This is a genomic window from Flavobacterium rakeshii, assembly GCF_009741375.1.
Lineage (GTDB): Bacteria > Bacteroidota > Bacteroidia > Flavobacteriales > Flavobacteriaceae > Flavobacterium > Flavobacterium rakeshii.
Map to the genome: position 1 here is coordinate 115,343 of NZ_WOWP01000063.1, position 57,671 is coordinate 173,013.

The following is a 57,671-nucleotide window of genomic DNA, read 5'->3' on the forward strand; positions in this document are numbered from 1 at the left end:
CTCTTGAGGAAAGTCTTCTCCTACTACTGAAACGATGGCCGACTTCACTTTGAAAAAAGAAGACGCTAAGCCAATATAAGTCCCTGCTCCGCCAAGTATCTTATCGGTTTTCCCGAAAGGTGTTTCGATAGCATCAAAAGCAACTGAACCTACAATAAGTAATTTATTCATAAACAGTTTAAAAATGAAGCTGCAAAGATACTCCATAAGTTGGATAACAACAAATTTGTCTATAAATTTCATTTATGCCTGCAACAGCTATTTTTTATAGTTTGTCGGGATATACACCATGCTTTGTCTGTTATTCACCCTTTACCCTCAAACCATTACATATAACTTTGTAATATTCTTAAAATCAATCAAATAATGTATTATGAAAAATTCAAAAAACTTTGAACCGCTTACCGTTAATTTATGGTTTGACAGAAATGCCGAAGAAGCCGCTAAATTTTACACCTCAGTATTTAGTGACGGCAAAATACTAAGCACCACACATTATGGCAAAGAAGGACAGGAAATACACGGTATGCCCGAGGGAGCTGTAATGACCGTTGATTTTATTGCTCACGGCACCAAATTCGTTGGACTAAACGGCGGACCTTTATTTCAACTAAACGAATCGGTTTCCTTTATTATTAAATGTGAAAACCAAGAAGAGGTTGATTACTACTGGGAAAAACTTCGTGAAGGCGGAAACCCCGAATCACAACAGTGCGGTTGGCTTAAAGATCAGTTTGGCGTATCGTGGCAGGTTGTCCCAAATATACTCTACAAATTACTTAGCGACCCCGATAAGACCAAAACAGGCAAAGTAATGAATGCGCTACTGCAAATGAAAAAGCTGGACATCGCAAAACTGGAAGAGGCTTTTAATAGTTAAACACTTTTTCAACAGAAATACGAATAATCCGCTACATTAATTTATAGCGGATTTTTTATATTTTTAACACAACAAACCTCACCTATGAAAAAAGCTTTTAAAACATTATTATCTTTATCTGCCATAGCACTATTAACAGTTTATCTGTTTGTTTTTTCAAATATTGTTTTCCCATGGCAAAAGGATAACGCTATAAAAACCACTTTGGAATGGAGCGGACTTACAGAACTCCCCATTGAAAATAAAAACATAAACATCACTAAACGGGGAAGTATGTTTACAAGACAGTATATTCTTGAATTTACTGCAAACACCAAGGAAATTAAAAATTGGATTAAGAAAAATAAAAAACTGAACAAAATTCAGCTCCGTGAAAGAAACAACACAAAAACCTATGTCATTTCCGGAGAAAAGGGAGCAATAGGCGGAACAGTAAAAATAAAAGACAATCTCGTCATTATAAATATGAGCTGGAGTTAAATCTATAACAACTTATCATCATCAGCCTCATAATAAGCATCAACATTAAGAACAGGTTGCTGTGAGGCCATAACAGCCAACTGATCACAACGTTCGTTTTGAGGGTGGTTATTATGTCCTTTTACCCACTTGAAATCAACCTTGTGTTGCCTGTATATTTTAAGAAAGCGTTTCCATAGGTCGGGATTTTTTTTACCGGCATACCCTTTTTTCTCCCAGCCAAAAACCCAGCCTTTGGTAATGGAGTCAATCACATATTTGGAATCGGACACCACAAGTACCGACATCCCCGGGTTTTTAAGTTTTTCCAAACCAACAATAACAGCCAGCAGTTCCATACGGTTATTGGTCGTTTTCCTGAAACCTTCATAAAATTCCCTTTTATAGCCCGTACCCACCTGTTCCATAACCACACCATAGCCGCCCGGCCCCGGATTTCCCTTAGCCGCGCCATCTGTATATATATGTATTTGGTGACTCATTTTAAAATAATGAAATTGACTTGTTAAACACCCGTAATGGTGAAAAATTAAATTACTTACTCAAAAACTCCTCTATAACTCTAGGGAAATGTTCATGCTCTAAAGCAAGCACTCTTGATGCTACTTCCTGCGGAGTAGTACAGTCTGACACTTTTACCGTAGCCTGAAAAATAATATTCCCTTCGTCATAATTATCATTCACATAGTGTATGGTAATACCTGTCTCCTCCTCTTTATTTTCCAAAACAGCTGTATGCACATGTATACCATACATACCTTTTCCGCCATATTTTGGCAACAGTGCAGGGTGTATATTTACTACCTTATCAGGATACTGAGCTATTATATTAGAAGGGAATTTCCATAAAAATCCGGCTAAAACAATAACATCCGGATTTAAATTTTGCACATTTTTAAGCACAAAATCACCGTTTAACTCCTCTCTGTTAAACACAAAAACAGGCACATTATAGCTTTTTGCCCTGTTAATTGCACCCGCATTTGGGTTGTTAGTAAACAGTCCAACAACATTAAATTCGTCTTTTTTACCGAAATATTCCATGATTTTTTCGGCGTTAGACCCCCCTCCTGAAGCAAAAAGTACTATGTTTTTCATACCTTTTTTAAATTTTTTTCAAAGTGCAAAAAAAAGAATAATAAACTGTAAAATAAAGGCTCTCTGGCAAATTTCTAAAATTAATTTTTTATTTTAGTAGTCACATTTTTTTAGTAAAACATGGTTTTAAAATAAAGTTTTTTATTTTTGCCATCAATTTAAATTCTAAAATTAAAGATTATGTCAGACATTGCATCAAGAGTAAAAGCGATTATCGTAGACAAATTAGGTGTTGACGAAAATGAGGTTGTAACAGAGGCTAGCTTCACAAATGATCTAGGAGCAGATTCACTAGACACTGTTGAGCTTATCATGGAGTTTGAAAAAGAATTCGATATTCAGATTCCAGACGATCAGGCTGAGAACATCTCTACTGTTGGTCAGGCTATTTCTTACATAGAAGAAGCAAAAAAATAATAAATAATATACATCCATGTATCTGATGCATGGATGTTCTTATTTATTGTCTTACCAACTTTTGCGTTAAACGCTTTGATAAAATGAACGGGTTTATCCATTCATAATATATCCTGATGCCCATGTTTTCTTATTATTTTCAATAGAGACGCATGGGTATTGTTCTATAAATTGAAACTATAAAATTTAACTTATGAAATTAAGAAGAGTTGTAGTAACCGGCTTAGGCGCCCTTACACCTATAGGAAACAACGTTGAGGAGTACTGGAACAGCCTTATCAACGGAGTTAGCGGTGCTGCCCCTATTACATATTTTGATACGACTAACTTCAAAACAAAATTTGCCTGCGAAGTAAAAAATTTCAAGGTAGAAGATTTTATAGACAGAAAAGAAGCAAGAAAAATGGACCGTTACGCTCAGTATGCCATTGTTTCTAGCGATGAGGCTGTAAAAGACGCCAATTTTGATTTTGATACACTGGATAAAGACAGAGTAGGTGTAATTTGGGGTTCAGGTATTGGAGGTCTAGAGACTTTCCAGGAAGAAGTAATGAACTTTGCTGCCGGTAACGGTACTCCAAAATTCAACCCTTTCTTTATTCCTAAAATGATAGCTGATATTGCAGGTGGTCACATTTCTATGAAATATGGCTTTAGAGGACCTAACTTCACAACGGTTTCTGCCTGTGCATCATCAACAAACGCTTTAATAGACGCTTTTAACTACATTCGTTTAGGCCATGCAGATGTTATGGTTACCGGAGGTAGTGAGGCTGCCGTTACCATTGCAGGTATGGGTGGTTTTAACGCTATGCACGCGCTTTCTACAAGAAACGACGATCCGCAAACAGCTTCAAGACCAATGGACAAAGACCGCGACGGTTTTGTACTTGGTGAAGGTGCAGGTTCGCTTGTTATTGAAGAGTATGAGCACGCAATTGCAAGGGGCGCTACTATTTACTGCGAAATTGGCGGAGGCGGTATGAGTGCCGACGCTCACCACATTACTGCTCCACACCCAGAAGGGCTTGGTGCTAAAAATGTTATGCTTAACTGTTTAAGGGATGCTGGTTTACAGCCATCAGATGTTGATGCTGTTAATATGCACGGTACATCTACTCCACTTGGAGATATTGCCGAGTCTAAAGCCATACTTGAAGTATTTGGCGAGCACGCATATAACCTTAACCTTAACTCAACAAAGTCCATGACAGGTCACCTTCTTGGTGCTGCCGGGGCTATAGAGGCAATTGCTTCAATACTTTCAATAAAGCACGGAATTGTTCCTCCAACCATCAACCATTTCACTGATGACGAGAACATCGATCCAAAACTAAACTTCACTTTCAACAAAGCTCAGAAAAGAGACGTAAAGGTTGCTATGAGTAACACGTTTGGTTTTGGCGGTCACAATGCGTGCGTATTGGTTAAAAAACTGGAATTATAATTATCCTTTAATGGGCATTATAAAGAAAATATTCAACAAATCCCGCTCTCCTGAAGACGGGATTTTTTTTGAAGAAATGAGAAAAATACTGGGATTTAACCCGGTAGAACTATCACATTACCGAAAAGGGTTTACACACCGCTCTTCAAACAAAACAGATGAAAACGGTAATCCTATAAACTACGAACGTCTTGAGTTTTTAGGAGATGCCATGCTGGGATCTGTAATTGCAGCACACCTGTTTAAAGAGGTACCTACCGGAGACGAAGGCTACCTTACCAAAATGCGCTCTAAAATTGTAAGCCGTGAACACTTAAACGAACTGGGGCGCGATCTTAACCTTATAAAATGGGTTGAGAGTAAAGTATCTGCACAACATTTTGGCGAAAACATACACGGTAACCTTTTTGAGGCCTTTGTAGGAGCTATTTATCTTGACAGAGGTTTTACTTACTGCGAAAAATTCATCAATAAAAAGGTAATTGTACCTTATGTAGACATCCCTAAACTTGAGGGTAAGGTTATTAGCTACAAAAGCCTTGTTATTGAATGGTGCCAAAAAGAAAAAAAACAGTTTCATTACGATGTTTTTGAAGACAACGGTAATGAAGATGTTAAGCATTTTGGTGTACGTTTAAAAATTGACGGAAAAATTGTGGCCAAAGCCAGAGCAACTTCAAAAAAGAAAGCCGAAGAAAAAGCATCCCAAAGAGCCTATTTTGCATTTCAGGAAAAAATTAACAAAAAATAAATGAATTTAACAGTAAACTATAACGTTTTCGTTGATAATTTACCGTTAACTTAATTTTAAGACTATTTTTTGTAAGTTATAAGTAGTATATTTACGCCTTATTATTCAGAATAATAATGGCTATTCACAAACTGCTGATTGATGACTTCGTTACAATCGATTATGAATTAATCGCCATACACTCTTCCCTGGAAGACTACAGGCTGGCATATTTCATTAATCGTGAACTGTCAATTCTCCTTGAAAAAAGCCCAAAAGATATAGAGATCAAGGTTAAAGAAGGTGAAAGCTGTTTTTCAAGGTTCATTTATGAAGACGAGGATAAAGAAATAACCTGGAACCTTCTGGAAAACAAAAACACCATAGTGAGCAAACAACAGGAAAGTATTTCACTGTTTGATGCCGCAGGGTTTGACGTGAGCACTAATGTCTTCCTTTTACCGGAATTCAAAAAAGTGGATTACATTATAAAAATAGAGAACATTTGTGGGAATTTTGCGATTGAGGAGCTTGTGGAAAAGCTACTCAAAATACGTCAGGTTACTACCGCTTATAAAATTGACCACCAAAAACTAAAATCGAAAAACAATTTAATTTTTTAAGAATGCCAACAAATAAAAAAACTAAAATTGTAGCTACACTGGGACCTGCCTGCAGCACAAGAGAGGTAATTAAAGACATGATTGATGCAGGTGTAAACGTTTTCAGGATAAACTTTTCACATGCCGATTATGAGGATGTAAAAGAACGCATCAGCATAATCAGAGGTCTAAGCAACGAGTTTGGTTATAATACCGCTATACTTGCCGACCTTCAGGGTCCAAAACTAAGGGTAGGTGTAATGAAAGAAGATGTTGTAGTAGACAAAGGTGATATAATCACTTTTACAACTGCACAGGACATACTTGGTACTGCCGAGAAAGTATATATGAACTACAAAGAATTCCCTAACGATGTAAATCCGGGAGAAAGAATATTACTGGATGACGGTAAACTTATCTTTGAAGTTCTTGAAACAAACAAAGTAGACGAGGTTAAAGCCGTTGTTGTACAGGGCGGACCTTTAAAATCTAAAAAAGGAGTTAACCTTCCTAATACAAAAGTTTCTTTACCGGCTCTTACCGAAAAAGACGTTAAAGATGCCATCTTTGCTATTAAGCAGGAGGTAGACTGGATTGCTCTTTCATTTGTTAGAACTCCAAAAGACCTTGAAGAACTTCAGGATCTTATCTCAGAGCATTCAGCTTATAAAATTCCAATCGTTGCTAAAATCGAAAAGCCTGAGGCTGTAGAGAACATCGATAAGATTGTTGCTTTTTGTGATGCACTTATGGTGGCTCGTGGTGACCTTGGTGTGGAAGTTCCTGCACAGGAAGTACCGCTTATCCAGAAAAAACTGGTTCACCGTGCTAAAACTGCCCGTATCCCTGTAATCATCGCTACACAAATGATGGAAACCATGATTACAAGCCTTACTCCTACAAGAGCAGAGGTGAATGATGTGGCAAACTCGGTTATGGACGGTGCCGATGCGGTAATGCTTTCAGGTGAAACATCTGTAGGTAGCTACCCGGTACAGGTTATTGAAAAAATGACTCAGATTATCGAATCTGTAGAAGATTCTCCGCTAATCTCAGTTCCTCAAAATACACCACAGGTTAGAACCAAGCGTTTTATAACAAAATCTATTTGTTACCACGCTGCACAAATGGCAAACGTAATTAAAGCAAAAGCTATTTCAACACTAACAAACAGTGGTTATACTGCATTCCAAATCTCGGCATGGAGACCAAATGCACACATACTTGTATATACTTCTAACAAGCGCATACTTGCACAAATGAACCTTTTATGGGGGGTTAATGCTTTTTACTACGATAAGCTAACAAGTACTGACGAAACTGTAGAAGACGTGAATGCAATTGCACACGAAATGAAATATGTAGAGAAAGGTGATATGATTATTAACCTTGTTGCTATGCCGGTTATAGAAAAAGGTATGGTTAACACACTTAGGGTTTCTGAAATAGAGTAGTCTCACTACCAAAATAAATTTTAACTAAGCCTGCCATCAAGCAGGCTTTTTTCTTTTGTAAAGAAGATATATATTTGATACTGTAAAAACAATCACACATGAACCTTAAATCTAACAATCCGTTTTTAAAAAACAAGTCATTTTCAAAACCTGCAGAAACAACTGTTTTTGACGAGCAGGGCCGCCCGGTACAGATAATTGATTACAATGAAACAATGACTGTTAACGGAGCTATCAATAAAAGTTTTATCCTGTTAGCCATGCTAATAGGAAGTGCTGCTTATACCTGGTGGATGGGTGTAAACGGACAAAACCCAATGCCGTTAGCCATAGTGGGAGCAATACTTGCTTTTGTAATGGTTTTAATAGCATCGTTTAAACCTAAGTACTCTCCTTACTTAGCCCCTGCTTATGCTTTATTTGAAGGACTTTTTATAGGAGCCATATCTGCTGTTTTTGCAGAAAATTATTATTCTGAAATTATTATCCAGGCTGTTGCCGGCACCTTTGTAACCTTTATTGTATGCTTAGCATTATACAGGTTTAAAATAGTTAAGGTAACCGAACAGTTTAAGTCAATAGTAGTAGCTTCAACACTTGCCATCGTAACGTACTATTTAGTTAGTTGGGTTATCAGCCTGTTTACATCGTGGCAACCGGTTCATTATGATAATTCATTAATGAGTATAGGTATTAGCATTTTTGTAATTGTTATCGCCGCACTTAACCTTTTCCTTGATTTTGATATGATTGAAACCGGAGCCAAAAGAAGACTTCCTAAATATATGGAATGGTTTGGCGCTATAGGACTTATGGTAACACTGGTATGGCTTTATCTTGAAATACTTAGATTATTAGCCAAACTATCAAGCAGAGACTAAAACACTTTATAGAATATTTAAGCCGACTGATATAGTCGGCTTTTTTATTAACTAAAAATCAAATCTAAGTTGTACGGCAACCTCTTTTTTCTTCTCTCCTTCTTTCTCCTCATTGTTAAGGTTAGCCAATGATATACCAAGCAGCCTGACCGAATCTTTTATCTTTTCCTGATACAGGAGCTCTTTAACCGTTTCCATTATAAGTGCCCTGTCTGATATATAGTAAGGCAATGTTTTACTACGGGTTTGCACGGTAAAATCACTGTATTTTATTTTAAGGGTTATCGTTTTACCGGCTATTTTTTTCTTTTTAAGCCGTTTATCGAGTTCTTTAGAAATATCGTCCAGCTTCTCAATCATAAATACTTCCGAAACGAGGTTTTCAAAAAAAGTATGCTCTGTCCCTACTGATTTTACAATTCTGTCGGGTTTAACAGCACTGTTATGTATACCCCTTACCACATGGTAGTAATAAGCTCCTGATTTACCAAAATTCTCCGTAAGATATTCAACACTCTTGGCTTTTAAGTCGGCTCCGGTAAAAATACCCAGTTGGTACATTTTTTCCTGAGTTACCTTACCTACACCATAAAACTTACCAATTGCCAAATTTTCCAAAAACTCCAGCACCTCATCAGGGTTAACCGTTTTTTGTCCGTTAGGCTTATTGTAGTCACTGGCTACTTTAGCAATAAATTTATTGATGGAAATCCCGGCAGAAGCCGTTAATCCTGTAGCCTCAAAAATACGTTGCCTTATTTCTTCGGCAATCATGGTAGCACTTGGGTTCCCTTTTTTGTTTATGGTAACATCCAGGTAGGCCTCATCCAGCGAAAGCGGTTCAACCAAATCAGTATAATCCAGAAAAATTTTCCTTATCTGATAAGATACTTCCCTGTAACGTTCAAATCGTGGTCTTACAAATATAAGCTGCGGGCATTTCTTTTTGGCAAGATAGCCACTCATGGCACTGCGTACTCCAAACTTACGTGCCTCATAACTGGCTGCTGCTACCACTCCCCTGCTGGAACCTCCGCCTACAGCAATAGGCTTTCCGCGAAGCTCAGGATTATCCTTTTGCTCCACAGAGGCATAAAACGCATCCATATCCACATGGATTATCTTTCGTAAAGACTCCTGAAGTTCCATACGGTAAAATTACTTTATAAAAGCGAAAATTAAGCCTTATTCTGGCTTTTCATACGAGGGAAGAAGAATGTAGCAGGTCTGCGCTTAAAATGCGCCCAGATAGAGCTTATTACAGGCCTAACCTCAGAGAAAGGAATATTTCTGGAACGGAACGCCAGCCCCATAGAAAGACCAAAGCTTACCATGAAGTTGATTAAACCAATAATACCTATACCGAAAATACCCCAAAAAAGCATCCAGCCCGATACGTTATAGTTAGCACCATAAAGCCCAAGTGCAAGGTTACCACTGGCAAAGGTAATGTGTCGGATATCCAGGTTAAGCCCAAGGAATATACCTATAGAGGCAGTACTTCCCATAAAAACACCAAACCAAAAGTTAGAAACGATACCCGCCCAACGCCTCTCATACCATTCTGATAATTTTTTGGTCTTAACACGCCCTATACTCAATTTTAAAAGCGGATGCTCCTCAATACGGTAATACATTTGTTCGTGTTTGTCCCTATTGGCAACACTCCCGGCAATAATCCCCGATAGGAAAAGGAATATCCCCGCAATGGCGGCATGGAATATAGCCAGTGAGTGTACCGGACTCAAATCGTTAATTAGTTTATACCATTTGGTTAACGCCAAATTATAATCAAAAACAATATCTATAAGCCATATACCCAATAAAGCAACCGGAAAGGCAAACAACACATTCCCAACAAAAGCTATGAACTGGGAACGGAATACTCTGGCAAAAAACTCGGCAAATGCCTTGTGTTTCTCATCTTCATTTTCTGTTGATTTACGTCCTATTTCCAGTGAGCGTATTAATGCCGAAGCCGTCATGGCAGGTTGCTTTGTGGCAAGGGTAAATCCGCAAAGGTAAATCCCTATAAAGGCAAGGGCATAGTTCAGGCTGTAAAAAAAGGCATGCCCAAAAGCACTGTTATCCATTTTAGAAAGGAAAACCTTTAAAATACAGGCTATGGCAACAATTACACCACCACCCGCCGCCGTCCAGAACATCCTGAAATAATCGGCACGGTCTTTTGTAATATAGTGTTCGCCCGTAATGGCAGTATGCTGGGTAACCTCATAAGATAGTAGCTGTGTACTTTCGCTTATCAGCTTCCTTACATTGGTTTTATCACAATTGTACTCAATAAGGTCGAGTGCCAGTTTAATAGAGTTTTTTCGGGCATCATCAGCATCATTCAAAACCAGTAATGGCAAAAGCGTTTGCAGCCTGAAAAGCTGTTGCCTTATACGCAACAGGCTTTGGTTTACCCTTAACGATATACCATATTTCTCACTGTTCTTAAAGGCAATCTGTACATAATCTATACACTGCTTATGCAGTATCATGAGTTGTTTGTAGCCTAAATCCTTAGGATCAAAAAAGTTGTTTTTATCCTGAATAAGCTTTTCGGTAAGCAGGGCAAATTCCTTTTGGATTTCAAGGAAAGGGCTTTCCATGTTCTCATATTCGGGAACCATCTTAATCACATCACTTTCCAGTGCACGCCCGGCAATTCGGTGTATGGTAACATCAATAGCAAAAAGCAGTTCGGCTAGCGGACTCTTATTGACTATCGAGGTGTATACAGAACTAAACTTAACCAAGTCAAATACTGCCTCAATTTGCTCATAAGGTATTTTCCTGATCCATAACGGATCGGTTTTCACAAAAAACACCTGATTCAAAACATATTCCAGCGTGTCCTTTTTCGGCTGATCGGGAATAAACTTGGCAAAAAGCCTTTTTTTAACCTCATAGAAAAAATCGGCATCAGTAAGTATACCTGCATCGGTAAGTATTTTACTGAATTTCTTTTGCTTTAGTATTCCCTTTAAGTATTTTGAAAAACCGCTACAGTAATGCTCATTATCCCTTAGCAGTAATATAAGCTCACTTATATCAACCGAATAAACCTTATTGAGTTTTTTAGGACGGATAATATCTACCAGTTCTGCCAGCAAATCAACTTCATCCGCTTTGTATTCCCACAGGTTGTTTTCTTCAAAATTTAATTCGAAAAATTCTTTAAGGGTAGCTTTACGTCTTGGTTTTTTTAACTTCATAGGGCAGAGGCAGGTATTACTATGCTTGCGTAAAAATACAAATAGGACTTTATATTTTCACTACCTTGCGTATAATTTTAGTATTTGATTATGATTGAAATTGAACGAAAATTCCTTGTTTTGAACTTAGACTTCAAAAATGAGGCTTCAAACCATAAAAGGATAGTTCAGGGCTATCTCAATTCTCACCCTGAAAGAACCGTAAGAGTACGCATTAAAGGTGACTGTGGCTACCTTACCGTTAAAGGAAAAGGGAATGAACTGGGCACTACACGCATGGAATGGGAAAAAGAAATTCCCCTACATGATGCCGAACAGCTTTTACAGCTGTGCGAACTGGGAAGTATTGACAAGATAAGATATGAAATTCCCTATGGCGACCATGTTTTTGAAGTAGATGAGTTTTTTGGTGATAATAACGGACTTATTATTGCCGAGGTAGAGCTTAACGATGAGAACGAAACTTTTTTAAAACCCGCATGGCTGGGTGAAGAGGTAACAGGAGATAACCGATACTACAACTCTTACCTTAGCCAAAACCCCTATACCTCATGGCAAAAGTAAATACTTATGACCTTGTTATCGTTGGTGGTGGCCCTATAGGTATGGCCTGTGCCATAGCTGCACATCAAAAAGGACTTAACTACATCATACTGGAAAAAGGCGCTTTAGTAAACAGCCTGTTTAACTACCCGTTGTACATGACGTTTTTCTCTACAGCCGAAAAACTGGAAATAGGCAATATTCCGTTTAACTGCATAGCTCCAAAACCGGGCAGGCAGGAAGCACTGGAGTACTACCGCAACATTCAGCGCTATTTTAGCCTGAATATAAAACTGTTTGAAAAGGTAGAAACTATAAATAAAACTGATAGCGAATTCACAATAGCTACAGATAAGGCAAACTATACTGCTAAAAATGTGGTGATTGCTACCGGATTTTATGACATCCCTATTTACATGGATGTACCAGGAGAACATCTTCCTAAAGTAAGTCATTATTACAAGGAAGCTCATGAATATGCCTTTAGAAAAGTACTTATAGTGGGCGCCAATAACTCATCGGTAGATGCGGCACTGGAATGCTGGCGAAAAGGTGCCGATGTCACAATGGTAATACGAAAGGATGAAATTAATCCAAGAGTAAAATACTGGGTTAAACCCGATGTTGAAAACCGAATAGCCGAAGGCAGCATTAAGGCCTACTTTAACTCAAACATTACGGAAATAAAAGAGAACGAAGTAGAGATACTCACTCCTAACGGACCTGTTACCATTGAAAATGACTTTGTTTTAGCACTTACAGGTTATAGGCCAAATCTCGAATTTATACAGCAATGTGGTGTAAACATTAGTGAAGACAGTAACCTAACCCCACAATATAACCCTGAAACCATGGAAACAAATATAACAGGGCTATATCTTGCCGGAGTAGTTTGTGGCGGCATGGAAACCCACAAATGGTTTATAGAAAACTCCAGGGTACATGCCGATATGATTATTAATAACATTATAAACAATAACTAAAAAAGACTAAGCTGCTCGCCCTTAGTACCATCAAACAGATGTGTGGCAAGCGGCTCCATCTTTTTATCCTTAAAGTATTTTTGGCGGGCTATTTTAAAGGTATTGTGTATCACATCTGCAATGTTTCCTTCACCTGCCATTCGTTTGGCAACATTTTTTTCTCCTAGCTTACCGCCGTGTAGTGATGCTATTTGATTCAGTACTTTGTCTTTTCTGTCGGGATAGTGTTCATCAAGCCAGTCAATAAAAACGGGTTCAACAGTATCGTTAAGCCGAACCAAAGTATACCCAAAGCTATGTGCTCCGCTTTTGGCAACAGCCTCGGCAGTGGGTAAAATATCCATACTGTTTAATCCGGGAATTATAGGCGCTATCATTACAAATGTTGGTATACCTGCTTTAGATATTGTTTCCAGCGCCTGTAACTTGGTGTTCACAGATGAAGTTCGTGGCTCCATTTTTCTCCTCAAATCCTCATTTATGGTTGGGATGCTTAACGCTACAGTTACCAGATTCTTCTCTGCCAGTTGGGTAAGTATATCAAGATCACGGGTTACCAGCGCATTTTTTGTAAGTATACTAACCGGATGCCGGTACTCTAAACAAACTTCCAGCAAACCTCTGGTTATTTTAAGTTTTCGTTCAATGGGCTGATAACAATCGGTATTACCCGATAGCATTATGGTTTCTGCCCTGTATCCCTTTTTCTTAAAAAACTTCTCGAGGAGCTCGGGAGCATTTCTTTTAGCCAGTATCATCCGTTCAAAATCCACTCCGGCACTATATCCCCAGTACTCATGGGTAGGGCGGGCATAGCAATAGGCACAACCATGTTCACAACCCTGATAAGGGTTCATGGAGTATGCCATGGGTAAATCAGGATTCTTAACCTTGTTTACAATGGTTTTAGGGTATATGTTCTGTATTTTGGTTTTGGCAACAGCCTCTTCAAAATCATCGTCATAAATAGACTTTTCATACCTGTTTTTCTCAAAATGGTTATGAATATTGGCAACAGCCCCCTGCCCTTTTATCTCCTTTTTCATCTTTACCTCCTTATTTTCAGCTAAGATAAAAACTGTAAGATTATTTTCTTATATATTAAAAGAAAATATTATCAACAGGCAACCTGTAAAAAAACAAACAGATGATTTATATTTGCTATATACACTTACAAATATGACCACTACCGACTTTACCCTTAACGATACTGCAATAACCGTATATCAAAACGGACTGGAAGAAACCATAACCTATAACGGAAAAAGTGTTTCCCAAAAAAGTGCTCTTTTTGGTACAAGACACGAGTTTACTATAGAGAATGATAACTACGAAGTAATAACCGCCTTTGATTATGCCGGCCGATGGGATAACAAAGTACAGTTTAGAAAAAACGGTAAACTACTGGAAGAAAAAAGGATGCAGGCTGGTTTCCTAACACAAACAGCTGCAATTATAATACTGTCAATAGCAATAATTTTACTGCTTAAAATCTTCTAAGCCGTTAACTGCTTTTTAAATGTATGGGCGTCAAACTGAATGGACGATTCTACCGCAGTTATAAACTCATATTGGTAATCCAGCTTTATAAGGAAGTCTTCTATCTGCTTACGGCTTAATTTAGCCTCTGTAAGCTTCATTTCCTCCTCATGGGAATATTCTATATAGTGTTTCTCTTTAAACGCCTCCAGAAACTCTGAAAATGTGATATCATCATTTTCAAAAGCATTATACGACCATACATTGTTTTCGGTTATATACTTTTCCAGTGCTATATAAAACCTATAGCTGTTTTCCCTGTTTTTCCTGAAAAGCTTTAAGGCTTTTTTTCTCATGGAATAAACATTTGAATCTTCAAAAACATTCGTTACATAAAACAACGCAGCCATAATGAATGCAGTTGTTATCATCAGCATAAAATTCATAGTCATAGTTATTAGTGATTCGAGACAAATGTATATTAAAAACAGTCACAAAATGAGAGGGTTATCACTTTTACCATTCTCATAATTTGGGCGCTATGATTTTAGGTTTTGTTACACATTTATCATTAAAAAAACAAAACCGCCCGATAAAAGATTCCTTATCAGACGGTTTTACATAAAACAAACAATTAATCAAATAATCCGGACTACCCCAAATTATATTATTTCCAACCTCCGCCTAACGCTTTGTAAAGGTTAATTATGGCAAGGTATTGCTGGTATTTATTATTAACCAAATCAAGCTCAGCACTTAGCGCACTGTATTTGGCTGTAAGTGATTCCAGATAGTTTACAAGACCGTACTCCAGTAACTCATCAGAATAGTCAGACGCTTTTCTTAATGACTCAACCTGTTTTAATCTTATATCCAGTTTTTTGGTCTCATTGTTATACTGAGCAAGAGCGTCAGACACCTCTTTCCCTGCATTAACAAGAGCTTGCTGGAACTGGATATACGCCTGTTGTTGGTTTGCTTTGGCAACCTCATGCTGAGTTCTTATCTGCCTCTGGTTAAAAATAGGCTGTGTTAAACCACCTACTATATTAGCAAACAGTGAGTTTGCGTTAAACCATTTATCAACCTCTAAACTTTGTAAACCTCCCGTAGCAGTTATAGTAAACTGCGGATAAAAATTAGCCCTTGCCACATTGGTAAGTTCAAACTTATTGATAAGGTTATACTCGGCAGCAACCACATCCGGTCTGTTACTTAATAAAGAAGTAGAATATCCCAGTTTAATTTCCGGATTAAGATCATCCGGATTAAAAGGACTTCTTTCAATCTCGTGAGGTGCCTCTCCTAAAAGAAGACTCATTGCATTCTCAACCAAAGTAATATTGGTTTTAAGATCTTCAATAATAAGCTCTGTAGCATATTTTTGAGCCTCAGTTTGCTGTACAGCAACCTCATTAACACTACCCGCTTCTTTAAGTGCAAGAATTGCATCTACACTCTCATTACGGTTTATAAGTGTTTCTTCGGCAACCTTTAACTGTGCATCAAGACCTACCAACTGGTAGTAAGTAGCAGCGATATCTGTAATCACTCTGGTTTTTACAGCCTGATTAGCCGCTATGGTTTGCATGTATGACGCACCATAAGCACGTTTGTTACTACGAATTTTACCCCAAACATCGGCCTCCCACGACAGGTTTGCACTTAACTGATACTGATCTAATGCTCCGTTAAAGAAACTACCAAACTGGCTGTTTTTGGAAAGTTCCTGGTGCGTTAGGTTAGCCGTACCGCTAAGTGTAGGGAAATAACCCATTTTAGCCTGATTTAAGTAGGCCTCTGCTGCTGTTACATTTTGTATGGCAACAAGCATATCAAAATTATTTTGAAGCCCTTTCTTGATGTGCCCCTGTAAAACAGGATCGGTAAAAATCTTATCCCATGCCACATCGCCCAGCGAAGTGCTGTCCTGAGCTATAACTTCTGTTCTGTACAGGTTCTCTGCCTTTACATCAGGCCTTTCGTATTTTTTGGCTACAAGGCACGACTGCATTAACAAACCGGCACCAACCAAAATAATTACCCTGTATATTTTAAAACTTTTTTTCTTCATCTGAAACTTAGTTTATGCTTCATTATTTTCTGTTTCAACAAACTTAGGTCCGCCCGAAATCCTTTCCTGTAATCCCTGGAATATTACAAACAGTACAGGAATGATAAATACCCCGAATACGGTACCCACAAGCATACCTCCTACTGCCCCCATACCGATAGAGCGGTTACCTACAGCACCTACACCATTTGCCAGTGCCAGTGGTAATAAACCGAAGATAAAGGCAAACGAGGTCATAAGGATTGGTCTTAAACGCGCCTTAGCACCTTCAATAGCCGATTCGGCGAGGCTCATACCGTGTCGTCGCCTCTGGATGGCAAACTCAACGATAAGGATGGCATTCTTGGCGAGGAGACCTATAAGCATGATTAGTGCCACCTGGAAGTAAATGTTGTTTTCCATTCCTGCCAGTTTCACAAACCCAATCGCTCCTGCAATACCCACTGGTAATGAAAGGATAACCGATAACGGCACTATGTAACTTTCATACTGTGCACTTAACAGGAAATACACAAATATTAAGCTTAACAGGAATACACCCATTTGCTGGTTACCTGCCAGAATCTCTTCACGTGTCATACCCGAGAATTCATAGGTATAAGTTTTAGGAAGGTGCTGTGCAGCTACTTCCTGAATAGCCTTAATAGCATCACCCGAACTATAACCCGGATTTGCCTTACCGTTTACGTTAACTGCTTTAAGCATGTTGAAACGTGCTACAGCCTCAGGACCATATATCTTTTTAAAGTCGATAAACTGACTAATTGCTACCATCTCACCTGCCGCGTTACGTACATAAACATTGTTTATGGATTTCTCATCGGCTCTTGATTCCGGCTTAGCCTGTATCATTACACGGTATTGCTTACCAAATCGGTTAAAATCGGTAGTATATAAACCACCATAGTAACCCTGCATGGTATTAAATATATCGCTAACAGATACTCCCGCATTTTTAGCCCTTTCCACATTAATATCCATTTGATATTGCGGGAATCCAGGGTTAAAGTTGGTAATAGCATACTGTATTTCAGGTCTTTTAGAAAGTTCTGCAAGAAACTCGTTAGATACCTTACTTACAGTTGCCCAGTCGTCATCTCCTTTATCTTCAACTTTTAATTCAAAACCATCGGCAGTACCAAATCCCTGCACACTTGGAGGGGTAAAGAACAGTATTCTGGCATCTTTAAAACCAGCGGTTCTTCCAAACAGTTCACCCACTACATCGTCTACTGATTTGTCTCCTTCTCTTTCACTCCAGTCTTTCAGTTTGATAATGGCAAAACCATAAGATCCACCGTTTACCCTGTTAAGTAAGCTGAAACCTACAACGCTCATTCTTGATTCTACAATAGGCATGGATGTGAAAACTGAGTCCAGTTGATCCATAGCCTTTTGAGTTTTTTCAAGAGTTGTACCCGGAGGCAGTGTAATATCGGCCATAATAATACCACGGTCTTCATTAGGAATAAATCCTGAAGGTGTAGTAGTAAACAGGATGTATGTAATTCCTGTAAATACCAGCAAGCCTATTACAGCAAGCCATTTTCTTTTCACAAGGAAACCTAATGACTTGGTGTATTTATTATTCATGGCATCAAAGCCTGCATTAAAGGAATCAAAGAAACGGTCTTTAATATTTTTCTTTTTATGATGATCTCCTTCTTTATGCGGTTTAAGGAACACTGCACAAAGCGCCGGACTTAATGTTAATGCATTTACTGCAGAAATAAGAATTGCTACTGCAAGTGTAATAGCAAACTGCTGATAGAATACACCTGACGGACCGTTAAGGAACGATACCGGAATAAATACCGCCGACATTACAAGGGTAATAGAAACAATAGCTCCTGTAATTTCGCTCATAGCAGAAAGTGTAGCCTTTTTAGCAGATTGTTCACCTTCATCCAGTTTGGCGTGTACCGCCTCTACCACTACAATAGCATCATCCACAACAATACCAATTGCAAGAATCATCGCAAACAGTGTAAGCATGTTAATTGAGAATCCAAACACCTGCAGGAAGAAGAACGTACCTATAATAGCCACCGGTACTGCAATAGCCGGAATAAGTGTAGAACGTGCATCCTGAAGGAAAATAAACACAACAACAAACACAAGGATAAACGCCTCAAAAAGAGTAGACTTTACTTTAGCAATAGAAGCGTCAAGGAACGTTTTAGTGTTATAAGGAATAACATAATCAATTCCTTCAGGGAAAGTTGCTTTACTGTCTTCAAGAATAGTATTTACCTGATCAATAATTTCGTTTGCATTAGAACCCGATGTTTGGAAAATACCAATTGCCACACCGTTTTGCCCCATACCAAAGTTCTTTTGACCATAGTTAAAAGCACCCAGCTCTATTTTAGCAACATCTTTTAATCGAAGGAAGTTTCCACCACCTGTAGCCTTTATAACTATCTCTTCATATTCCTCTACTGTTGAAAGACGTCCTTTATATTTAATTACGTATTCGTAAATACCATCGGCATTTTCACCAAATTTACCCGGTGCAGCCTCTACGTTTTGTTCCTGTAACGCTAACTGAATATCACTTGGCGATAAATTGTAAGTAGCCATTTTCTCAGGATCAATCCAAATACGCATAGAGTAATCCTTAGCACCAAATACGTTTACCTGACCTACCCCTTTAACCCTTTGTAGTTTCGGTACAAGGTTAATTTTAGCATAGTTCTGCACAAAAGTTCCATCATACTCTGGGTTTGACGAGAACAATGTAAGGAACATAAGTGCACTGGTTTGACTCTTCATGGTCGTCACACCCGTTTGAATTACGGCTTGTGGCAGCTTACTTGTAGCACGAGCCACACGGTTTTGCACGTTTACCGCAGCAATATCGGGGTTAGTACCCAGTTCAAAGAAAACACTAATGTTTGCCGAACCATCGTTTGCTGCAGAAGAGGTCATGTAGGTCATGTTTTCCACACCATTAATCTCTTCTTCCAGCGGAATAACAACACTATTTAGTACTGTTTCGGCGTTCGCTCCCGTATAAGTAGCAGTTACCTGTACCGTAGGCGGGGCAATTTCGGGATACTGTTCTATAGGCAATGACATAAGCCCCAGTATACCCAAAATGGTTATTAATATCGAAATTACGGTACTCAGTACCGGCCTTTCTATAAATGTTTTTAGCATAATTTATTATTTTTTGCGGAGTATCAGAACTTATTTTTTGGCTGCGGCTTCTGCACCTGCTGCCGGAGCTGCCTGTTTTTCGCCAGACTGAGGAACAATTTGCTGACCATCCCTTAGCTTGGAAGCTCCCTCGGTAACAATAACATTACCGGCATTTAATCCTTCCGAAACGATATAATCAAGACCGGATGTTGTACTTGTTGTTATAATAGTAGATTTAACCGTGTTGTCTTTATTAACAACATAGATCATCTTTTTACCCTGCATATCCATAACCGCGTTTTGTGGCACAAGGATAGCACCTTTCTCTTCAATAGGAAGGCGAACCACACCACTGCTACCGCTTCTAAGTATGCTTTGCGGGTTAGGGAATTCTGCTCTAAACTCGGTTGTACCAGTTTGTGGGTTTACCAGTCCGTTTACGGTTGTAAGTCTACCTTTCTCCTCATAAACAGAACCGTCTACAAGCACAAGGTTTACATCGGGAGTGTTTTTAAGTTTTTCGGCAAGCGATTTACCATCAAACATCCTTGTAAAATCAAGCATTTGCTTTTCGTTCATTGTAAAGTAAGCCCTCATTACTTTAGTGTCAGACACTGTTGTAAGCGGCATCTCCATAGTAGAACTTACAAGGCTTCCTTCTTTATACGGAAGTCCGCCTATTACTCCGTTTACCGGAGAAGTAATAGTAGCATAACCTATGTTTGCAGCAATTGCACTGTAGTTTGCTTTAGCCTGAGCTAGCTGTGCTTTTGCTGTTTCCAGCTGTACATTACTTATAATTTTACGGTCAACAAGCGGTTTAAGCCTGTCTACCTCAACCTGAGCAGCATCTACACTTGCTTTTGCGGCAGCAGCATCTTCATTAAGGGTTTGGGTTTCCAGCCTGAAAAGTAGCTGACCTTTTTTAACTTCCTGCCCTTCATCCACATATATTTTTTGGATAAAACCGGAAACTTTAGGTCTAATCTCTACATTTTGCTGACCCTGCAGGTTTGCTGTATATTCTTCATATATAACTGCATCCTGCTTCGCTACGGTTTTAACAGGGAAAGGCATAGGTCCCATTTGCGGAGCCTGTTCCTGTTTTTTACCACATGCTGTTACCATTAGCATAGCGGCTATTGCACCTAAAAATGATTTATTTCTCATTACTAACACTTGAATTAAATTGATCTAATCTGTTTTTCTCTATTTCCTTAAACTGTTGTATTGTTTTTTGCAAAAGCCCTTCTATTTCCAAAACGTGCTCTTTGTATGCCTGTAAGTGCATCATATCAAAACGTTCAAACGGACACGAAGCAGTACACTCTCTGTACTTAAGCATTTTTTCAACCAATACCTTTTCCTGCCCTACCATTTTCACATAACTCTCCAGTCTTTCACTAAACGGTGCCGGGCGAAAATATTTTTTCCGGTCTCCGGGAAGGGTATAGTAAACTATCTTCCCTGTTTTTAAAAGTAAATTGAGGTTTGTTGAAATTGAACTTTTACTTGCCGAAAGCTTTTCTACAAGAGCATCAAAAGTTACCCCCTGCTTACTGTCAACTATAAGTGTACCCAATATCCTGCCTGCTAAAGGCGGTAAATTGTAATTGGTTTCGAAATGGATACCAAACAGCTCCACCAATTCATCTCTATCCTTACTTAAATTTGACATGTTAATGAATTTTTTTGCAAAGATATAAATTTTAGTTCGGTAATCACCGAACTAAACGAACTAAATTATTGTTAAATTTTTTTTAAGATAATTTTAACCAATAAAAAACCGGCCTGTAAAGCCGGTTAATAGTTATTCTATTATTTCTATTTTCACTTTTAAAGTGCCATAATTTTTATTGCCCGTTATCTCCATAAATGCCTTTTTCGTGAGATCTATTTCCAGTTTTTTACTAAAAGGCCCTCTGTCATTTACGGTTACATCAACATATTTACCGTTAGTTAGGTTGGTTACTCTTACCTGTGTACCAAACGGAAGGCTTTTATGCGCAGCCGTATATTTAGCATTATCAAAGCGTTCACCACTGCTTGTTTTACGACCGTTAAACTTATCGTGATAGTATGTTGCAACTACATCGGTTTTATAAACCGTAAGATTTTGTGATACTGTATCACTAACCCGATTTACAACAAAAGCAGTACTATGCCCGCCAAAAACAGTATGAGCAGAGAAGCTACTCAAAACAAAAACCACTAGTAATAAGAAAGTTAAGGGCAATACTTTTTTCATAGACATAAATTTAAGCCTTTTTCACAAATTAAATGCCATAAAATAAAAAAGGGTCGCTAAGCGACCCAAAATATTTTAATTAAACCATGCGCTCCACGGTATCCTGCTTAACAGGAGTACTAAGGCTATGGCATACATGTAACCAATTTTTTTGAATTTAGCCTGACTGTCTTCAGTCTTTTTATGCTTAGACCATCCTATTGTAATAAGTGTAATAGCAATTATATTAATAAGCGGGTGCTCTACAAGATACAATCTCAAAGTACTGTCTTTCATTACAGCTCCCATGCCTGCCTGTTTAGCAGTTTCTAAATAAGGAGATACAAAATAAAGCACTATTCCCAGCAAAAGCTGAATGTGTGAAAAAATAAGTGCTATCATTGATATTTGCCTGTCTTTTGGTGTAAATACCTTTTTTGAAGATAAGCCTCCAAAAGCATTTAAAGTGGCTATTAAAAGAAGTCCTAGAGTGGCATAGGCCCAGTAAGAGTGCAAGCCTAAAACGGAATCGTACATAAAAGTTAGTTTTTGTTTTCTACTTATACAAAAATAGAAATTTTATGATTGGATACTATAAAAAAATAATCCCCGATACAATCGGGGACTATTCTGAAATTAATAACCTGCTTATATAGAAATTAGAAATTAAATCTCATAGCAAAGTTCCAGGTAGTACCATTACCAAAGAATACATTGTTACTTGTATTAATTCCTTTATACGTTTCATCACCATCTTCAACTGCATTGGCAGAAGTCATTTCTGACATATAAACTTCCCCAAAAAGGTTGTTTACGTTTAAACGGAATGATAATGATGTTTCTGTAAAGTTGATTTTATAAGTAGCTCCTGCATCAAAAATATCGTATGAAGGAAGTTCAATATTATTTTTAGTAACATAAGTACTGTAAAGGTTGTCGTAGTTTCTCCAGTCAACATCTACAGATAGTCTTTGAGTAGCTTTATATACTAAACCAAAACCGTAAGTAGTTTGTGCTCCACCGCCTACTTTACCATCTTTAACATCTACTACTTCTTCATCCAAAAGATTTTGATCCTGGTCATAAGTTCTACGGTAAATATTATCATCATAAACCCAGTCACCAAATGAACCGAAACCTCTTACATCAAGAAAAGTGAACGGATGTGCCATGAAATCAATCTCAACCCCTTTGTGTAACTGTACCACTCCAGAGTTATTTATATATATCCTATCACCCGTAGCTTCATCACCGTCTGAAGTTGTAGTAACACGGTCTCTCCATTTAGTACTGTAAAGGTTAAGGTTGGCATCAAAGTAAGCTCTTCTAAATCTGTAACCAGCTTCAAAACCTGTTACTTTTTCGTTTTTAGTTAACGGGTTCACATCGTTACCAAAGTTTAGGTAAATGTTGTCGTGGTATGGTTGTCTTGAATAATGACCTGCATTAACAAACACAGTATGATTAGGCGTTATAACATAGCTGGCACCACCTTTAATATTGAATCCTGTATTATTTACCTTAGCCGATTCTTCTTCAGCCTCTACATAACCGAATCTGTCCCAACGTCTGTGTGACTGGTTAGATACCGCACCCTGCACATATGCAGAGAAGTTATTTGTAGCATATTCTACCTGACCAAAAAGACCACCATAGCTAATCCTTTCACTGTAGTCATAGTTTACTTTCTGGTCATCATCTGCTTTATCAAATAAAGAACTCCAAGGTTTAGCGCTAAATGCATCTGTTACGATATAACCTCCAGGGTACTGAGCGTTATCAGTAGTTTCCCATCCGTTAAGACCTAAGAAATGGTTTATAGTTCTGTAGTGGTCTCCTTTATATGTTCTTAAATCGATACCTGCGTTGTAGCTAAGCTCATCTGTAAGTTTGTGGTTAAAGTTAGATACCACACCATACCAAGCATGGTTGTTAACCGAGTTACGGATAGCATAAGCACCGTTACCTAGCGAACCTATACCTCCAGGAAGGAGAGAGTTGTTTGCTTCAATAGCATCAAAATCAACTTGACCGTCAGCAGTTCTTGCTCTACCACTACCCCAGTTACCGGTTCCTCCACCACGTCCCCATGAAGCGTAAAGTACTGTAGAAAGCTGCATAGCATCGTTAATATTAAAGTCCCAGTTAAAGTTAGCTACCGGTTTATGGTAATAGTTTCTTCTTTCTGTCATATAGTCACCTTTGTAGTAACCATAGTTGTTATTGTATTTTCGACCATGAACAAGATAATCTGAAATACGCTTTGTAAAGTTTTGGTCATGAAGCTGTGGCGCACCAAAAATAAGGAAGTTGAAAAGGTGTTTCTCATTTGCTTTGTACCCTACAGATACAAAGTAGTTTTGTCCTTCACCATAAGTTCCACGGTTGTATCCGTCACCACTCCACTTAGTAAGTAATGCACTGAAACCCCATCCGTTTTCCATCATACCTGTGTTGTATGATACTGTATTCTTCATAAAGTTGTTGTTACCTACAGTAGACTGAGCAAAACCACCCTCTCTAAGCTGTGTAGCTTTTGTAACAATGTTTACAGTACCCCCTACAGAAGAGATAGCAAGTTTAGATGAACCTAAACCTCTTTGTACCTGTACAGAGCTTGCAACATCTGTCATACCGCTCCAGTTAGACCAGTACATGTTACCGTCTTCCATACCGTTAATTGGCTGTCCGTTTAAAAGGAATGCCGTATTGGTTTGGTCAAAACCACGAACATATACTTTAGAGTCTCCAAAACCACCTGCCTGGCTGGCAACATACACTGAAGGTGTATTTTTCATCACCTCAGGAAAATCCTGACTACCAGATTTCTGCTGAATTTCCTTGTAACTGATTTTAGATACAGCAACAGGTGTTTTCCTGTCTTCTTCCATATCAATAACTCCAGATCCAACAATTACAACCGCATCAAGTTCTTCGGCATCAACCATTAATTTGATTTCACCAACATTAAACGTTTGTCCTGGTGTAATAGTAAAAGGGATAACCCTTGTTTCATAACCAATAAAAGAGATAATAACATCTCCTGATGTTTTATTGGTTTTAAGTGTAAAGCTACCATCATCGTTTGTAGTAGCCCCTTCTGCAGTTCCTCTAACCACTACATTAGCTGCCATTAACGGTAAGTTGTCGTGTCCATCTACAACTTTACCTGAAATTGTTTCCTGTGCAAATGATGCTGCTCCCAGCAACAACATTGTTAAGGTCATCAACAAGTGTCTAAAATTCCTCATGTTTTTTGCGTGTGTTTAAGGTTTCGGGCGCAAAAATTATCTTTTACCCTCAACCCAAGGTTAAGACATTATTAAATACTATCATGTTTACAAAATAGTGATAATCAATCAACTATATATTAAGAAAAACTTAAAAAATTAGTACTTTGCTTTACATGAGGATAAACATTTGTTCACGCATTAGTAACCTGATTTTTTTGTTTACAGGCATAAAAAAGGCCCGAAATTACTTTCGGGCCTCTGTTTTATATATAACTCAAAAATGCTTAAGTGTGTTTTTTACTAATATTTCTTGTTCTTAAGAAAGTAATTTAACAGGAATTCGGTAGAGTTATCGTGCTGCTTAACGTCTCCCGAATGTATCTCATCAAGGATAGAATTAGCCAGTTGTTTACCTAACTCAACACCCCACTGATCGTAACTGAAGATATTCCATATTACACCCTGTGCAAATATTTTATGCTCGTATAGTGCAATAAGCGATCCCAGCGTTTCTGGCGTAAGTTTATCAATTAAAAGAGTATTTGTAGGCTTGTTACCTGTAAACACCTTAAACGGAAGTAAAAATGCTGCTTTATCGCCATCAATACCCTGTTTTACAAACTCATCCTTAACCTGAGCCTCGGTTTTACCGTTAAGTAATGCCTCAGTTTGAGCAAAGAAGTTAGACATCAGTTTATCATGGTGGTCTTTATTACCGTGTAACGGCTGTACAAAACCAATAAAATCGGTAGGGATAAGTTTAGTTCCCTGATGTATTAGCTGGAAGAAAGCATGCTGAGAGTTAGTACCCGGTTCTCCCCATATAATAGTACCGGTTTGGTACTGTACCGGGTTACCGTTACGATCTATACTCTTACCGTTACTCTCCATTATACCCTGTTGCAGGTAAGGAGCCAATTTTTGCAGATACTGAGTATAAGGTATTAAAGCCTCACTTTCGGCACCAAAGAAGTTGTTATACCATACACTTAATAATGCCAGTACAACCGGAATGTTTTTATCATGCGGAGCCGTTTTAAAGTGCTCATCCATATCGTGTGCACCTTTAAGCAGTCCGTCAAAGTTTTCAAAACCAACAGCAAGACTGATTGAAAGACCTACGGCACACCATAGGGAGAAACGTCCGCCAACCCAATCCCACATAGGGAATATGTTATTCTCATCAATACCAAACTCAGTAACCTTTTGTATGTTGGTAGATACAGCCACAAAATGTTTGGCCACATCTTCCTGCTTAGCCGATTTAAGGAACCATTCCCTTACCGTTTGAGCATTAGAAAGTGTTTCCTGAGTAGTAAAGGTTTTAGAAACAATTACAAAAAGGGTAGTTTCGGGATTCAAACCTTTAAGGCTCTCCATAACATGGTCACCGTCTACGTTTGAAATAAAGCGTACCTCAAGGTTATTTTTATAGTAAGCAAGTGCATCTACAACCATTGCAGGCCCTAAGTCACTACCACCTATACCAATATTTACCACATGGGTAAATGCTTTACCGGTATAACCTTTTTGAGAACCGTTTATAATACCGTCACAAAATCCTTTTATTTTATTTTTTACGGCATATACTTCCGGCATTACATTAACACCGTTTACTTCTACACCGGCACTTTCGGGTGCACGTAATGCAGTATGAAGCACTGCTCTGTTTTCTGTTCTGTTAATAGCATCTCCGGCAAAATAACTATCTATAGCCGATGCCAGTCCTGACTCCTGAGCAAGTTTTAGTAAAAGTGAAAGCGTTTCCTCGTTTATTATATTTTTAGAGTAGTCCACTAAAAAATCATTCCACTGGATGTGGAATTTTTCGCTCCTGCCTTTATCGGCAGCAAACATCTCCTGCATGGAGGCATTTTGCATATCGGCAAAATGCTTTTGTAATTCCGTCCAGGCTGCGGTACCTGTAGGGTTGATATTTTCCATTGCCATTACTTATTATTATTTAATTTGAGGTTTGTGATACTATCTAATTCTTTCTTTAAAGGCTTCATGTAAGTCTCATACCTTGACATGTGTTCCGGCTTTATAGGTTCAGAACTTCCAAACTTTTGCTTAAGGGCATCCACCTGTACCCCGTTTTTCCAAAAACGGTAACAAACGTGAGGCCCGGTTGCCAGTCCTGTACTACCTACTTTACCGATTATTTGTCCCTGACTTACGCTTTGCCCTTTTTTAACTAAAATCTTAGACATGTGCAGGTATTGGGTAGAGTATGTTTTGTTATGCCATATTTTTACATAATTACCGTTACCCGCAGTATATCCGGCTTTTTCAACAATACCCCTGGCTGTTGCCATAATAGGTGTACCTGTAGGAGCGGCATAATCAGTACCATTGTGAGCTTTCCAGCGTTTTTGTACCGGATGAAAACGTCTTGGTGTAAAACGCGAAGAAATACGGCTAAATTTAAGCGGTGCCTTTAAGAACATACTTTTTAACGCCTTACCTTCATGGTCATAATAATCATAGGTTTTAGCGAGTGTATCCTGCTTAAAAGGGAAGGCGTATATTTTATCGCCTTTGTATTCAAAGTAAGAACCTTCTATATTTTTAATTCCGGCATAAATACTGTCACTTATATAGGTTTCATTAATGATAACCCCAAACTTATCGCCTTTTTGTATCCTGAAGAAATCGACACTCCAGGCATAAATCTCAGAAAGTTCCTGTGCCAGTGCAGGCCCAACACCTTCCTTTTGTAAAGAACCTGCCAATGAACCTTCAATCTCTCCAACAATTACCCTACGCTTCACGGTTACAGGTCGTTTCTTTTTATGCACCACTATTGAGTCCCTTAAATCAATAACATAATAGCTAAGTTTATCGGGTTGGTACACAAACGCCTTAAGGTCATGTGGCGCATTTTTATCCTTAAAAAGAGTGTAAGGCTTACCTATCCTTATATCTCTAAGGTTAAAAGTATCCCTAATTTTTTCGGTAATATTATGGATAGCTGCTGCATCAAAGTTTTGTTTAGCCATTAATCCGCCAAAAGTGTCTCCACTTTTAATCGTATCATGCACTACCTGAAAACTATCTACAACAAAGCCAAATTCTTTTCTTATTTTTTTAACCTCTTTCTTTGCTACAGGTTCGGGCTTAACGTCCTTCTCCTCTTTTTTACAGGCAATAAAAGTGGTTAGCAATAATATGAAAGCAAGATATCTCAAATTAGATGTTTTATGCGGTTATTATACGTTTTCTCCCCAGTTCTTTAATTCCTCCTCACTCCATAATTCAGGGAAAAATATCCTTCTTTGGTATTTAGGATGCATATATTTTTTCCAGTCGCTTCCTCCGGTTGCTTCCTGAGGCCCTGAAACGCTTTCAATATATTTTTTTGCCGTATTGTAGTGCCCCATTACCCAGATAACATTCACCGTATAATCATAATGACGCATTGCTTTTACAAGCGTAGCATCTTTTTGGGTTTCTTCCGGAAGTTGTTTGAATTTCCTCCAAATGTTTATGGTATTGTACTCTTCCATAAAACGAAGGAATTCACCTTTATATCTTTTCTCAAACTGAGATAACAGGTATGATTTCTCTCCTGTTTTATAATCTTTCCCTGCAGCCTGCCAATATAAATGCTCTAACGCGTGCTCATAAGGCGTGTTTCTGTCAATATCAGCCCTGTACCTGTAATCTATAAGATTGATAAGATCTGTAGAAGCAAACTCGATAAGACGGTATTGCGCACTTTGGAATCCGCTAGCAGGTGTAAGTGTATTTCTGAATTTCATGTATTGATCTACCTCCATACCGTCGCCCATAATATCAAACGAGGTGGTAAGCATATCAAAGTAACGGCTAATACGCATTAGCTTTTCGGTAAAATAAGCCGTTTCAGGTTGTTCGGTATGGCAAAGCTGCTCTACCTCCCACAATATCATTTTAAACAACAGCTCATTTACCTGATGGTACATTATAAAAACCATTTCATCCGGAAGCGTAGTCCTTTGAGTTTGCAGGTTTAATAATGCATCGGTTTGTATATAATCCCAGTAGGTTATGGGTTTTGCCCAAAGAAGCCCTTCAAGATGGGTTTCTGTTTTCTGGTTTATTGCCTTAAATTTTTTTTCAAGATCGTTAAGCTGTTGCTCTATTGCGGGTGTAATGTCCATTGTGTTATTTAGATTTAACTTTAAAAGAGTGGCTAAGCCCTTTAAACTCGTCCAAATCTGCCTTTAATGAACCCACTGCCAAATCGGCCTTTATTCTTAGAGGAACTTTGTTTCCATCGTCTGAAATCCAAACAGTTAAACTCTCCTCTTCCTTAAATACACGGCCTGCCTGAACATAGGGTCTGAATATCATAGCAGAAACGGTCCCAAATTTAGTTTTTATATCCTCGCGACCAAGGAATTTTAACTTAAACTTCGTCACTTCTTCATCAAAAAACATGTCTACTTCTATAAAGCCCCCCACTTTAAGGTCATCAACCTCAGGGTGGTTTCTCAAATAGTAGAACACCGATACTATATCCTGCACGTTTTCAGGCACCTTAAAGGTTTTTTTCGTATCGTTTTTATAGTCGTTTACGGTTACTGTATTACTGGACTGGTTAAAGAAACCTTCCTGATTTTTGGTATATCCTCCCTCGTCTATTTTTCTTATAAACTGGTAAGGCTTACCGGTCTCTTTATCAAAGTAACTCTGGTAATCATCCTTTACCTTAAAAAACAGTTTTGCTGCACCTGTAGTATACCCTTTACCTACCACGTGAAATACTTTTTTATTTTCACGAACAGCATCTTTAACCTCAAGGGTGGCATACCCGGCGTTTATAAAACCGTAATGGATTCTGAATTTAAAATACTCGCCCGTAGAAAAGGCGTTTTGTGAGTAAACATTACATATTGTAAAAAACAAAATGGCTGTTATTAACTTTTTCATAGCAATTATCTAACTTTTTGGTGTTTTACAATAGTAAATTACAATTTTTGTTCCAAAAATACTAAACAAAAAAACCCAGCCAAAATTAATGACCGGGTTTTTATGCTATTAACCAACCAAAAAACTATAAATTATGAAAATTACTTTTCACAAAAAAGTGAGCTCACTACAGCTCCCTTTTTGCGAGTGCAAAAGTAGACAGGTTCTTGAAAAATTCTCTCTAAAAAATCAACTTTAACACATATTCATCAAAAAAATAGCTATTTGATGGTTTAAAATTATTGACTATATAAAAATAAGCAACTTTTATAGCGTTCCTCGTAATTCCTGCTCTCTCTCAATTGACTCAAAGAGAGCCTTAAAGTTACCTGCACCAAAGCCTCTTGCACCCATTCTTTGAATTATTTCGTAGAAAAGTGTAGGACGATCTTCAACCGGTTTGGTGAAAATCTGTAATAAATAACCTTCCTCATCAGCATCAACCATAATACCTAGGCTTTCAAGAACACTAATATCTTCTTTCATAATACTCATGTGCTCCCCAAGACGGTTTGGCACTTCTTCATAGTAAGCATGAGGTGGAGCAGAAAGGAATTCAACACCTCTTGCTTTTAATGCGCTTACTGTTTTAATGATATCATCGGTAGCGATAGCGATGTGTTGTACACCCGGACCACCGTAAAAATCAAGATACTCTTCAATTTGAGATCTCTTAGCTCCTTCTGCAGGCTCATTGATAGGGAATTTAATCCTACCGTTACCGTTAGACATTACTTTACTCATAAGAGCAGAATATTCTGTATGGATTTGCTTGTCATCAAACGAAAGGAAGTTAACAAAACCCATTACATCTTCATACCATTTAACCCAGGTATTCATTTCATTCCATCCTACGTTACCTACCATGTGGTCAACAAACTTAAGACCTGTTGGCTCTGGGTTGTAGTCAGATTTCCATTCTTTATAACCCGGTAAGAAAGCACCTTTGTAGTTTTTACGCTCTACAAACATGTGTACTGTTTCACCATAAGTGTAAATACCTGCACGTACCACTTCACCAAACTCATCTGTCTCAACAGTTGGCTCCATGTATACTTTAGCACCTCTTTTAGTAGTTTCCTCAAAAGATTTTCTTGCATCTTCTACCCAAAGTGCTACAATTTTAACACCGTCACCGTGCTTAACGATATGATCGTTTAACGGAGAATCAGCATTAAGCGGAGTTGTTAATACTAAACGGATTTTATCCTGAACAAGCACATAAGACGCTCTGTCTTTTAAACCTGTTTCTAAACCTGCATAAGCATGCGACTGGAATCCGAAAGCTGTTTTATAATAGTGGGCCGCCTGTTTAGCGTTACCTACATAAAATTCAATATAATCTGTTCCTAAAAGCGGAAGGAAATCCTGTGCTCCTTCAAATATTTTTTCTAAGCCGTATTCAACGCTCTTTACTTCTTTGCTCATAGTTTCAATATTTTAAGTTGTCCTGACAAAGCAGGAAAACGTTTTTGTTTTGTTTGTTAGTTTTTAAAATTTACTCTACCCACGATTTGTAGTACTGACCATCGTCTAAGCCCATAGCAGCCTTAGTTACTTTTAACGGACGGAAAGTATCTACCATTACCGCTAGCTCTAAAGTTTCTGTCTGACCTATACTGCGCTCCATTGCTCCGGGTGCTGGTCCGTGAGGAATACCTTTAGGGTGAAGCGTAATATGACCCTGCTCAATATTGTTACGGCTCATAAAGTCACCGTCTACATAATAAAGCACCTCATCACTGTCAATATTACTGTGGTTGTATGGTGCCGGGATTGATTTTGGATGGTAATCATAAAGCCTTGGGCAGAATGAACAAACCACAAATCCGGCAGTTTCAAATGTTTGGTGAATTGGCGGTGGTAAGTGTACCCTACCTGTAATAGGTTCAAAGTTATGGATACTAAACCCATAAGGGAAGTTATAACCATCCCAACCAATAACATCAAACGGATGCGTAGCATATACTACCTCATGCATCATACCTTCTTTCTTGATCTTGATAAGGAAATCTCCTTTTTCATCATACGTTTCAAGCTGCTCCGGTAATTTAAAGTCCCTTTCACAAAACGGAGAGTGCTCTAAATGCTGTCCGCTTTCATTTTTATAACGCTTAGGCGTATAGAAAGGCGATGTAGACTCTACATAAAGTAAACGGTTATCGCTTGTTTCAAAATCTATTTGATATATCATACCCCTTGGAATAACAAGGTAGTCACCATACTCAAACGGAATGTTACCCATAAAAGTTCTAAGAGTACCTTTCCCTTTGTGGATAAACAGCATCTCATCGGCATCGGCATTTTTGTAAAAATACTCACGAAGCGATTTTTTTGGTGCTGCAAGCCCAATGATACAATCATTGTTTACCAGCATATCGGTACGGCTTTCCAAAAAGTCATCCTTTGGCTGAAGCTCAAAACCTTTAAGTAAAAGTGATTTGATATTTTTTTCGATGGCAATCTCCGGCTCTACAGAGTACGATTTTAGAATCTCTTTAACCTGTGTTGGCCTGTGTACATGGTACAATAATGAAGAATGTCCGTGAAAACCTTCGGTACCAAACAGCTGCTCGTAGTAAAGTCCGCCATCCGGTTTCTCAAACTGTATATGTCTTTTGTGAGGGATATTCCCTACTTTGTGATATATAGGCATAATTGAAATTTATTAATTAAACATATTAAACGGGTACACCATTAATATATATCATTCCGGATTTCTCTTAATGAGAAATTTCAGGTGGCTTAATAAATCTGTCCAACTCATATTCATTAGACAAATATCGTAAAAATTTAATTTTGCTCCCTAATTATTATACAATATTTATATTTAGAGCACATTCTCAGTAAAAATTTGAGTTTCACGTTAAAATCGGCTTTGGTTATGAATCTGTTGACCTGATTTCAGGCTGTTTGAGAAATATGAATTACTTATGTTAAAAGCCTTTACGGATTTTTAATTTAATTGCGCTTTTCTTTACTTTTCTATTTGTTTTTCTATCTTTGAAACCGTTTAATAACCAAAAAACAAATATCCTTTATGGCAGCGAAAGCAGAATCGTGGGGCTCACGTGTTGGCTTAATTCTGGCAATGGCAGGTAATGCGGTTGGATTAGGTAACTTTTTAAGATTCCCGGTACAGGCAGTTCAAAACGGAGGTGGTGCCTTTATTATACCTTACCTCGTGTGTTTTGTAGTAATGGGAATCCCACTTCTTTTTATTGAATGGTCTACCGGCCGTTTTGGAGGAAGATACGGCAACCACAGTACCCCTTACATTCTGGACACCATGGCTAAAGGCCGAATATGGAAGTACATTGGTGTCTTTGGTATTTTTACCAATATCGCCGTCGCATCATACTACTGTTATATCGAATCCTGGACTATGTCTTATGTATACCACACAATAAAAGGAACTTTTGTGGGTATGGATCAGGCTCAAGTTGCAGGATTTTTTGATACCTATACCACAGTAGCAAAAAGCACAACAGGCATTCCTTATGAAGCCGTTGTATTTTACATAGCCTGTTTACTTTTAAACACTTACATCCTTTCCAAAGGTTTAGGAGGTATTGAAAAAGTAGCAAAAATAGGTATGCCCCTACTTATCCTTTTTGGAGCAATACTGGCATTTAAAGGACTTACTCTTGGAACCGACGGAGCTTCAGACATGTTCCCTAATGCCAATGCATGGGACGGACTTAACTTCCTGTGGACACCACAGTTTGATTCCCTCTGGAGTGCTAAGGTATGGCTCGCCGCCGCCGGACAGATATTCTTCACCCTGTCTGTAGGTATGGGTACTGTACACTGTTATGCCGCCTACATCAAATCTAAAGATGATATTGCCCTAAACGCGGTTTCTGCAGGTTTCATGAACGAGTTTGTAGAGGTTGTTTTAGGTAGCTCAATAGTAATTCCTATCGCTGCAGGTTACCTTGGTCTTGACTGGGTACTTCAAAATGCAGGCTTCGGTATGGCGTTCCAAACTATGCCTTACCTCTTCCAGCAATGGGGTCATGTCCTCGCCGTTTTTGCAGGGGTGTTCTGGTTCGGCTTATTATTCTTTGCCGGCATTACCTCGTCACTCGCCATGGGTACCCCATGGATTGGCTTTATGCGCGACGAGTTTGGATGGAAAAACAACAAGGGCGCATGGTCCTTCGGGCTTATTGCCCTTATAATGGGATTACCAACCGTTATTTTCTTTAAGGAAGGTGTATTTGACGAATACGACTACTGGGCAGGTACAGTGAGCCTTGTAGTATTTGCTTTCCTTGAAACGGTTTTATTCGCCTGGATTTTCGGTATGAAAAGAGGATGGGAAGAAATTAACCTTGGTGCTGATATTAAAGTTCCGGTATTCTTTAAATATGTAATACTTGTTGTAACGCCATGTCTTTTAGGGTGGGTTCTTTTAGCAAGCACACCGGATATAGCCAACAAGGTTATGAACAACGACACTCACAACAAAGAGTGGTTTGCGGATGCTTACTATGCCGAAGATTATGGTTCTGCCGAATTTGGTGTGGTTGACTCTGTAGCGCCTAACTTTGTAAAAATCGCTTTTGAGAATGAAAAACAGGTGTTTGACAAAACTCAAAACACTGTAAATACCATAAAGTATACTGATTACAAAACCTACTCATTTAAAAATGAGCAACACACTGTTGTTAGCCTAGGTGATAAAATACACCCTAAAGATAAAATTGCAGAAGGTAAGTTCACTAATAACGTAATGTATAAAACACTGGGTAGGTTATTATTAATAACTTTGTTTATCTTTATTAGTGTAGTAGTATACAGAGCATATTTAAAACGAGTTAAAGAAGGGAGGGCAACAGCATGAAAACAGAAGCAATAATAGTAATGGTAGGCGCACAGGGAATTGTGGTTGCCATAGCAGCATACTTTTTTTATAAGGTTTTAACCGTAAAGCCGAAACCGGAGCCCGACTCCTATTCGGAAAACGATGATATAACAGAAAGGCAGGATAATTAATCCTGCCTTTTGGCTTTTTATATATTTCCGTTTCGTTCCCTCCTAATAAATATTTAGAACCAAAAACCTACACTAAACCAGGTGTAATGATTTTTGGTATCAGGAGACCAACTGTGTTTTATTTCTATAGGTCCTATTATGGTTTCCATACCATAACCAAAAGCATATCCGCTAAACTGCGGCACACTAAATATATTACCCTCATCATAAATTCTGTGTCCTAAATTAGCATAATTTGCCGTGAAGTTAACGTGGTTTTTCTTTACAAACTCATAGTCAAGGGTAGCTGATCCTTTAATATAACTATCCCCAGAAAGGCTCAAAAAATCATACCCGTAAAAATGACGGAAGTTATTTGTCATATGATACCCGTACCCTCCCAATATAAAATCAAAAAACGGCACTGTCGTATCACTGGAAACCGCAAAACCTCCTTCAGTTTGCAATTCTAACGACAAATTACGCACAATCTCATGCACTATACCCATATCTGCTTTAAAGACACTAAAACGTCCAAAAATATCATTATAGTCTGACGAGAACAAAAACGTTTTTGCCTCACCAATAAAATACCATCCCTTTTTAGGGAAGTATTTGTTATCATAAGAATCGTATTTAAGCGTACCGTATAGTGAGAAATAATCACTATCATCAAAAATCTTGTTTGACTCTACTGTTTCACTCTTAATCTTTAAATGCTTGAGCTCAGCACCGGCGCCAATAAGAAACTTTTGCGCAAAAATGGTTTGCAGGTACACCTTATTAGTAAAATCGGTAAAATCAAGATTAAGTGAATTTACCCCAAATGTTCTTAAAAACTCACCTTCATTAAATTCGGCAGAGATGTTTCTGTTGAAATTACTGTAACTGGAATGAAAACCATAACTAATATGAAAACCATTATCACGATAATAATCCAGGTTATAACGAAAGTGATCTCCCAATACTACATCAAGTGATGCAACATCATTTTGAAACAACAGTTTCTTTTGGGTTAAATTAACCAGTATACCACTCTTATAAAGCCCGTCATAGTGTAGCCCAAACCTAAGGTAACGATTTATAGGATTTTCGGTCAGGTTCATATTAAGCACATCGCCTCCGTTAGTCCCTTTTTCAAAAGAATAGGAAATAGAGTTGAAGTTTTGTGTAGCACTAAGGCTACTTATTCCGGCATCCAGCTTATCATACGTAATTTTTGAACCTCCTTTAAACCTAAGCTTACCCACTACGTATGATTTTGTATAATACTCTAAATTGTTTACATTAATGTGTTCAATATTAAGAGTATCTTTTGCCTCGGTACATCTTTTCACTATAGGCTTATCGCTACCCAATTTTTTTAGTGTATCGTACAATACTAAGGCAGCCTCTTCCCCTTTTCTTATAATTTCTGCCCCCTGATCAAAAGAGATAACCGAATAGCCTGAAATATCCGGTTTTATATACACATCGGTCTCCTGCCTCTTCTTATCCATTTTTTTGATCATCTGGTAGTTATTAATTTGTACCAGTACACCGGTTGCTCCTTTAATCTCATCACGTGATTTCAGTCCGTCCTGAACATCAACCCCTATAATGATATCGGCACCCATTTTCCTGATTTCCTCCACCGGATAGTTATTGGTAACCCCACCGTCAATAAGCAATTTCCCGTCAATCTCTACCGGATAGTACAATGACGGAAATGCCCCACTGGCAAGAATAGCATCGGGCAGTATACCTTTATGCAGTACTACTTCTTCTCCGGTTTCAATATCTGTAGCAATACAAACAAACGGAATAGGCAGGCTGTCAAACTCCCTAATATGCCTAACATGATTGGTAAGCCTGTTTATAATGGCGTAATTGTAAAGTCCTTTTGAAACAGCTGTAGGAAATCCCAGTTTGAAGTTTTTAAATGGAAGTGTTAAGGCATAAATCTCGTCGTTCCTTTTCTCAAAAAAGGTTTTGGAGCTCCTGGGGATATAATCTCGAAGTAAGGCATCTGAATCTACCCTTTGAAAAATAGAATCCAACTGATTAGCACTATAACCGGAAGCATAAAGTCCTCCAATAATAGCCCCCATGCTGGTACCGCCTATATAAGATATTTCTATCCCGGCTTCTTCCAGCACCTTTAATGCACCAATATGAGCAAGTCCTTTTGCTCCACCACCACTCAGCACTACACCTATTTTTGGTTTGTGTTTCGGCAGGGTATCATTTTCCTGAGCCGAAACAGTATAGAAGGTGAGTAAAAATAGCAGGGTAAGGAGCGGTTTATTCATTACTATTTACTTTTATAGAATTCTGTGATTTTTTTAGCTTTTGCAGGGCCTACAACTTTTGCAATGTCTTCTTCGGGGGCGGCAGACAGCCTTTTAACCGACTTAAACTCTTTCAAAAGCGCTATCATTGTCTTCTCCCCTATGCCCGGTATGCTTTCTATTGACGTTTGGAGCGCTCCTTTGCTACGTTTATCCCTATGGAAATTAATCCCGAAACGGTGCGCCTCATTTCTGAGGTGCTGTATTATTTTTAAAGTCTCTGATTTCTTGTCCAGATACAGCGGAATGGAATCCCCCGGATAGAAAATCTCTTCGAGCCTTTTAGCAATGCCTAAAATAGTGATTTTACCTCTCAATCCCAAGTCATCCAAGCTTTTTAAAGCCGATGATAACTGACCTTTACCACCATCAATAATTATAAGCTGCGGCAGGGGCTCGTTCTCATCCAAAAGACGCTTGTAACGCCTGTACACCACCTCTTCCATAGAAGCAAAATCGTTAGGCCCTTCTACCGTTTTTATATTAAAATGACGGTAGTCCTTTTTACTGGGCTTTCCATCTTTAAACACAACACATGCCGACACCGGATTAGTACCCTGAATGTTTGAGTTATCAAAACACTCTATATGCCTTGGTTCAAACGGGAGGCGCAAATCTTTTTTCATTTGTGCCATAATACGATTGGTATGCCTGTCTGGATCTACTATCTTAATTTGCTTAAGCTGATCCATGCGGTAAAACTTTGCATTACGTTCAGACAAATCTAAAATCTGCTTTTTATCCCCAAGTTTAGGCACTGTTATTTTTACATCAGGTCCCAAATCCAGTTCAAAAGGCAGTAATATCTCCTTAGAGCGCAAATCAAAGCGCTCTCTAAGCTCTACAACGGCAAGCTCAAGCAACTGCTCATCGGCCTCTTCCAGCCTCTTTTTTATCTCCATAGTATGCGAACGGATAATGGCGCCGTGTGATACCTGTATAAAGTTCACATAAGCCATACTCTCGTCAGATATTATAGTAAACACATCTATGTTAGATATCCTAGGGTTAAATACGGTAGAGCGCGCCTGATAGTTTTCCAGCACCTCAATCTTTTCTTTTATTTTCTGGGCTTCCTCAAACTTCATTTCGGCCGCCAGTTCCTGCATCAGGTTTTTAAAATCCTTAAGACTTTCCTTAAAATTACCTTTAAGTATCTCCCTTACCGCATTTACATTACTTTGGTATCGCTCCAGTGATTCATATCCCTCACACGGCCCTTTACAGTTGCCAATATGATACTCAAGGCAAACCTTGTACTTTTCGCTTTTTATATTACCTGCACTCAAATCATAATTACAGGTACGCAACGGGTACAGTTCCTTAATAAGCTCCAGTAATGTATGCACCGTTTTGAAATTGGTATATGGCCCAAAATATTCTGACCCGTCCTTTACCAGCCTTCGGGTAGAAAAAATACGCGAAAACGGTTCTTTCTTAATACAAATCCACGGATAGGTTTTATCATCTCGCAACATAACATTGTAGCGTGGCTGGTACTTTTTAATAAGATTGTTTTCCAGCAGTAGTGCATCGTTCTCTGTAGGCACAACAATATGCTTAATACTGGCTATTTTTTTAACCAGCACCCTTGTTTTACCTGAGTCGTGAATTTTTGTAAAATAAGATGAAACCCTCTTTTTAAGGTTCTTGGCCTTACCCACATACAGCAGTTTACCATCTTTATCATAATACTGGTAAACACCGGGACTGTCGGGAAGGGTTTGTATTTGTAATTCCAGCGGAGTTTGCATACTACAAATTTAAAAAACAAATCATTACACCAAGTCTTAAAAAACAAAGGTTAAGCATATAAAAATTAGCGATAATTCCTATTTTTACCCTTTCTGTAAAATTATGGCAAAACACAGGGAGATTACCATACTGGGAGAGACCGTATTACCGGGCGATAGCAAAACCATAAACATGGAAATTGCACGCCTGCATACTATGACAAAACTTAAGGTTCCTATTATTGTAGAAAGGGCTAAAATTGACGGACCCGTTGTACTTTTTAGCGCCGGACTGCACGGAGACGAAATTAACGGCGTTGAGATTGTGCGCCAGCTTATAGTACGCAAAATAAACAAACCCAAACGCGGAACGATTATCTGTATTCCGGTAATTAACGTATTCGGGTTTGTGAATAAAACCCGTGAATTCCCTGACGGACGTGACCTTAACAGGGTTTTCCCCGGCAGTAAGAGCGGATCACTTGCCAGTCGTTTTGCTTTTCACCTGCTAAACGAAATCGTACCTCATATTGATTACTGTGTAGACTTCCATGCCGGCGGTGCCAGCAGGTTTAATGCCGCACAAATACGCATTGTACCAAACAATGAGGAGCTAAAACAGCTTGCCGATGTATTTAACGCTCCATTTACCCTGTATTCCAAAAACATTTCGGGGTCTTTTAGGAGTGCCTGTGGCAGGATGGGTGTAAAAATGCTGTTGTTTGAAGGAGGAAAATCGTTAGACATTAACAACGACATTACTCAGGATGGCGTAAAAGGCGCAAAACGCTTTTTAGCACACTTTGATATGCTAAACCCGAAAAAGAACGCTAAAGAGGCTCCCGGGCCTTCTATTTATATTGAAAGATCAGGATGGGTACGTGCGAAGTTTTCAGGGTTATTCCAACTACATTGTAACGTAGGTAAGTTTGTGGAGAAAGGTGAAGTAATTGCTTATATAACCGATCCCTTTGGCAAGTTTGAGCACAAGGTAAAAGCGCCACACGCCGGATATATTATTAATGCTAACGATGCTCCTATAGTGTATCAGGGAGATGCTGTTTTCCATATTACCCAAAAACTGCAACATGATTAAAAAAGAACTCCGCATAAAATATAAGGCACTTCGCAACGCCATGAGCTTTGATGAAATTGAAGAACAAAGCCTGGCTATAGCAAACCAATTATTAAAACTGAATATTTGGAACAAAACCTACTTCCACCTGTTTTTAAGTATTGAAGAGCATAAGGAAATACAAACCGAATACATTTTACAAATACTGGCAGGAAAAGACAAAGAAGTAGTAGTTTCAAAATCTAATTTTGACGACTGCAGCATGACTCAGTACCTGCTTACCGACAATACCCGCCTTAAGAAAAATGAATACGACATACCGGAACCGGTTGACGGCATAGAGGTCCCCGATACTAAAATAGACGTAGTATTTGTACCACTATTAGCTTTTGACACTAAAGGTCACCGCACAGGTTATGGAAAAGGGTTTTACGACCGCTTTTTAGCGAATTGCCGGGAAGACGTTATAAAAATAGGATTGTCCTTTTTTGAAGCCGAAGAAAGCATAGACGACATTCACTCAAACGACATGGTATTGGACTACTGTATTACCCCAAAAGAGATTTATCGATTTTAAACTATTCTGTAACTACACCCTGAGGCTTAGCAAAAGCTCTTTTATTGAAAAGAAGCAGTATACCCACACCTACAGAAATTGCCGCATCGGCAACGTTAAAAACAGCATTAAAGAAAGTAAAGCTTTCACCTCCCCATATAGGAAACCAAGAAGGGAATTTACCATCGGTAATTATAGGGAAATAGAACATATCTACTACCTTACCATGAAATACTGTTCCGTATGGATTCTCTGAAAATAAAGTAGCCACATGGTTAGGACTGCTGTAATCAAAAATAAGTCCGTAGAAAACCGAGTCAATGATATTACCAAAAGCACCTGCCAAAATAAGTGATATGGAAATAATAAGATAATTGGAGTAATTTTTCTTTACAGAGTCATATAACCAATACCCTATACCCCCCACGGCTACTATCCTGAAAAGAGTAAGTATCAGCTTACCATGCGCTCCCGGAATAACAGCGCCCCATGCCATACCTTCATTTTCTATAAAATATATCCTAAACCAATTTAAACCCATAACCGGAATATCTTCACGCAACACGAAATGAGTTTTTATGTAGATTTTTGAAACCTGATCTATAATCAGTATAAGGATAACAATAAGGTAGGCTTTCTTTAAAGACATTTTTAAAATTTTACCCGCAAAAATAAATGAAATTATTAAATAATAATTATCAGACCTTAGTTAATAGAATGCAAAAGGTTTAATATGGAGAAATAAACCGCAAAAAAGCGTGCCTGTATACGGGATTTTAGGGTTACAGGTCAAGGCGTGTTAAGTAAGGTGATAAAAATAAAAAAGTCAGGGCCGCTAAAAGCAGCCCTGATATTACTATTTATCTTTGCATGTTTTTTGCTTCGATACTCATGGTAGCGTGCGGTACAAGCTTAAGTCTTTCTTTACCAATAAGCTTACCGGTTACTTTACAAATGCCATAAGTTTTGTTTTCAATTCTTATAAGGGCATTTTTAAGATCACGAATAAACTTTTCCTGACGGATAGCAAGCTGAGAGTTGGCTTCTTTAGACATAGTCTCACTACCTTCTTCAAATGCTTTAAACGTAGGCGATGTATCATCTGTACCGTTATTTAAATCATTCATATAGGCACTCTTAATTAAGTCAAGATCAGCTTTAGCTTTTTCTATCTTTTTTGTAATAAGTTCCTTAAACTCGGCTAAATCCGCGTCCGAATATCTTATTTGCTGCTCATCTACCATATTTCAATTATTTTGAAATTAATACTAGTGTTTTTATCTCATCAAATTCAATTTCTGTACCGTTTTCAATTTCTTCGTTAAATATCAGCTCATCTGTAAGGGTTTCAGACTTGATGTAACTCTCGTTACTCTTAACCGCCTGCTCCAGTGCCTGGTTATCTTTCAGGTAAACCTTAATCCTGTCGGTAACTTCAAATCCTGAATCTTTCCTTATGTTCTGAATTCTGTTTACAAGCTCTCGGGCAATACCTTCGTTCCTTAGTTCGTCGGTAATGGTAATATCAAGCGCTACTGTAATACCGTTTGAATTTGCCACTAACCAGCCTTCAATATCCTGCGAAGAAATCTCAACATCTTCGTTTGTTAAAGTAATACTTTTTCCTGAAACAACAACATCCAGGCTACCGCTCTTCTCAATCTCATTGATCTGTTCCTGTGAGAAATTTTGTATCTCTTTGGAAATCAGACCCATATCCTTCCCAAATCGTGGTCCCAGCACTTTAAAGTTAGGTTTGATTTGCTTAACAAGCACGTCTGAAGCATCGTCCATCAACTCGATTTCCTTCACATTTACCTCAGCCTTAATCAGTTCTGAAACTGCTTCAATCTCACCCTTCTGTTTTGCGTCAAGTACCGGTATCATTACCTTTTGCAACGGTTGGCGCACTTTAATCATCTCCTTCTTCCTTAACGAAAGAACTAATGATGAAATTGTTTGCGCCTTCTCCATTCTGCTTTCTAACGATTTATCAACAAAGTTATCAGCATACTGCGGAAAATCGGCCAAATGTACGCTTTCGAATGTCTCTTTCTGTGAAGCTTGTGTTAAATCTTTATAAAGTCTGTCCATAAAGAAAGGCGCTACAGGAGCACTCAGTTTAGCCACAGTTACAAGACAGGTATAAAGCGTTTGATAAGCCGCTATTTTATCCTGTGCATACTCACCTTTCCAGAAACGTCTTCTGCAAAGTCGTACATACCAGTTACTCAAATTCTCCTGAACAAAGTCGGAAATAGCTCTTGTCGCTCTTGTAGGCTCATAGTCTGCATAGAAAGTGTCTACATCTTTTATAAGCGTATTAAGCTCAGATAGTATCCAACGATCTATTTCAGGCCTTTCATTAAGCGGAACTTCCGGTTCAGCAAAACTGAAGTTGTCAATATTGGCATATAACGCAAAGAATGAATATGTATTATACAGAGTACCAAAGAATTTACGTCTTACTTCGGCCACTCCTTCTATATCAAACTTAAGGTTATCCCATGGGTTTGCATTGCTAATCATGTACCAGCGGGTAGCATCAGGACCGTATTCTGCAAGTGTCTCAAACGGATCTACTGCATTACCCAAACGCTTGGACATTTTCTGTCCGTTCTTATCCAGTACAAGTCCGTTACTCACTACATTCTTATAAGCTACCTGATCAAATACCAGTGTACCTATAGCATGTAGCGTATAGAACCAACCTCTGGTCTGGTCTACCCCTTCGGCAATAAAATCGGCAGGGTAAGCAGTATGGTTGTCTACCAGTTCCTTATTTTCAAACGGATAGTGCCATTGTGCATAAGGCATAGCCCCACTGTCAAACCAAACATCAATAAGGTCGCTTTCGCGCTGCATTGGTTTTCCGCTTGGAGAAACCAGTGTTAAACCGTCTACAACATTTTTATGCAGGTCGATAAGCTCATAGTTATCCTCGCTCATGTTACCCGGCTCAAACCCTTTAAACGGATTTTCGCTCATAACACCTGCTGCTATGGCTTTTTCTATTTCACTGTACAGTTCTTCTGCAGAACCGATAATCATTTCCTCTGTCTTATCCTCGGTTCTCCATATAGGAAGCGGGATACCCCAGTAACGGGAACGTGAAAGGTTCCAGTCGTTGGCATTTTTAAGCCAGTTACCAAAACGTCCTTCACCGGTAGCCTTAGGTTTCCAGTTAATGGTTTCGTTAAGTTCAAACATCCTTTCTTTCACATCTGTAACACGGATAAACCAACTATCTAACGGATAGTATAGTAACGGCTCATCTGTTCTCCAACTGTGCGGATAACTGTGAACATATTTCTCAACCTTAAAGGCTTTATTTTCTTCTTTTAATCGGATAGCGATTTCAACATCTACTGATTTCTCAGGCGCTTCTCCTTTATCGTAGTATTCATTTTTCACATACTTACCTGAAAGATCTCCCAGTCCGTCAATAAACCTCCCCTGAAGATCTACAAGCGGCACAGGATTTCCGTTTTTATCCAGCACAAGCATAGGTGGTACTTCCGGCTTAGCCTCTTTTGCCACCTTGGCATCATCAGCACCAAAAGTAGGCGCAGTGTGCACTATACCGGTACCGTCTTCGGTAGTTACGAAATCACCAGAAATTACACGAAAAGCATTCTCCGGGTTTTGGTATGGTAATACAAACGGCAATAGCTGCTCATAACGGATTCCTACAAGGTCTTTACCTTTTCCTTCGGCAACTACTTTATATGGTATTTTTTTATCTCCTTCTTTGAAGTTTTCAAAATCGGCCGCATCTTCACTTACGAAATAGTTTTTACCAAACTGTTTCCCGATAAGGTTTTTAGCAAGCACTACATTTATTGGCTCAAATGTATACTGGTTAAAAGTTTGTACCAGTACATAATCAATATTTGGACCTACGGTAAGTGCAGTGTTACTTGGCAGTGTCCACGGTGTAGTGGTCCAAGCCATGATATCAACCTCTCCAAAACCTTTAAGAAAATCAGGAAGTGTATCTGCCACAGTTTTAAACTGAGCTACGATAGTAGTATCAGTTACATCACGGTAAGCACCCGGCTGGTTCACCTCATGCGAACTTAAACCTGTACCCGCTTTAGGCGAATAAGGCTGTATAGTATACCCTTTGTATAAAAGGCCTTTATCATAAATCTGTTTCAGTAACCACCAAACCGACTCCATATATTTGGATTTGTAAGTAACATACGGATCTTCCATATCTACCCAGTAACCCATTTTTTCGGTAAGGTCATTCCATACGTCTGTATAACGCATTACTGTGCGCTTACAGGCTTCGTTGTATTCTTCAACAGATATTTTTGCACCAATATCTTCTTTTGTAATGCCAAGTTCCTTTTCGGTACCAAGCTCTACCGGAAGTCCGTGTGTATCCCACCCGGCTTTACGTTTTACCTGGAAACCTTTCTGGGTTTGGTATCGGCAGAAAATATCCTTAATGGCACGCGCCATTACGTGGTGAATACCCGGCAGTCCGTTTGCTGAAGGCGGACCTTCAAAAAACACATACTGCGGCTTCCCCTCACGCGTGGTTACACTCTTATCAAAAATATTTTCCTTCTTCCAGAAATCAAGCACCTCGCCCGCCACTGTTGGCAGGTCAAGTCCCTTATATTCAGTAAACTTCTTGCTCATTACAAATTGCATTCTAAAAAATAATCTGCGAATGTAAGGATTTTTTTTAAGGAATGGGAATAATCAGCAAAGTTGCGCAAGAAATAACGTTTTCATAAAAAACAACAATCATTTTTGTTAAAAACAGCTCATAATGTTGAATAAATTATAAAATCAAAAACCTCAAAACAGTTACTCCCTATAAGTCTGTTTATAACTAAAGGAAAAGCACCAAAATAATGACTTTAAACTTTTACGTAAGTTTGCAGCAAACCGTATCTAAATCATGAAAAAATTCTCATTCATGCTATTTGCCTTCCTATTCCTTATTTCGGCAAAAGCACAGGACTTTAAAACATTAACCTACTTTGTAAACGATTCCACAAAACTGGAGCTCGACCTTTTCCTGCCAAAAACTCAGGGAAAAGAAAAAAAGCCATTACTTATACACGTTCATGGCGGAGGCTTTGCCGGAGGAACACGCGAATGGGGGCATACCATTGCAAAACAGGCAGCATCACAGGGCTATGCGGCAGCATCTATAAGCTACACGCTTTACATGAAAAACCGCAAGTTTAGCTGTGACGGCATCCTGACCGAAAAAGTAAAAGCTATACAAATAGCTACAAACCAGTTATGGCAGGCTACCTTATACTTCATTAACAACAGTGAAAAATACAATATTGATACTGCAAAAATATTCATATCGGGCAGCAGTGCCGGTGCCGAAACCGCATTACATGCAGCCTATTGGGACAGGGATATAATGGGGCTTTACCCTAATAAACTCCCAAAAGATTTTAAATATGCCGGAGTTACATCGGGTGCCGGTGCTATTATGGACATTAACCTCATCACTAAAGAGAGTGTTATCCCTACACTTCTTTTCCACGGTAGCTGTGACACTACAGTACCTTACGGAACCGCAGCACATCATTACTGCCCTACAAACGCTTCGGGATGGCTTATGCTTTTCGGGTCATATTCTATTTACAATCACATTATTGACCTTAACGGAAGCACTAAACTGGTAACTTATTGCAATGGCGGACACGAATACAGTGACGAGCTGTTTGGTAAAGACCCGCAAACCGTTGTAGACTTTATGAATAACGTACTGAACAACAAAAAAGAGCAGTCGCACGTAATTGTTGCCACAAATAAAGAGTGTAAAAAAGGGAACGGGTATAGTTTTTGTGACTAACCCCATATAAATTTTACTGTGATGAAAATAGAAATATGGAGTGACATTATGTGTCCCTTTTGCTACATTGGCAAAAGAAGATTTGAAGAGGCCCTTGCTACTTTTGAAGGGAAAAATGACGTGGAAATAGAATGGAAAAGCTTTTTGCTTTCGCCTGAACTTAAAACCGACCCTACTAAAAATATACACCAGTACTTAGCCGAACATAAAAACATTAGCCTTGAGGAAGCAAAAGGCATGAACGATTATGTAACCAATATGGCGGCACAGGTAGGACTTACCTATAACTTTGACAAAGCTATACCGGCTAATAGTTTTAATGCACACCGTTTTTTACATTTTGCCAAAAAACACGGTAAGCAAAACGAGGCAGAAGAAAGACTGTTCAAAGCTTATTTTACAGAAGGGAAAAACATTGATGATGCCCAAACACTTTTACTACTGGCTATAGAACTGGAACTGGATGCTAACAAGCTTGCCGATGCCATGAACAACGGTGAGTTTACAAACGATGTTATAGCCGATATAAACGAAGCACAACAGCTGGGTGTACGCGGAGTACCATTTTTCGTATTTAACCGCAAATATGCCGTATCAGGAGCTCAGGAAAGCGAAGCTTTTACACAAACGCTGGAAAAAGCCTTTGAAGAATGGCAGGCTTCTCAGCCTAAAACCTCTTTTGAAACCATAAAAGGGGAAAGCTGTGATATTGACGGTAATTGTGATTAACTGAATACTTCTTTAAGAACATCAAGCGACTTAGGTCTTTTAAAACCATCCAGGTGAAAAGCATAATAATCCAACAGGATTTTCAACAAAGCCTGTCGCTCACTTACATGAAAGCTTTTGGCACTATTGTCTAACTTTAGTGTCATTAGCCTTTTAAGTAACATAGTTTCATTTGTAGTAAGACAACTTATCGACGGAAATTGGGTAAACACACCCTCGGTCATTTCAAAGTAATCATCTTCTTCGTCTGATTTTTGTGGAAAAAAGCCCAAAAACTTTGTGACTTCCATCATTAATATCAAATGGAAATTAGCTATCTCATCATGACTATCAAGCCACAGTAATGCGGTTTCCAGAAAATGATACAGGCTTTCGTTCTTTTCTTCCTCCCTAATGCAATGGTTCAGCATTTCCGAAAGAAACATAAGTATAGTGGTTTTGGCAATATCAGTATTAACTGTGTAATACGGATGCGCCAGCTTTACCTCCTTAAAGTATTCCAAACTGCCTTTGTTTTTATGGGCAGCCTCTATTTCAAGTATGTTTAACGGTTGAAAAAAAGCGATTTTCTGGCTGCTTTTCCTGTTTGAAAAAGCATCCCTTATAAAGTATGATTTTAGTCCGTCACTTTCAGTAAAGCATTTTACAATAAGGCTTTTTTCCTGATAGCGCAGCGAACTTATTACTATTGCTTTTGTTTTTACCAGCACCTTATTGCCCTCTTATTATCATTACCTTTTTTACCTTAGTTTGGGTTCCGTCGTCAGATGATATAAAAATCATATACACGCCCGATGCTACTTTGTACTTTCCAAAAGCTTTTGTGTCCCAGGTAACGGTACCTCCTTGTGAAGTAGTTTCATAAACAAGGTTACCCTCAATGTCTGTAATTTTAAGGTTAACTCTATCCATAAGTCCGCTTATGGTAACATCACCTGCAAACTCCGGGCGTACCGGATTAGGGTATACATAAACATTATTAAGATCGTCTTCTCCTGCTGTCGAACTTCCTAAATAAGAAACCATTCCTTTTTCGGTAGCAAAAAACACTTCGCCCGTTACAGGATCGAGCTCTATATCTAAAATAGAATTGCTTGGAAGCGGTGAGTTTTGTTTAGTAAAATGGAAGAGTGTTTGCTGCCCGTTAGGCGATACTAAAAAAACTCCCGAACTTGCTGTAGCTATCCATTTATTATTTGCACCATCTACAGCTATATCATTAATTACCTGCTCAAACATTAATTCCTGAGCAAGCCCATCTTCCATAATAATTATGGAATTGGTAGTTAACTCGTTTTCACTAACAAAACGCTCCACACTCGAAACGACTCTTAACCCCCTTACAGTACCTACCCATAATTGATTACGGTTATCTATAGTAAGACACTTTACATAATCACTAGGCAAATTCCCTGCTTCTCCCCTAATCACCACAAATTTATTCCCCAAACTTTCATTGAACGCTACTATACCGTTATCTCTGCTTGGAATCCATTTAGTACCGTTTTTATCTATAACTAAACGGCCGTAATTATCACTTTCGGGATTAGTAGTTATATCCTCAAAACTGTATTCTGCCCATTGACCGTTTGACCTTAGTACTTTTAAAGGTTTCTGAACAGCAGAATTAGTCATCCATAAATTACCATTATTATCAAAAGCAGGTCCATTAATCCTGATACTTTTATAATTTGGTGCCGAAGAAAGCACAAGTGATTCAAGTCCGTTATTCCCCGTATTACTGTCATCATAAAGAATTTCGGGTTCTCCCCCTGTTAATTTTAAAAGCCCCGACTGATATGAAGCTATATAAACCGGGCTTTCTAAACCGGGCTTCACCACAATATCTGATAATGACAAAGGATACTCAGGTAATGTATAAAAGGGAATATGCTCCCAACCCTCGGGAGTAAAACGGCTAATCCCTCCTCCTTTATAATCAGGAGTATAATAAAAGCTATAACCTCCATAAACCACCCATAAGTTATTAGTAGATTTTTCCAGAGAGAAAATTCTATTTTCAAGTGGCCCGTCTGGGGTTATATCAGAAAAAAAAGACAAATTATTTAAGGCCGCTGTATAAACACCATTATTTGTGGTACCTATATAAATTTTATCGTTAACTACAGTTGTACAAGAAAAAGTTACTGTCGCAATAGGAATGGAATCTAGCGTATGCATAAGCATAAGCTGTTCGTTATATACATCTATAAGACCCGGAGTGGTAATAATTAAATACCCTCCCGCCGAACGAAAGTCTACCACAGCTTCGGGCATCGCTGTAAAAAATGAAAAAGTATCATTTAAAAGCCTGTAAACTGTCCCCATAGAATCTGTAGCAAATAAATTTCCTGCAAAAGACACAACCCCCGTATACTGCCCTGAAGCAAATTCATTCCATTGACTAAAGTCGTTAAGGTTTGGATTAGTATATACAGCTCTTCTCATACCGTTTTCAGCAGTTGCTGCATATATATAACCATTATATACTGCACTTTGTTTAACAGCAATCTCTGCTCCGTTTGGTCCTAAATAATAGGTATCTCCAAACTCAAGTGTTTGAAGGTTAAATACTGCTATACCAAAATCACATGAAATATATGCCTTTCCCTCATACTCATAAATATGATTTATTTTTTTCTTGTTTTGGGCAACAGTAGTTTCCTCTACAATATCAATAACATTTAATATAGAGTTATCGTCATTAACAACCAGCAACAAACCATTTTCATTACCTACCAGTGTTTTACCATAAACACTACTATGACAAATAGCTGTAATATTTTCGGTTTTAAGTCCGTCAACAGAGGTAAAAGTCGCAAGTTCATTTGTAAGCACATTATACGAAAAGAAGCCTACCTCACCCGCAGCAAATACCCTGCTTGGACTATTAGCAATATCAACAACCTGGTTGTACGAAAAATAGCTTCTCCAGCTTTGGTTAGACTGGGCAAAAGCCATTGTATAAATAGAAAGTATAAGTATGGTTAAAAACCTTTTCATCAGTGATTATTTACTCAGCAAATATAGGTAAAACGCTTTTATCGTCTTTTTTGTATACAGTTAATAAAAAAAGCCCTCCTTAAACAATGGAGGGCTTTTAAATATATTAGTTTGGGCTGTTACTAAACTACTCCCTGAGCCAGCATTGCATCGGCTACTTTTACAAACCCGGCAATGTTAGCACCTTTTACATAATCAGTAAAACCACTAGCATCTTTACCATACGTAATACAAGCCTCATGGATATTTGCCATAATATCTTTAAGCCTTTGGTCTACCTCTTCTCTTGTCCAGCTTAGACGAAGTGAATTTTGAGACATTTCAAGACCCGATGTAGCTACACCACCTGCGTTTGATGCCTTACCCGGAGCAAATAATATTTTTGCTTCATGGAAAGCCTCAACAGCCTCGGGAGTACAAGGCATGTTTGCGCCTTCTGCCACACAATGACATCCGTTTGCTAAAAGTTGCTTAGCAGCATCTCCGTCAAGCTCGTTTTGGGTAGCACATGGCAATGCCACGTCACATTTCACTTCCCAAGGCTTACCGCCTGCAACAAACTTAGCTTCCGGATACCTGTCAAGATATTCGCTTATCCTACCATACTTAACATTTTTGATTTCCATAATGTAAGCCAGCTTGTCTTCGTTAAGACCATCGGCATCATAAATGTAACCTGAAGAATCTGACACGGTAACTACCTTACCACCCAGTTGCATTACCTTTTCGGCAGCATACTGAGCAACGTTACCAGAGCCTGAAATAACCACAGTTTTACCAATAAAGCTTTCGTGAATAGTAGAAAGCATACTTTGTGCAAAATATACACAACCGTAACCTGTAGCTTCAGGACGTATTAACGATCCGCCAAAAGTGATTCCTTTTCCTGTAAGTACGCCGGTAAACTCATTTCTAAGCCTTTTGTACTGACCGAATAAGTAACCTACCTCACGACCTCCAACACCAATATCACCCGCAGGCACGTCGGTATCAGGACCTATATGCTTTGAAAGTTCTGTCATAAAGCTTTGACAGAATTTCATGATCTCATTATCTGATTTTCCTTTAGGATCAAAATCAGAACCTCCTTTACCACCACCCATAGGTAATGTGGTTAAGCTGTTTTTAAACGTTTGCTCAAACGCTAAAAACTTTAATATACTTAGGTTTACAGACGGGTGAAAACGAAGACCTCCTTTATACGGGCCTATTGCCGAATTCATTTGGATTCTATACCCTCTGTTTACCTGTATCTGACCTTTATCGTCAAGCCAGTTTACACGAAACATCACAACTCTTTCAGGTTCTGCCATTCTTTCCAAAAGCATTTTGCCCTGGTATTTTGGGTTATTCTCTATAAAAGGAATAACTGTTTCGGCTACCTCCCTAACAGCCTGCATAAATTCAGGCTCATTTGGATTTCTTTTTGAAACTGATTCAATAAAAGTTTCTATGCTTCCACTCATAACTTTAGAAGTTTTTTAATATTTAAGAAAACGTTTTCGTTAACGGCGCAAATATACATTATTCTGTTAAAAAACAAAGGTAGGCATTTGACTTTTAACCGCTTACAAAAAAAACCTTAAAAACAGCTACTAATGAAGGGATTAACCCAGTGCCTGGCGCAAATCTTCCAGTAAATCTTCGGCATCTTCCACTCCTACACTTAGCCTTACAAGGTCATCTGTAATACCTATTTCTTTCCTTTTGTCTTCCGGAATTGATGCATGCGTCATTAAAGCCGGATGATTTGCCAGCGACTCTACCCCTCCTAACGATTCTGCAAGAGTAAATACCCTTACACTTTCAAGGAACTTAATTGCATCTTCCTTCTTACCTGATTCAAACGTGAATGATACCATTCCGCCAAAACCGCCCTGCATTTGTTTTTTAGCAATGTCATAAAACGGATTACTTTCCAGCCCAGGGTAATAAACCGTTTTTACTTTAGGGTGATTGCTAAGGAAATTAGCAACCTTTTCACCGTTTTCACAGTGGCGCTGCATCCTTAAATGTAATGTTTTAATACCTCTTAATACAAGGTAAGAATCCTGCGGCCCAAGTGTACCTCCTGTTGCAAATTGTGCAAAGTGAAGTTTTTCGCCCAGCTGCTCGTTTTTCACGATAAGTGCTCCGGCAATAACATCGCTGTGACCTCCAAGATATTTTGTTGCCGAGTGCATTACAATATCGGCACCCATATCTAATGGTCTTTGCAGGTATGGAGTGGCAAAAGTGTTATCTACCGCAAAAAGCAGGTTTTTCTCTTTTGTAATTTTGGCAACAGCCTCAATATCGGCCAGTTTCATTAACGGGTTTGTAGGCGTTTCAACCCAAACCAGTTTAGTGTTTTCGTTAATAAGCGACTTAAATTTATCAAGATCGTTCATGTCTACAAAATGGAACTTGATACCAAACTCCTGATAAATTTTGGAGAACATCCTGTAAGTACCGCCATAAAGGTCGTCCATAGCAATAACCTCATCATTAGGCTTAAGCAGTTTAAGCACACAGTCGGTCGCTGCTAAACCTGATGAAAATGCAAGTCCGCGTGTTCCGTTTTCTATGCTTGCTAAAGCGTTTTCTAATGCTGTTCTTGTTGGGTTTGCAGCCCTGCTGTATTCGTATCCGCCATGTACCCCCGGACTCTTTTGTGCGAAAGTCGAGGTTTGGTAAACCGGCGGCATTACTGCTCCTGTAGCAGGGTCAGGGTGCTGTCCGCCATGAATGGTTTTTGTGTTAAATTTCATATAATTAATTATTCTTTATCCGTATAGTAGGCAAATTTACTGTAATTTAGTTGACCCTGTATAGGAACAGCATTCTTTTGCAAAACAATAACATTTAAAACATGGCAAAACACTTAACCTTACTATTGGCCGCATTTATGCTTTTTAGCTGTGGCAAGGACAAGAAAAACAATGATGAAGAAGTATTAAACGAAGAAAAACCTGCACTGGCCTTTTCTACAAAAAACTACTATAAAAAAACATCACTGCCATGTGATGAGTATTGCCCAAGCGTAACCATTAATGTGCCTGAAGCCGAAAACGTACCTGTTGTTGCCGACAGCATTAACAACAAAATATTCAATACCGTAAGAGGTATTGTTTACTTAGGTGAAACCCCATATGAAGCGGATAATTATGAAGATTTAATGGCATCTTTCCTTGGGTCGTATGAAGAACTTAAAAAGGAATTTCCTAATGACCCTATGGCAGGGTTTGAAGCTAAGATAGATGCATCTGTTGATTATACATCTGACAAGATAATAAACGTAAAAATGAATCATTACACCTTTACCGGTGGTGCTCACGGTTACGGAGGTGAACGCTCACTGCTTTTTGATGCCGAAACAGGCAAGAGCCTTAGCTATGAAGACATTTTCACCAATGTGGATAGCTTTAGGCAGTTTACTGAGGGAAAATTCAGGGAGAAATTTAATATTCCTGCAGGAAAATCTATTAACGCAACAGGTTTCCTGTTTGAGAACGATAAGTTTGTATTACCGCAAAATATTTTCTTTAAGGAAAACGGACTGCTATTGTTCTACAACTCTTACGAAATATCATCTTACGCCGAAGGGCAAAAGGAACTGCTTTTACCCTACAGCGAAGTAAATGAATATCTTAAAGTTAAATAAACTTTTTTAACTGCATCATTATACCAAGATGTATACCCTCGTGGTAATTGTTAAACGCAATAGCATCTTCTACTGAAGAGAGTTCAAAGCCCAGCTCTGACGTCCTTGCGTTATATGTTGTAAATACGCCATTTTTATAATCATCTTCTGTTTTCTCAATCGTAGAGAACAGAAGATTTTTTATTTCGTTTATTTCCTCCTGTGTTGCATCGGTTTCAGGTTTACTGCCACGTCTGTATTTTACCAAAAGCTCCCCACTAACATTCATAGGCAGTCCGGCACCACCATATACCAGTATTTGCTGTGATACCATAATATGACCTATGTTCCATATCAGGTTATTATTAAAGCCCTGAGGTATTTTATTAAGCTGTTCCAGCGTATAGCTTTCAAGCCATTTTGTATATATCTCCCTGCTGGTACGGGTCACTTTAAAAGAAGTTTCCATTGATTGATTAATAATAAGTTTATCCTAATTTATATGTTTCTAAATATCTCTTTAAATCACTAAATTTTTCATCATTCCAAGGCTTTCCCCATCTGTCTTCATCTGTATCATTTAAAAACTCCTCTGGCAATGTAACTTCTATCTTATGCTTAGCTAAAATTGCCATACATCGCTGAGTTGCTAAAACAGGTGCAGAAGTATTGGCTCCATACATATCAGCCATACCAATTTCAGAGGCATTATCTATAATTTTTTGAAAATCACCTCTAAGTTTTGGCAGAATACTGTTTTCAACTGACTGCGGCAAAGGCTCCCCTCTACCAACAATGTTCACTTTTAATCCTTCGCCTTCCCACTCAGGTAAATTATCTGTAATAAGAATACTCAGTAAATAACTAACAAATTCATCAATGTCTTGATGTTGTATATCATACTTCTTACAAAAGCAAACAATACACAAAGCGCCTATTAATTGCTGCTCCCTTATTTTTAAATCAGAGATTTTCATTGATTTCGTTAATCATTTTTTACTGCTTTTGAGTAAAATTTATTTTTTCATAAAAGTAGTATATCCTTAATTATAAAACACCTTACTTTTGCAAACAAGCATAAAACATAACATGAAAAAGATATACTACCTTAAAACCTGCGATACCTGTAAAAAGATAATCAAGTCGTTACCAAATACCGATGGCTTTATTTTACAGGACATTAAAGAGGAGCCTATTACTGTAAAACAACTGGAGGAAATGCATGCCCTAACCGGAAGCTACGAGAAGCTTTTCAGTAAGAGAGCCAAACTTTATAAGGAACGTGACATGAAAGACATGAACCTTACCGAAAACGACTTTAAGCAATATATACTGGAGCACTACACATTTTTAAGCCGCCCAGTTATTATTGCAAACAATAAAATATTTGTAGGCAACAGTCCTAAAAACGTAACCGCTGCCATTGAGTACCTAAGTAATGAATAAACGCTTTTTGGCCTTAACAGCCGCCACGATGGTATCTGTTATTTATGGTGTTACTTTTACTATTGCTAAAGATGTAATGCCGGGCTTTATTAAGCCTTTCGGGTTTATAGCACTTCGCGTAGGCGGATCGTTTATACTTTTCTGGCTTGTGGCTCTTTTTGCTACTAAACAGAAAATAGCCCTTAAAGATTTCCCCCGCATCATAGCTGCTGCCTTTTTTGGTGTGGCTTTCAATATGCTAACCTTTTTTGAAGGACTTAGCCAAACATCGCCCATAATGGCATCGGTGCTTATGGTTACCACCCCTATGATAGTACTGGTACTCAGCGCCATTATCATGAAAGAGAAAATCGTCCGCAAAAAAGTGGGCGGTATACTGCTGGGACTTGTGGGTACTGTAATGCTGATACTTTACGGCAAAACCATTAGTAGCGGAGGTAACGAACTATGGGGTAACTTTCTGGTTTTTGTAAATGCCGTTTCTTACGCACTTTACCTTATTGTGGTTAAAAAACTCATGGACAAGTACAATCCGTTTGCATTTGTAAAATGGATTTACCTGTTTGGTTTTATCATGGTACTGCCATTTGGCTGGGAACAGTTATCACAGGTACAATGGGAGCTTATGCCCCAGGACATCGCTGTAAAAGTAGGCTTTGTAGTACTGTTTTCTACTTTTTTAACTTACCTGCTTAACCTGCTTTCCATGAAAGAGCTAAAACCCACAACAGTTGCTGTTTTTATTTACCTGCAACCTTTGTTTGCTACTGTTTTTGCGGTAAGCCTAGGCAAAGACACTCTTAATCCGGTTAAAATAATATCGGCAGCATTAATATTTGCCGGAGTATATTTAGTAACGGCTCCGCCTAAAAAAGCGGTTATAAAACAAACAGCAAAAAGTGATATTTAACGCATAACCGTGCGTTTGTGAATTTTACTTAACTTTGTGTGCACAAATTTTTTTGTATGATACAATCTATGACGGGTTTTGGAAAGTCATCTTTACAACTACCCACAAAAAAAATTACTGTTGAGATAAAATCCCTAAACAGCAAAGGACTTGATTTAAGCGTAAGAATGCCATCGGCATATCGTGAAATGGAACTGAAACTACGCAATCAGATTGCCCAGAGGCTGGAAAGAGGTAAAGTAGACTTTTCCCTGTTTGTGGAAGTAACCGGCGAAGAGACTTCATCAAAAGTAAACATCCCTATCGTTAAGGCCTATATAAACCAGATGAAAGAGATAGTGGACGGCGATGAGACCGAACTGCTTAAAATGGCCGTACGTATGCCCGACGCTCTTAAAACAGAGCGCGAGGAGATAGACGAAAACGAATGGAGCAGTATACAGGGGGTTGTTGATCAGGCCCTTGATAACATCCAGAGTTTCCGTGTTTCCGAAGGTATTGCGCTTGAAAAAGAGTTTGTTGTAAGGGTATCAAACATCCTTAGACTGATGAAAGAAACGGTTTCGTATGACAGCGAGCGTATAGAAAACGTAAAAACCAAACTAAGCAACGCTATTGCTGAGCTTGAGGTAAATGTAGACGAGAACCGCTTTGAGCAGGAACTTATATACTACCTTGAGAAAATGGATATTACCGAGGAAAAGGTAAGACTGGAAAACCACCTTAACTACTTTATGGAAACCCTTGCCGGTAATGAGGCAAACGGGCGTAAGCTTGGTTTTATCACTCAGGAAATAGGTCGTGAAATAAACACTATGGGCTCTAAGTCTAACCACGCACAAATGCAGAAGCTGGTAGTACAGATGAAAGATGAGCTGGAAAAGATCAAAGAACAGGTTTTAAATATTTTATAATAACGGCACAGCCGTAAGATTACACATGAACAAAGGCAAACTGATAGTATTTTCTGCTCCGTCGGGGTCGGGTAAAACCACCATTGTAAGACACCTTTTGGCACAACCCGAGCTTAATTTGGAGTTCTCCATTTCGGTAGCAACCAGAAGCGCAAGAGATGGCGAAGAAAACGGGAAAGACTATTACTTTATATCACTTGAAGAGTTTAAAAAACACATTAAGCAGGAAGACTTCGTAGAATGGGAAGAAGTATACCGTGATAATTTTTACGGCACACTTAAAAGCGAGGTAGAACGCATATGGGCACAGGGCAAAAACGTGATTTTTGACATTGATGTAGCCGGAGGACTTCGCATTAAAAAGAAATTCCCCGAAGAAACTCTTGCTGTTTTTGTTAAACCGCCAAGTATTGACGAACTGAAAAGACGCCTTAAAAACCGTTCGACCGAAAGTGAAGACAAGATTAATATGCGTATCGCAAAGGCATCGGTAGAATTAGCTACTGCGCCTCAGTTTGATACCATTATTAAAAACTATGACCTTGATACTGCCAAGGAAGATGCTTATAACCTTGTAAAAGAGTTTATAAAATAAACCAACCTTTATGACAGAAGAGATTAAAAGAAACCACAAAGCATTGAGTAACATCTTTGCTTTAATTTTTTCTATCACTTTTGGTTTGTCTTT

The 57,671-nt window shown here is 38.5% G+C and carries 54 protein-coding genes (2 of these 54 running past the window's edge); 23 read left to right on the forward strand and 31 right to left on the reverse strand.

All coding sequences use genetic code 11. The features are described 5' to 3' along the window. Positions 1-171 carry the 5' portion of a PfkB family carbohydrate kinase gene (locus GN157_RS17345; protein WP_157484736.1) on the reverse strand. 774 nt of this gene lie to the left of the window's left edge, so the window shows 171 of its 945 coding nt (coding positions 1-171); it begins with the start codon at positions 169-171; the stop codon falls past the left edge of the window. Between the two features lie 202 nt (positions 172-373). Here GN157_RS17345 and GN157_RS17350 point away from each other — a divergent pair, with 202 nt between their 5' ends. Continuing rightward, positions 374-880: a VOC family protein gene (locus GN157_RS17350; RefSeq protein ID WP_157484737.1), complete on the forward strand. Its 507-nt coding sequence runs from the start codon at positions 374-376 to the stop codon at positions 878-880. A gap of 84 nt (positions 881-964) precedes the next feature. Next, on the forward strand, positions 965-1,360 hold the full coding sequence (locus tag GN157_RS17355; RefSeq protein ID WP_157484738.1) for a hypothetical protein: 396 nt from the start codon (positions 965-967) through the stop codon (positions 1,358-1,360). A gap of 2 nt (positions 1,361-1,362) precedes the next feature. Here the strand turns inward: GN157_RS17355 and rnhA are convergent, their stop codons facing one another. Both rnhA and purN read right to left on the reverse strand, forming a co-directional pair. Further along, the gene (rnhA, locus tag GN157_RS17360) at positions 1,363-1,842 is read right to left on the reverse strand and encodes a ribonuclease HI (protein ID WP_157484739.1); all 480 of its coding nucleotides are present in this window, start codon (positions 1,840-1,842) and stop codon (positions 1,363-1,365) included. A 52-nt stretch (positions 1,843-1,894) separates the two neighbouring features. Continuing rightward, a complete protein-coding gene (gene purN / locus GN157_RS17365; protein ID WP_157484740.1) occupies positions 1,895-2,458 on the reverse strand; it encodes a phosphoribosylglycinamide formyltransferase in 564 nt (187 codons plus the stop codon). 180 nt (positions 2,459-2,638) lie between these two features. Here purN and GN157_RS17370 point away from each other — a divergent pair, with 180 nt between their 5' ends. The 6 genes from GN157_RS17370 (at position 2,639) to GN157_RS17395 (ending at position 7,989) form a co-directional block, all read left to right on the forward strand. Continuing rightward, positions 2,639-2,875, forward strand: a complete 237-nt coding sequence (locus tag GN157_RS17370; RefSeq protein ID WP_019037482.1) for an acyl carrier protein — start codon at positions 2,639-2,641, stop codon at positions 2,873-2,875. A gap of 193 nt (positions 2,876-3,068) precedes the next feature. Next, the gene (fabF, locus tag GN157_RS17375) at positions 3,069-4,322 is read left to right on the forward strand and encodes a beta-ketoacyl-ACP synthase II (protein ID WP_035133256.1); all 1,254 of its coding nucleotides are present in this window, start codon (positions 3,069-3,071) and stop codon (positions 4,320-4,322) included. 10 nt (positions 4,323-4,332) lie between these two features. Beyond that, entirely contained in the window at positions 4,333-5,073 is a 741-nt protein-coding gene (gene rnc, locus GN157_RS17380) for a ribonuclease III (protein WP_035133434.1), read from the forward strand. 116 nt (positions 5,074-5,189) lie between these two features. Then, positions 5,190-5,675, forward strand: a complete 486-nt coding sequence (locus GN157_RS17385; protein ID WP_035133254.1) for an IPExxxVDY family protein — start codon at positions 5,190-5,192, stop codon at positions 5,673-5,675. A gap of 2 nt (positions 5,676-5,677) precedes the next feature. Then, a complete protein-coding gene (gene pyk / locus GN157_RS17390; RefSeq protein WP_157484741.1) occupies positions 5,678-7,108 on the forward strand; it encodes a pyruvate kinase in 1,431 nt (476 codons plus the stop codon). A gap of 98 nt (positions 7,109-7,206) precedes the next feature. Further along, positions 7,207-7,989: a Bax inhibitor-1/YccA family protein gene (locus GN157_RS17395; protein WP_157484742.1), complete on the forward strand. Its 783-nt coding sequence runs from the start codon at positions 7,207-7,209 to the stop codon at positions 7,987-7,989. Positions 7,990-8,040: 51 nt separating this feature from the next. Here GN157_RS17395 and dinB read toward each other — a convergent pair whose 3' ends face one another. Next, entirely contained in the window at positions 8,041-9,138 is a 1,098-nt protein-coding gene (gene dinB / locus GN157_RS17400; protein ID WP_157484743.1) for a DNA polymerase IV, read from the reverse strand. 29 nt (positions 9,139-9,167) lie between these two features. Then, positions 9,168-11,210: a recombinase gene (locus tag GN157_RS17405; RefSeq protein WP_157484744.1), complete on the reverse strand. Its 2,043-nt coding sequence runs from the start codon at positions 11,208-11,210 to the stop codon at positions 9,168-9,170. A gap of 90 nt (positions 11,211-11,300) precedes the next feature. Here GN157_RS17405 and GN157_RS17410 point away from each other — a divergent pair, with 90 nt between their 5' ends. Beyond that, positions 11,301-11,774: a CYTH domain-containing protein gene (locus GN157_RS17410; RefSeq protein WP_157484745.1), complete on the forward strand. Its 474-nt coding sequence runs from the start codon at positions 11,301-11,303 to the stop codon at positions 11,772-11,774. Further along, entirely contained in the window at positions 11,762-12,736 is a 975-nt protein-coding gene (locus GN157_RS17415) for a YpdA family putative bacillithiol disulfide reductase (protein ID WP_157484746.1), read from the forward strand. Before GN157_RS17410 ends, GN157_RS17415 begins: the two co-directional genes overlap by 13 nt. On the opposite strand, the gene GN157_RS17420 is transcribed toward GN157_RS17415, so the two are convergent. After that, positions 12,733-13,782, reverse strand: coding sequence for a PA0069 family radical SAM protein (locus GN157_RS17420; protein ID WP_157484747.1), 1,050 nt, complete (start codon positions 13,780-13,782; stop codon positions 12,733-12,735). The two genes, GN157_RS17415 and GN157_RS17420, sit on opposite strands and share 4 nt — an antisense overlap. Positions 13,783-13,915: 133 nt before the next feature. Here GN157_RS17420 and GN157_RS17425 point away from each other — a divergent pair, with 133 nt between their 5' ends. Next, on the forward strand, positions 13,916-14,236 hold the full coding sequence (locus GN157_RS17425) for a hypothetical protein (RefSeq protein WP_157484748.1): 321 nt from the start codon (positions 13,916-13,918) through the stop codon (positions 14,234-14,236). On the opposite strand, the gene GN157_RS17430 is transcribed toward GN157_RS17425, so the two are convergent. From GN157_RS17430 to GN157_RS17495, 14 genes are all read right to left on the reverse strand, one after another. Continuing rightward, entirely contained in the window at positions 14,233-14,667 is a 435-nt protein-coding gene (locus GN157_RS17430; protein WP_157484749.1) for a hypothetical protein, read from the reverse strand. The genes GN157_RS17425 and GN157_RS17430 overlap by 4 nt on opposite strands. Before the next feature lie 215 nt (positions 14,668-14,882). Next, positions 14,883-16,289 carry an efflux transporter outer membrane subunit gene (locus GN157_RS17435; protein ID WP_157484750.1) on the reverse strand — a complete coding sequence of 469 codons (1,407 nt, stop codon included), beginning with the start codon at positions 16,287-16,289 and terminating at the stop codon, positions 14,883-14,885. A gap of 12 nt (positions 16,290-16,301) precedes the next feature. Next, positions 16,302-19,451, reverse strand: coding sequence for an efflux RND transporter permease subunit (locus GN157_RS17440; protein ID WP_157484751.1), 3,150 nt, complete (start codon positions 19,449-19,451; stop codon positions 16,302-16,304). 30 nt (positions 19,452-19,481) lie between these two features. Continuing rightward, positions 19,482-20,603, reverse strand: a complete 1,122-nt coding sequence (locus GN157_RS17445; protein ID WP_157484752.1) for an efflux RND transporter periplasmic adaptor subunit — start codon at positions 20,601-20,603, stop codon at positions 19,482-19,484. Then, positions 20,593-21,111, reverse strand: a complete 519-nt coding sequence (locus GN157_RS17450; RefSeq protein WP_157484753.1) for a GbsR/MarR family transcriptional regulator — start codon at positions 21,109-21,111, stop codon at positions 20,593-20,595. The genes GN157_RS17445 and GN157_RS17450 overlap by 11 nt, the downstream gene beginning before the upstream one ends. A 132-nt stretch (positions 21,112-21,243) precedes the next feature. Further along, complete coding sequence (locus GN157_RS17455; RefSeq protein ID WP_157484754.1) at positions 21,244-21,681, reverse strand: septal ring lytic transglycosylase RlpA family protein; 438 nt, start codon at positions 21,679-21,681, stop codon at positions 21,244-21,246. 75 nt (positions 21,682-21,756) lie between these two features. Then, positions 21,757-22,197 (reverse strand): hypothetical protein, encoded by a 441-nt coding sequence (locus GN157_RS17460; RefSeq protein WP_157484755.1) that lies wholly within the window; start codon positions 22,195-22,197, stop codon positions 21,757-21,759. Positions 22,198-22,319: 122 nt separating this feature from the next. Then, positions 22,320-24,911, reverse strand: coding sequence for a TonB-dependent receptor (locus GN157_RS17465; RefSeq protein ID WP_157484756.1), 2,592 nt, complete (start codon positions 24,909-24,911; stop codon positions 22,320-22,322). A 282-nt stretch (positions 24,912-25,193) separates the two neighbouring features. Next, on the reverse strand, positions 25,194-26,843 hold the full coding sequence (gene pgi / locus GN157_RS17470) for a glucose-6-phosphate isomerase (RefSeq protein WP_157484757.1): 1,650 nt from the start codon (positions 26,841-26,843) through the stop codon (positions 25,194-25,196). Beyond that, a complete protein-coding gene (locus tag GN157_RS17475) occupies positions 26,843-28,084 on the reverse strand; it encodes a M23 family metallopeptidase (protein WP_157484758.1) in 1,242 nt (413 codons plus the stop codon). The genes pgi and GN157_RS17475 overlap by 1 nt, the downstream gene beginning before the upstream one ends. 21 nt (positions 28,085-28,105) lie before the next feature. Beyond that, on the reverse strand, positions 28,106-29,038 hold the full coding sequence (locus GN157_RS17480; RefSeq protein ID WP_157484759.1) for a tryptophan 2,3-dioxygenase family protein: 933 nt from the start codon (positions 29,036-29,038) through the stop codon (positions 28,106-28,108). Positions 29,039-29,042: 4 nt separating this feature from the next. Next, positions 29,043-29,810, reverse strand: coding sequence for a DUF3108 domain-containing protein (locus GN157_RS17485; RefSeq protein WP_157484760.1), 768 nt, complete (start codon positions 29,808-29,810; stop codon positions 29,043-29,045). Positions 29,811-30,116: 306 nt separating this feature from the next. After that, positions 30,117-31,277, reverse strand: a complete 1,161-nt coding sequence (gene hppD, locus GN157_RS17490) for a 4-hydroxyphenylpyruvate dioxygenase (RefSeq protein WP_157484761.1) — start codon at positions 31,275-31,277, stop codon at positions 30,117-30,119. 70 nt (positions 31,278-31,347) lie between these two features. Next, entirely contained in the window at positions 31,348-32,505 is a 1,158-nt protein-coding gene (locus GN157_RS17495; protein WP_157484762.1) for a homogentisate 1,2-dioxygenase, read from the reverse strand. 384 nt (positions 32,506-32,889) lie between these two features. Here GN157_RS17495 and GN157_RS17500 point away from each other — a divergent pair, with 384 nt between their 5' ends. Then, on the forward strand, positions 32,890-34,698 hold the full coding sequence (locus GN157_RS17500) for a sodium-dependent transporter (RefSeq protein ID WP_157484763.1): 1,809 nt from the start codon (positions 32,890-32,892) through the stop codon (positions 34,696-34,698). Then, positions 34,695-34,850: a hypothetical protein gene (locus GN157_RS17890; protein ID WP_197429485.1), complete on the forward strand. Its 156-nt coding sequence runs from the start codon at positions 34,695-34,697 to the stop codon at positions 34,848-34,850. Before GN157_RS17500 ends, GN157_RS17890 begins: the two co-directional genes overlap by 4 nt. Before the next feature lie 53 nt (positions 34,851-34,903). Here GN157_RS17890 and GN157_RS17505 read toward each other — a convergent pair whose 3' ends face one another. Together GN157_RS17505 and uvrC are read right to left on the reverse strand one after the other, a co-directional pair. Then, complete coding sequence (locus GN157_RS17505) at positions 34,904-37,120, reverse strand: patatin-like phospholipase family protein (protein ID WP_157484764.1); 2,217 nt, start codon at positions 37,118-37,120, stop codon at positions 34,904-34,906. 2 nt (positions 37,121-37,122) lie between these two features. After that, a complete protein-coding gene (gene uvrC / locus GN157_RS17510) occupies positions 37,123-38,913 on the reverse strand; it encodes an excinuclease ABC subunit UvrC (protein WP_157484765.1) in 1,791 nt (596 codons plus the stop codon). Between the two features lie 103 nt (positions 38,914-39,016). Between uvrC and GN157_RS17515 the strand changes: the two genes are divergently transcribed. Together GN157_RS17515 and GN157_RS17520 are read left to right on the forward strand one after the other, a co-directional pair. Next, entirely contained in the window at positions 39,017-39,988 is a 972-nt protein-coding gene (locus tag GN157_RS17515; protein WP_157484766.1) for a succinylglutamate desuccinylase/aspartoacylase family protein, read from the forward strand. Further along, positions 39,981-40,544, forward strand: coding sequence for a 5-formyltetrahydrofolate cyclo-ligase (locus GN157_RS17520; protein WP_157484767.1), 564 nt, complete (start codon positions 39,981-39,983; stop codon positions 40,542-40,544). The genes GN157_RS17515 and GN157_RS17520 overlap by 8 nt, the downstream gene beginning before the upstream one ends. Before the next feature lies 1 nt (position 40,545). On the opposite strand, the gene GN157_RS17525 is transcribed toward GN157_RS17520, so the two are convergent. The 3 genes from GN157_RS17525 to ileS form a co-directional block, all read right to left on the reverse strand. Further along, positions 40,546-41,172, reverse strand: coding sequence for a lipoprotein signal peptidase (locus GN157_RS17525; RefSeq protein ID WP_157484768.1), 627 nt, complete (start codon positions 41,170-41,172; stop codon positions 40,546-40,548). 211 nt (positions 41,173-41,383) lie between these two features. Continuing rightward, on the reverse strand, positions 41,384-41,767 hold the full coding sequence (locus GN157_RS17530) for a TraR/DksA family transcriptional regulator (protein WP_035133186.1): 384 nt from the start codon (positions 41,765-41,767) through the stop codon (positions 41,384-41,386). A gap of 7 nt (positions 41,768-41,774) precedes the next feature. Further along, positions 41,775-45,176: an isoleucine--tRNA ligase gene (gene ileS, locus GN157_RS17535; protein WP_157484769.1), complete on the reverse strand. Its 3,402-nt coding sequence runs from the start codon at positions 45,174-45,176 to the stop codon at positions 41,775-41,777. A 265-nt stretch (positions 45,177-45,441) separates the two neighbouring features. On the opposite strand from ileS, the gene GN157_RS17540 reads away from it, so the two are divergent. Then, positions 45,442-46,359, forward strand: a complete 918-nt coding sequence (locus tag GN157_RS17540) for an alpha/beta hydrolase (protein WP_157484770.1) — start codon at positions 45,442-45,444, stop codon at positions 46,357-46,359. Positions 46,360-46,380: 21 nt separating this feature from the next. After that, positions 46,381-47,088 carry a DsbA family oxidoreductase gene (locus GN157_RS17545; RefSeq protein WP_157484771.1) on the forward strand — a complete coding sequence of 236 codons (708 nt, stop codon included), beginning with the start codon at positions 46,381-46,383 and terminating at the stop codon, positions 47,086-47,088. Here GN157_RS17545 and recO read toward each other — a convergent pair. From recO to GN157_RS17565, 4 genes are all read right to left on the reverse strand, one after another. Then, positions 47,085-47,798 (reverse strand): DNA repair protein RecO, encoded by a 714-nt coding sequence (gene recO, locus GN157_RS17550; RefSeq protein ID WP_317163557.1) that lies wholly within the window; start codon positions 47,796-47,798, stop codon positions 47,085-47,087. The genes GN157_RS17545 and recO overlap by 4 nt on opposite strands. Before the next feature lies 1 nt (position 47,799). Next, positions 47,800-50,091 (reverse strand): type IX secretion system anionic LPS delivery protein PorZ, encoded by a 2,292-nt coding sequence (gene porZ / locus GN157_RS17555; RefSeq protein ID WP_231749161.1) that lies wholly within the window; start codon positions 50,089-50,091, stop codon positions 47,800-47,802. A gap of 122 nt (positions 50,092-50,213) precedes the next feature. After that, positions 50,214-51,557: an NADP-specific glutamate dehydrogenase gene (gdhA, locus tag GN157_RS17560; RefSeq protein WP_157484773.1), complete on the reverse strand. Its 1,344-nt coding sequence runs from the start codon at positions 51,555-51,557 to the stop codon at positions 50,214-50,216. Between the two features lie 141 nt (positions 51,558-51,698). Next, positions 51,699-52,841 (reverse strand): cystathionine gamma-synthase, encoded by a 1,143-nt coding sequence (locus GN157_RS17565; RefSeq protein WP_157484774.1) that lies wholly within the window; start codon positions 52,839-52,841, stop codon positions 51,699-51,701. A 101-nt stretch (positions 52,842-52,942) separates the two neighbouring features. Here GN157_RS17565 and GN157_RS17570 point away from each other — a divergent pair, with 101 nt between their 5' ends. Then, positions 52,943-53,734 carry a DUF3298 and DUF4163 domain-containing protein gene (locus GN157_RS17570; protein ID WP_157484775.1) on the forward strand — a complete coding sequence of 264 codons (792 nt, stop codon included), beginning with the start codon at positions 52,943-52,945 and terminating at the stop codon, positions 53,732-53,734. Here the strand turns inward: GN157_RS17570 and GN157_RS17575 are convergent. After that, complete coding sequence (locus GN157_RS17575; protein ID WP_157484776.1) at positions 53,727-54,182, reverse strand: DinB family protein; 456 nt, start codon at positions 54,180-54,182, stop codon at positions 53,727-53,729. The genes GN157_RS17570 and GN157_RS17575 overlap by 8 nt on opposite strands. Positions 54,183-54,201: 19 nt before the next feature. Next, positions 54,202-54,690, reverse strand: coding sequence for a hypothetical protein (locus GN157_RS17580; protein WP_157484777.1), 489 nt, complete (start codon positions 54,688-54,690; stop codon positions 54,202-54,204). Between the two features lie 112 nt (positions 54,691-54,802). Here GN157_RS17580 and GN157_RS17585 point away from each other — a divergent pair, with 112 nt between their 5' ends. The 5 genes in view from GN157_RS17585 to GN157_RS17605 are tightly spaced (at most 56 nt apart) and all read left to right on the forward strand, a layout consistent with a single transcriptional unit that may run on beyond the window. Further along, positions 54,803-55,159, forward strand: coding sequence for an arsenate reductase family protein (locus GN157_RS17585; protein WP_157484778.1), 357 nt, complete (start codon positions 54,803-54,805; stop codon positions 55,157-55,159). Continuing rightward, the gene (locus GN157_RS17590) at positions 55,152-56,069 is read left to right on the forward strand and encodes a DMT family transporter (RefSeq protein WP_157484779.1); all 918 of its coding nucleotides are present in this window, start codon (positions 55,152-55,154) and stop codon (positions 56,067-56,069) included. The genes GN157_RS17585 and GN157_RS17590 overlap by 8 nt, the downstream gene beginning before the upstream one ends. Before the next feature lie 56 nt (positions 56,070-56,125). Beyond that, the gene (locus tag GN157_RS17595) at positions 56,126-56,983 is read left to right on the forward strand and encodes a YicC/YloC family endoribonuclease (protein ID WP_157484780.1); all 858 of its coding nucleotides are present in this window, start codon (positions 56,126-56,128) and stop codon (positions 56,981-56,983) included. Between the two features lie 25 nt (positions 56,984-57,008). Beyond that, positions 57,009-57,578 (forward strand): guanylate kinase, encoded by a 570-nt coding sequence (gmk, locus tag GN157_RS17600; RefSeq protein WP_157484781.1) that lies wholly within the window; start codon positions 57,009-57,011, stop codon positions 57,576-57,578. A gap of 10 nt (positions 57,579-57,588) precedes the next feature. Continuing rightward, on the forward strand, positions 57,589-57,671 hold the 5' portion of the coding sequence (locus GN157_RS17605) for a hypothetical protein (protein ID WP_157484782.1). 454 nt of this gene lie beyond the right edge of the window; the window shows 83 of its 537 coding nt (coding positions 1-83); the start codon lies at positions 57,589-57,591; the stop codon falls past the right edge of the window.

Excerpts from the sequence above, each read along its gene's own strand:
- GN157_RS17440 (WP_157484751.1), bottom strand. The coding sequence starts at position 19,451 with ATGCTAAAAACATTTATAGAAAGGCCGGTACTGAGTACCGTAATTTCG.
- GN157_RS17585 (WP_157484778.1), top strand. The coding sequence starts at position 54,803 with ATGAAAAAGATATACTACCTTAAAACCTGCGATACCTGTAAAAAGATA.
- GN157_RS17450 (WP_157484753.1), bottom strand. The coding sequence starts at position 21,111 with ATGTCAAATTTAAGTAAGGATAGAGATGAATTGGTGGAGCTGTTTGGT.
- GN157_RS17495 (WP_157484762.1), bottom strand. The coding sequence starts at position 32,505 with ATGCCTATATATCACAAAGTAGGGAATATCCCTCACAAAAGACATATA.
- GN157_RS17395 (WP_157484742.1), top strand. The coding sequence starts at position 7,207 with ATGAACCTTAAATCTAACAATCCGTTTTTAAAAAACAAGTCATTTTCA.
- fabF (WP_035133256.1), top strand. The coding sequence starts at position 3,069 with ATGAAATTAAGAAGAGTTGTAGTAACCGGCTTAGGCGCCCTTACACCT.
- GN157_RS17500 (WP_157484763.1), top strand. The coding sequence starts at position 32,890 with ATGGCAGCGAAAGCAGAATCGTGGGGCTCACGTGTTGGCTTAATTCTG.
- dinB (WP_157484743.1), bottom strand. The coding sequence starts at position 9,138 with ATGGAACTTCAGGAGTCTTTACGAAAGATAATCCATGTGGATATGGAT.
- GN157_RS17415 (WP_157484746.1), top strand. The coding sequence starts at position 11,762 with ATGGCAAAAGTAAATACTTATGACCTTGTTATCGTTGGTGGTGGCCCT.
- pyk (WP_157484741.1), top strand. The coding sequence starts at position 5,678 with ATGCCAACAAATAAAAAAACTAAAATTGTAGCTACACTGGGACCTGCC.
- uvrC (WP_157484765.1), bottom strand. The coding sequence starts at position 38,913 with ATGCAAACTCCGCTGGAATTACAAATACAAACCCTTCCCGACAGTCCC.
- GN157_RS17590 (WP_157484779.1), top strand. The coding sequence starts at position 55,152 with ATGAATAAACGCTTTTTGGCCTTAACAGCCGCCACGATGGTATCTGTT.
- rnc (WP_035133434.1), top strand. The coding sequence starts at position 4,333 with ATGGGCATTATAAAGAAAATATTCAACAAATCCCGCTCTCCTGAAGAC.
- GN157_RS17890 (WP_197429485.1), top strand. The coding sequence starts at position 34,695 with ATGAAAACAGAAGCAATAATAGTAATGGTAGGCGCACAGGGAATTGTG.
- GN157_RS17505 (WP_157484764.1), bottom strand. The coding sequence starts at position 37,120 with ATGAATAAACCGCTCCTTACCCTGCTATTTTTACTCACCTTCTATACT.
- GN157_RS17410 (WP_157484745.1), top strand. The coding sequence starts at position 11,301 with ATGATTGAAATTGAACGAAAATTCCTTGTTTTGAACTTAGACTTCAAA.
- GN157_RS17460 (WP_157484755.1), bottom strand. The coding sequence starts at position 22,197 with ATGTACGATTCCGTTTTAGGCTTGCACTCTTACTGGGCCTATGCCACT.
- GN157_RS17430 (WP_157484749.1), bottom strand. The coding sequence starts at position 14,667 with ATGACTATGAATTTTATGCTGATGATAACAACTGCATTCATTATGGCT.
- hppD (WP_157484761.1), bottom strand. The coding sequence starts at position 31,277 with ATGAGCAAAGAAGTAAAGAGCGTTGAATACGGCTTAGAAAAAATATTT.
- purN (WP_157484740.1), bottom strand. The coding sequence starts at position 2,458 with ATGAAAAACATAGTACTTTTTGCTTCAGGAGGGGGGTCTAACGCCGAA.
- GN157_RS17520 (WP_157484767.1), top strand. The coding sequence starts at position 39,981 with ATGATTAAAAAAGAACTCCGCATAAAATATAAGGCACTTCGCAACGCC.
- gdhA (WP_157484773.1), bottom strand. The coding sequence starts at position 51,557 with ATGAGTGGAAGCATAGAAACTTTTATTGAATCAGTTTCAAAAAGAAAT.
- ileS (WP_157484769.1), bottom strand. The coding sequence starts at position 45,176 with ATGAGCAAGAAGTTTACTGAATATAAGGGACTTGACCTGCCAACAGTG.
- GN157_RS17405 (WP_157484744.1), bottom strand. The coding sequence starts at position 11,210 with ATGAAGTTAAAAAAACCAAGACGTAAAGCTACCCTTAAAGAATTTTTC.
- GN157_RS17425 (WP_157484748.1), top strand. The coding sequence starts at position 13,916 with ATGACCACTACCGACTTTACCCTTAACGATACTGCAATAACCGTATAT.
- GN157_RS17370 (WP_019037482.1), top strand. The coding sequence starts at position 2,639 with ATGTCAGACATTGCATCAAGAGTAAAAGCGATTATCGTAGACAAATTA.
- GN157_RS17455 (WP_157484754.1), bottom strand. The coding sequence starts at position 21,681 with ATGAAAAAAGTATTGCCCTTAACTTTCTTATTACTAGTGGTTTTTGTT.
- GN157_RS17355 (WP_157484738.1), top strand. The coding sequence starts at position 965 with ATGAAAAAAGCTTTTAAAACATTATTATCTTTATCTGCCATAGCACTA.
- GN157_RS17525 (WP_157484768.1), bottom strand. The coding sequence starts at position 41,172 with ATGTCTTTAAAGAAAGCCTACCTTATTGTTATCCTTATACTGATTATA.
- GN157_RS17515 (WP_157484766.1), top strand. The coding sequence starts at position 39,017 with ATGGCAAAACACAGGGAGATTACCATACTGGGAGAGACCGTATTACCG.
- GN157_RS17575 (WP_157484776.1), bottom strand. The coding sequence starts at position 54,182 with ATGGAAACTTCTTTTAAAGTGACCCGTACCAGCAGGGAGATATATACA.
- GN157_RS17540 (WP_157484770.1), top strand. The coding sequence starts at position 45,442 with ATGAAAAAATTCTCATTCATGCTATTTGCCTTCCTATTCCTTATTTCG.
- rnhA (WP_157484739.1), bottom strand. The coding sequence starts at position 1,842 with ATGAGTCACCAAATACATATATATACAGATGGCGCGGCTAAGGGAAAT.
- GN157_RS17385 (WP_035133254.1), top strand. The coding sequence starts at position 5,190 with ATGGCTATTCACAAACTGCTGATTGATGACTTCGTTACAATCGATTAT.
- GN157_RS17420 (WP_157484747.1), bottom strand. The coding sequence starts at position 13,782 with ATGAAAAAGGAGATAAAAGGGCAGGGGGCTGTTGCCAATATTCATAAC.
- GN157_RS17350 (WP_157484737.1), top strand. The coding sequence starts at position 374 with ATGAAAAATTCAAAAAACTTTGAACCGCTTACCGTTAATTTATGGTTT.
- GN157_RS17480 (WP_157484759.1), bottom strand. The coding sequence starts at position 29,038 with ATGGACATTACACCCGCAATAGAGCAACAGCTTAACGATCTTGAAAAA.
- gmk (WP_157484781.1), top strand. The coding sequence starts at position 57,009 with ATGAACAAAGGCAAACTGATAGTATTTTCTGCTCCGTCGGGGTCGGGT.
- GN157_RS17565 (WP_157484774.1), bottom strand. The coding sequence starts at position 52,841 with ATGAAATTTAACACAAAAACCATTCATGGCGGACAGCACCCTGACCCT.
- GN157_RS17530 (WP_035133186.1), bottom strand. The coding sequence starts at position 41,767 with ATGGTAGATGAGCAGCAAATAAGATATTCGGACGCGGATTTAGCCGAG.
- GN157_RS17545 (WP_157484771.1), top strand. The coding sequence starts at position 46,381 with ATGAAAATAGAAATATGGAGTGACATTATGTGTCCCTTTTGCTACATT.
- pgi (WP_157484757.1), bottom strand. The coding sequence starts at position 26,843 with ATGGCAATGGAAAATATCAACCCTACAGGTACCGCAGCCTGGACGGAA.
- porZ (WP_231749161.1), bottom strand. The coding sequence starts at position 50,091 with ATGAAAAGGTTTTTAACCATACTTATACTTTCTATTTATACAATGGCT.
- GN157_RS17485 (WP_157484760.1), bottom strand. The coding sequence starts at position 29,810 with ATGAAAAAGTTAATAACAGCCATTTTGTTTTTTACAATATGTAATGTT.
- GN157_RS17595 (WP_157484780.1), top strand. The coding sequence starts at position 56,126 with ATGATACAATCTATGACGGGTTTTGGAAAGTCATCTTTACAACTACCC.
- GN157_RS17580 (WP_157484777.1), bottom strand. The coding sequence starts at position 54,690 with ATGAAAATCTCTGATTTAAAAATAAGGGAGCAGCAATTAATAGGCGCT.
- GN157_RS17445 (WP_157484752.1), bottom strand. The coding sequence starts at position 20,603 with ATGAGAAATAAATCATTTTTAGGTGCAATAGCCGCTATGCTAATGGTA.
- GN157_RS17465 (WP_157484756.1), bottom strand. The coding sequence starts at position 24,911 with ATGAGGAATTTTAGACACTTGTTGATGACCTTAACAATGTTGTTGCTG.
- GN157_RS17570 (WP_157484775.1), top strand. The coding sequence starts at position 52,943 with ATGGCAAAACACTTAACCTTACTATTGGCCGCATTTATGCTTTTTAGC.
- GN157_RS17435 (WP_157484750.1), bottom strand. The coding sequence starts at position 16,289 with ATGAAGAAAAAAAGTTTTAAAATATACAGGGTAATTATTTTGGTTGGT.